Here is a 48135-nt window from a genome sequence, read left to right as displayed (position 1 = left end):
GTATTATTTTTCATTCTGTTTTCTATACAGATATATCGACCTTTAAAAAGTCTTTTAAAAGATTAGTTTTAAAAAAGTGCTGAGAATTCCTTCCCAACACTTTTTTTCTTTATTTTGTAATTAATGTTTCTAGACTTGCTAATGCTTGTGCCATTTGCGCAATTTTGCGTAATTGTGCCAAACGATTTTGACGAACGGCTTCATCATCAACCATAACCATTGTTTGATCAAAATAATTTTCAATCAATGGACGTAACGCAACTAAAGATTGATAATTTTCTTCTACTGATTGTTCAGCAAATTCTTTCTCTAACGCAACTGTTGCTTCATACAATGCTTTTTCTGCTTCATTTTCAAATAATTCAGGATTAATATCCCATTTGTTTTCAACTTTTTTCGCTAAGTTAATCACTCGTGTCAATGCTTCCATTGATTCTTTAAAATCGGCGTCGTCTAAATGATTTTTCAAGATTTCAGCTGTTTCAAATAAACGATGAATATCTGTTTGTTCTGCATGAATGACAGCATCAATCACATCATGACGAATATCTTTTCCTAAGAAGAACTGACGAAGACGTGCACGTAAGAAATCCAATACTTCTGCCTCTTCATCTTGGAAAGTAATTCCATAACGTTCATGATCAAGATTAATTTTTTCTTCAATCAGACGTTGCAAGCCAACAAATGGGAAACGCCATTTTTTAGCGGCTAAGATACGAACAATTCCATACATTTGCCGGCGTAATGCGTAAGGGTCATTTGAACCGCTTGGACGCATGCCTGCTGCGAAGAATGATAAAATACTATCTAGTTTATCGGCAATTGCCAAAACAGCACCGACAGCAGAAGTTGGTAGTTCACCCTCACTAGATGTTGGTAAATAATGTTCACGGATTGCTTGTGCGACAGCTGGTTTTTCACCTTGTAACAAGGCATATTTTTCACCCATAATTCCTTGTAATTCTGGGAATTCACCAACCATGTTTGTCACCAAATCAAATTTGTAAATTTCAGAAGCTCGTTGTAAATCAGCCAATTCTTCAGTGGTTAAACCTACATTTTCACCAATAATTCGTGCTTCTAAACCAACACGTTGCATTTTTTCATACATTGATCCGATTTTTTCATGGAATGTCACATGTTTTAATTTATCCACACATTGGTCAATCGTTAATTTTTGGTCTTCACTGTAGAAAAATTCCGCATCTTCTAAACGGGCGATTAATACTTTTTCATTTCCTTTGATGACATTTTCAATTTTGACATCATTTCCGTTACGGACAGAGATGAAATGTGCTTGCAACTCACCGGCTTCATTACGAACATCAAAATAACGTTGGTGTTCTTTCATAGAAGTAACTAAAACTTCTTCTGGAACGGCTAAATATTTTTCATCAAAATTTCCAACAAATGCGGTTGGATACTCAACTAAATTATTAACTTCTTCCAATAAATCGGCATCTAAATCAATCGTCCATTGGTTGTCTGCTGCAATTTTATTAATTTGAGTAACAATTAATTGTTCTCTTTCGGCTGAATCAGCCAACACAAATTCAGCTTTTAATTTTTCAAGATATTCATCGGCATGATCAAAGGTTACTTCTTTTCCTAAGAAACGATGACCACGAGAGCGACGTCCTGTTTGCACATCTAAGATTTTAAACGGCACGACTTCATCATCTAATAATGCTACTACCCAATGAATTGGACGAATATATTCAAAATCGTATTTATTCCAGTGCATGGTTACTGGGAAAGTTAAGCTAGTAATCACGTCTTTTAAGCCAGTTAAGACTTCTAAGGCTGGTTTGCCTGCTGTAAATTTAGTGACATACACATATTCGACACCTTTCAATTCTTTGAAAGTAATATCATCGGTTGTTAAACCTTGGCCACGAACAAAACCTTGGGCTGCTTTTGACCAATTGCCTTCTGCGTCCAAAGCAATCTTCTTCGCAGGGCCTTTGACTTCTTCTTCTTGGTCGGCTTGTTTTTCTGAAAGATTTACCACATGAATCGCTAAACGACGTGGTGTTGAATAAGCATGGATATCATCAAAAGTTAAGCGATTGTCTGTTAGAAATTTTTCAGTTTTTGTTTTTAATTGATTCATGCTTGGTACGACTACATGTGCAGGCATTTCTTCTAAACCAATTTCAAATAATAAATTTTTTGACATGTTATTTATCCTCCTGCAATAGTTTTTCTGCTGTTTCTCGATCTAATAATGGATAACCTAATTTTTTACGTTCATCGACAAATAATTTTGCTACTTCTCTTGCCATGTTACGAATACGAGCCAAGTAACCTGCGCGTTCGGTTACTGACACCGCCCCACGAGCATCTAATAAGTTAAACGTATGGCTACATTTTAAAATGTAGTCGTAAGCTGGATGAACTAAATTCGCTTCAATACAGCGTTTTGCTTCTGTTTCAAATTTAGAAAAGTTTTCTAGCAACATTTCTTGGTTACTGATTTCAAATGAGTATTTTGAATGCTCATATTCGGGTTGTTTGAAAATCTCCCCATATTTTACGCCAGGCGCCCATTCTAAGTCATAGACACTTTCTACTTCTTGAATGTATGATGCTAGACGTTCTAACCCATAAGTAATTTCAGAAGTAACAGGTGAACAAGCTAAACCACCTACTTGTTGGAAATAGGTGAATTGTGTAATCTCCATTCCGTTCAACCAAACTTCCCAACCTAAACCAGCACATCCCATAGAAGGATTTTCCCAGTTGTCTTCAACAAAACGAATGTCATGTTCCAATGGATTAATGCCTAATTTTTCTAAACTTTCCAAGTATAATTCTTGAATGTTTTCTGGTGATGGTTTCATCACTACTTGAAATTGATGGTGTTGATACAGACGGTTTGGATTTTGTCCATAACGACCATCTGCTGGACGACGAGAAGGTTCCACATAAGCTGCGTTCCAAGGCTCTGGTCCAATGGCACGTAATAACGTGTAAGGACTCATCGTACCTGCTCCTTTTTCAGTGTCATACGATTGCATCAACATGCATCCATTGTCTGACCAAAATTTCTGTAATGTTAAAATCATTTCTTGTACCGATAATTTTTTACTCATGATTTTGCTCCTTCTCTTTTATATTCATTTGACGATGGCAAACAAAAAGTCCCTATATCTATACAAAAAGTATAGATATAGGGACGAAATAATTCGCGGTTCCACCCTACTTCCGAAAAATCGGCAGCTTCGTTTGACGTGCGCTCCCATCGCCTACGGTAAAAAGTTTCTTGCTTGGCTCTCACTCTCCCAAGTTCGCTAAAAAGAATTGGCTTTTTCCTTAAAATGTTCCTTGCGCTATTTGAATACATCTATCATAATTCGCAGCCTAGGGTTTTGTCAAATAAAAATTGTAGGATTCCCCAAATTATTTCATCGTTTCTTGTTTGACTTTATAATCAACAATATGGCGTTTTGCCAATTCTTCTGCGACTTCTTTAACTGAAATATCCATTTCACTCATTAACACAAGTAAATGATAGGCTAAATCAGATACTTCAAAAATCGTTTCTTCACGATCGTCCTTCATCGCACCAATCACCACTTCAGTTGCTTCTTCGCCAACTTTTTTAAGAATTTTTTCTTTGCCTTTTTCAAACAAGTAGCTTGTATAACTGCCTTCTTTTGGTGTATCTTTGCGTTCTTGTACTAGTTTTGCAAGTTGTTCGAGAGAGAATTTCTCAGGAATACTTTCTGTATACAAGACCTCATTAAAACAGCTTTCTGCTCCTGTGTGACAAGCAGGCCCATCTTTTTTGACTAATGCAACGAGAGCATCTTGATCACAGTCAGCCGTTAAAGAGACTAAATGTTGGTAATTACCGCTCGTCTCGCCTTTCAACCATAATTCTTGGCGACTTCTGGAATAATACGTCATTCGTTTATTTTTTAAGGTCAAATCTAAGCTTTCTTGGTTCATATATGCAACGGTTAAGACTTCTTTTGTTTCCACATCTTGTACCACCACTGGAATTAAGCCATTTTCGTCAAAAGTTAATTTCATTTTGTTGCCTCCTATAATCGTACTGGAATTTGTTCTTTTGCTAATTGGGCTTTCAAGTCGGGAATTTTCACTTCACCATAGTGAAAAATAGAAGCCGCCAATCCCGCTTCAATTTTTGGCAATTGGAATAATTCGATAAAATCTTCTGCTTTACCTGCGCCACCGGATGCAACAATTGGTAGACTTGAAATATCTGAAATAGCACGTAGTAATTCTAGGTCAAACCCTTTTTTTACACCATCGGTATCCATACTGTTAATCACTAATTCCCCTGCGCCCAAGGCTTCTCCTTGACGAATCCATTCCAATGCATCAAGACCAGTATCTTCCCGACCGCCTTTAGCAAAGACATGCCACGCATTGCCAACTCGGCGAATATCAACAGATAATACAACACATTGACTACCATAGCGTTTGGCTCCCGCTTCAATCAATTTAGGCTGACGAATTGCACCAGAATTGACGCTCACTTTATCTGCGCCACAATTCAATACTCGCTCAAAATCCTGTACTTCATTAATACCACCGCCAACAGTCAATGGAATAAAGACTTCCGATGCGACTGCCTGTAAAATATCCGTGAACAAACCACGACCTTCTGAAGAAGCTGTAATATCATAGAAGACCAGTTCATCTGCTCCTTGCTCATTGTAGAATTTCGCTAAGGTAACCGGATCATTGACGTCTTTTAAGCCCGCAAAATTAACTCCTTTGACCACACGACCATCGCGAACATCCAAACAAGGAATAATTCGTTTCGAAATCATCGTGATTCCTCCGCTTCTTTTAAAACTTCTTCTAACGTCAAGGTACCTTTATACAACGCTTTACCAACAATCGCACTGGGAATCCCAATTTGTTTGAGTGCGGTAATATCCGCTAAAGTTGCTACCCCGCCTGATGCAACAAATTCAACACCTTGGATTTGTAATAATTGTTGATACAAGGGGATATTAATTCCTTGCCCTGTACCATCGCGTGAAATTTCAGTAAAGATAATCGTTTTCGTGCCCCAAGCAGCCAATTCTTTACAAAAATCAAAGGCATCTGTTTCCGTCGTTTCTAACCAACCTTCAACAGCCACTTTGCCATCACGTGCATCGACACCGACAGCAATTTTATCGCCATATTTTTCAATCAGTTGTTTGGCTAAAGTGGGATTTTTTTGTGGCAACGTACCGATAATCACTCGATGAACACCAGCTGCCAAGCAACGTTCAATCGTTGCTTCATCACGGATTCCTCCACCGACTTCTACAAATAAATTCGTATTGGCGACAATTTTTTCAGCTGTACTAAAATAGCGTAGTTCGCCATCTTTAGCACCATCCAAGTCCACTAAATGCAAATACTTTGCACCTTTTTCTTCAAATGATTGTGCAAAAGCAACCGGATCTTCACCAAATACTTCTTGCTGTTCATAATCCCCTTGATACAAGCGAACGACTTTTTCATTTAATAAATCAATTGCTGGAAAAATTTTCATTCTTTCACCTCCGAAAATGCTTTTAATATTTGCAAACCGACTGTACCACTTTTTTCTGGATGAAATTGTGCACCAAATACATTCTGTTTTTGAACCAATCCAGGAATGTCGACACCGTACTCACTCGTTGCGATTAAACTATCTTCACAATTCGTTGCATAGAAACTGTGTACATAATAGACTTGACCACCCTTTTCAAAGCCTTTTAGCAATGGAGAATCCTGCTGTGGTTCCAATGCATTCCAACCAATATGTGGCACTTTTAAAGTAGAGGGAAGAGCCTCTTTCAGAGAAACAATTTCGCCTTTTAGTAAGCCTAAACCTTGATGTTCTCCAAACTCACTGCTTTTTTCAAACAGTAATTGCATACCTAGACAGATACCTAACAATGGCTTGCCTGCTTGCGCTAACTGTTTGATTGGTTCTTCCAATTGCTCGTCACGTAACTTCTGAATCGCATCACCAAAAGCACCCACACCAGGCAAAATAATTTGATCGGCTGCTTGTAATTCGGAAAGATTATTCGTCACGATGTTGTCGATTTCTAAAAATTCTAGTGAACGGGATAAACTAAATAAATTCCCGACACCATAATCAATAATTGCAATCATGTTTTTCCCCCTAAATAATAGTTCCTTTTGTTGACGGAATTTCATTTGGTGCCACTTCGTCAATACTTGTGGCTTGTCCTAATGCGCGACCAAACCCTTTAAAGCAAGCTTCTACAATATGATGACTGTTTTTTCCAGCAACTTGATGTAAATGAATCGCCGCACCTAATTCACGAGCAAATGCGACAAAAAATTCTTCGACTAATTCCGTATCGAATTGTGCACCAATTTTTTGGCTTGGAATAGCTAAATCTAAAACAGCAATGCCACGACCACTAATATCGATAGCAGCCATGACTAAACTTTCATCCATTGGTAGCAGGAAACTACCATAACGTTTAATGCCACGCCGTTCACCTAAAGCTTCAGAAAAAGCACGCCCCAAAGCAATGGCAACATCTTCAACCGTATGATGCGCATCCACATGGACATCCCCATCACAAACTAATTCAATATCAAAACGTCCATGACGACAAAAGAGTTCCAGCATATGATCCAGGAAACCAACTCCTGTATCGAATTTTTGCTGACCTGTACCATCAATCGCTAAGGTTAGGTTGATTTTTGTTTCTGTCGTATTTCTAGTTACTGTGGCTGTTCTCATGGTTGCACCTCTTCTTTCAATACTTGTATTAGCTGTTCCATCTCACTTTGTGTACCAATTGAAATTCGTAAATAATTTGCAATTCGTGGCTGATTAAACCATCGCACAAGAATATGCTTTTCTTTCAAAGCTAAAAATAATTTTTCACCGGCTATTGTCGCATGTTGTGCAAATACAAAGTTGCCTTGACTATCTGTCACGTCAAAGGCTAACTCACGCAATGCCTGAATCGTCCATGTCCGCGTATCAATAATCTTCTGTGTACTTTCATCGACATAGTCCTGAGAAGCTAATGAGGCCGCCCCACAAGCTAACGTCATCGCATTGACACTATACGGATTATGGCTAAATTTAAGTGTATTTAAATCATTGATTATCTCCGATGCACCAACGGCATAACCTAAGCGCCCACCTGCTAAATGACGCGACTTGGAAAAAGTCCCCACTACTAACACATTTGGATGCTTGGATAAATAAGGCACCATCGATACATCACTAAAATCACTATACGCTTCGTCCACAATAATTAATCGTTCGGGATGCTGACTGGCAAATGCGCCGATCACTTCTGGATGTAAGGCAATCCCTGTTGGTGCATTGGGATTGGCGATGACCACAGTTTCTGTTCCTTGATAATCGGCTAGTTCGATAGACAAATCATCACGTAAAGGAATTTCTGTTGCTGTTAAATGGAATAAATCACTATAAACTCGATAGAAGCCATAAGTGATGTCAGGAAATTGCACACCTTTTTCCATAAAACCTTGAAATAAAAAGGAGAGTATCTCATCGCTCCCATTGCCTAAGAAAATATTTTCTGGCGCCACCTTTAAATGTTTGGCTAAAGGCACAATGACTTCTTTACAAGTTGGATCAGAATAACGACTCAGTGTCTGCGCTGCGTCTTTCGCTGCTTCAATCACTGCTTGTGGTGGATCATAGGGATTTTCATTCGTATTTAACTTAATAATCTTTTCAGTAGCATTCTGTTCTCCAGGAACGTACGGCACAAGATGTTTAAATTGTTGATCTAAAAACCGCATCACAATTCCTCCTTTCGAACACGCATGGAACGCGCATGCCCAGATAATCCTTCCATCTCAGCAAAATCAATAACTTGGTTTGCTACTGTGTGTAATGCTTCTTTTGAGTAATACAAATAACTGCTTTTTTTGATGAAATCATCCACTGAAAGCGGTGAAGAAAAACGAGCGGTTCCTTCTGTTGGCAAAGTGTGATTCGGACCTGCAAAATAATCCCCCAACACTTCTGGTGTGTAGTGTCCTAAAAAGACACTACCTGCATGCTTGACTTTCCCTAATAAAGAAAATGGTTCTGCCACACACAGTTCTAAATGCTCTGGTGCAACTTGATTGGCAATCGCTAATGCCTCTTCGATGTCCTTAGCGACAATTAACTTGCCATTATTGTCGATTGAGTGCTGCGCTATCTCTTTTCTAGGTAATGCATCCAATTGTGCTTGCAGTTCTACTTGTACGGCTTGCGCTAGTTCTTCGTTCGTTGTGACTAAAATAGCTTGTGCCAAGGCGTCGTGTTCAGCTTGAGCAAGTAAATCAGCTGCTAACCAGCGAGGATTAGCGGATTCATCTGCAACAATTAAGACATCACTTGGACCCGCAATCATGTCAATATCTACTAATCCATAGACCATTCGTTTAGCAGTCGCGACAAAAATATTTCCTGGACCCACAATTTTATCTACTTTTGGCAAACTTTCTGTGCCATAAGCTAAAGCAGCAACCCCTTGCGCGCCCCCTACCTTATAAATTTCATCCACACCAGCTATTTTGGCTGCTGCTAAAATAGCTGTGGGAATCTTTCCTTCTGCATTCGGCGGTGTAATCATGACAATTTTCGAGACGCCTGCTATTTTAGCAGGCAAAACATCCATCAATACGGTACTTGGATAAGCTGCCGTTCCACCAGGGACATAAACGCCCACTTTCTCTAACGGAATGACACGTTGCCCCATGACCGTCCCTTGTTCATCAGTCGTGATAAACCCACGTTGAACTTGTTTTTCATGAAACTGTTGAATATTTTGTTTAGCTTGTTCTAATACAGCTAAAAATTCTGGTGTTGTTTCTTGTATGGCTGAGGAAATTTCCGCTTCGCTCACATGTAATTCAGCTAGTTTTGCTCCATCAAATTTTTTTGTATATGCGCGAATAGCTTCATCTCCATTTTGTTTCACATCTGCTAAAATTTCAGCCACCACTTCTGTCACATCTTGACTTTCTACTTCACGTGACGTTAATGCTGTAATGCTTTCTTCTGAAGTTTTCCGTATCGTTATCATAATTGTTCTTTCACCTTCTCTAACAAAGTTTGAATCAAGGATTCTTTAAAACGCCATGTTGAGTGATTGACGACTAAACGTGCAGAAGAATCGGCAATATCTTGGATAACCGTCAAGTCGTTTTCACGTAACGTCGTTCCTGTTTCGACGATATCGACAATAACATCTGATAAATGCAATAATGGGGCAAGTTCAATTGATCCATGCAATTGAATCAATTCGACCGACTGACCAAGACGACCAAAATATTTGCGTGTGGTGTTGGTGTATTTGGTCGCTACTTTCAACGTTCGGGTCGTATCTTGAACAAAATCTTTGTGTGCCGCCACGGCCATCTTACATTTTCCCATCTTCAAATCAAGTAATTCTAAGACGTTGGGTTCGGTCTCATCTAAAACATCTTTACCAATTACACCCACATCTGCCACACCATGTTCCACATAAATCGCTACATCACTTGGTTTCACAAGAAAGAATTTTAATTTCTTTTCTTCATCCACAAAAATTAATTTACGATTATCTTCAAAAATATCGTCACTAGCTAAGCCTGCATTCACTAACAAACGATAGACATTCTCTGCCATCCGTCCTTTTGGTAATGCAAAACATAAATAATCATTGACAATTGTTTCTTCATCAGCGGTGCGTCCTAAATTATTGAGGTACATCCCAAAGCCAATTCCACCTTGCGTCTTATCTTGTTTGCGCAATAACCGATCATAACGACCACCGAACAATACTGCTTGTTTCTCATTTTGCACGAATCCTTGGAACAATAGCCCACTATAGTAATCTGCATCATTTACAATAGAGAAATCAATCCGGACTTTCACATTATTAGGAAGCTTGTTTTCTGTTTGCAAGGCATCATAAAGTTGCTTTAACTTCTTCAATGCTTGGACAGCTGTTGGATTTTGCAACAAGGTGACCATTTTTTCATACGCTTGGTTAAAGTCACCAGATAAAGTAATCAATTCTTCTAACACGCGAATTTTTTCTTCGGAGACATCTGCCAATTCTGCTAATTCACGAATCACGTGATGACTTTTCTGTTGTAAAGCCTTCATAACTTGAGAATGTTGCTCAATCGGAAATAACTGGCAAATTGCATGTAAGACGCCCATATGAGACAGATCCAACACGCCACCTCCAGCAAGTGACAAACTCTCTAATGCTAGATGAAGGACTTCTAGTTCTTCGGCTTGTTGAATATCTCCAATGTATTCCAATCCCGTCTGATGAATGCGCAAGTATTCTCCATTTTGGCGATCATGACGATATACATCTTCATAATAATAGACTTTTCTGGTTTCATTTGATGGGGTATTTTTTACAATGGATAGGGTAATATCTGGCTTTAACGCCATAATTCGTCCATCACCACCAGTAAAAGTAATGACTTCGGCTTCATTTAAAAAACTTTTATTTTGGCTGTATAATTCGTATTCTTCAAAGCTACTGAGATGGTATAAATGGAAACCATGCCTCTGATAAAGCCCTCTAAGATGTAATGCAATTTGTTCCTCAGGTCGTAGTACTGAAAACAGATTTTCCAAAATCCCACTCCTAACTATTAGAAAATAATAAAAATATATTAAGAACATCATAAAATTATTTTCATTAAAGGTCAATGATTAGCTGCTAAATTTTTCAATTTTCTGTAAATTGTGTGTTGTGTTCCTTTGAATTCCTACTTTTTTTCTGAAAATAGCCAAATAAAAAATCAGAACCTAGATACTTACGTTTCCGGTTCTGATTTTTGAGGTTGCAACATATTTTCCCACGTGCCCATTTGGTCAATAAATTTTTTGCTCTTTAAATGCACACCAACATACTCTTCATATAAGGCATCAATTGTTTGGCGAATTGCTTTTTTTGTTTCTGCTTTTAATTCAATCGTTTGGATTTTATCGTAGGTAATCTGAGAAAACAATCGAATAAAATGAATAGCGATTGGTTCTGCGTGATAACGTCGAGGATCCATATCCCAATGATGTTCACAAAGAACCCCGTTGTAAGCAGAGGAGTAATCAAACTTCCCTTGCGTTTGCCCACAAACTGCGCATTTTTGCCAATTAATCGTAATACCAAATCGTTGCAATATCTGAATTTCAAAAATATTTGTTAATACTTCGCCATCATTGCCTTGATCCATCATCACTAATGCTTGGCGTAAAAAACTGTATAAATTAGGATCATAGACACGGTCTTCTATCGCGGCATCAGCCAGATTTAATAAATAAGTTGCATAACCTGCTAAAAAGATATCTGCTTGTATATTTCGATAGCTATGCACATCTTTGGCACTATTTAAAAAAGACAGTCCTTCACTGTTGAATTTACCAATATAAACCGCCTCAGTATAAGGAAGCAATGCTGGAGCGAGGGGATTATTTTTACGATGTGCACCACGAACATAAAACATCTGTTTTCCTGCAGATTCGGTAAATATTTTGACTAATTTATCTTTTTCTTTATGATTTTTACTAAATAAAATAATCCCTTTTGATTCTGCAATACTCACGATACTCGTCTCCTTTTAAAAGAAAAGCCAGATAAATCCAACAGACTTATCCGGACTTTGCTTAATAATTGTCTTCGCGATAACCAAAATCTTTCAAATAGGTTTGTTTGTCTCGCCAATCTTTTTGTACTTTGACCCATAATTCCAAGTAGACTTTGTCACCTAATAAACGCTCAATATCTTGTCGTGCTTTCATGCCGATAACTTTAAGCATTTTTCCACCTTTACCGATAATGATACCTTTTTGGCTATCACGTTCTACGATAATTGTTGCTTGCACATGAACTTTATCATTTTCATTGCGTTTCATTGAGTCAACAACGACTGCAACTGAGTGAGGCACTTCATCGCGTGTTAACATAAGAACTTTTTCGCGTACTAATTCAGAAACAATAAAATATTCGGGATGGTCTGTAATTTGATCGTCTGGGAAATATTGTGGTCCTTCCGGCATTTTTTCCGCTAAAATATTCATCAACGTTTCAAAATTATTGCCTTCTGTTGCTGAAATTGGCACAACTTCTTCGAATTCCATTTGACTAGAGTAATCTTGAATCGTTTCTAGTAATTGATCCGGATGAACCTTATCAATTTTGTTAACAATTAGGAAGACTGGTACTTGACTATTTTTCAAGCGTTCAATAATCAAATCGTCGCCTTTCCCACGTTTTTGGTCTGCACTAATCATGAATAAAGTGACATCCACTTCACGCAAGGTACTGTAGGCTGTTTCTACCATAAAGTCTCCTAGACGGTGTTTTGGTTTATGAATCCCAGGTGTATCAATGAATACAATTTGGGTTTCTGGCGTTGTATAGACACCTTGTATTTTATTTCGAGTCGTTTGGGCTTTGTCACTCATAATGGCAATTTTTTGACCAACAATGCGGTTTAGCAATGTCGATTTTCCAACATTCGGGCGCCCGATGATGGCAACAAATCCTGATGTATGTTCTGTCATGTGTTATTGTCCTCTTTTCTTAGTGGAAGATTAGCTGAATGATTTTAGGGAGAAAGATTATTGCGCCTATCAACATTGCAAAAAGCGACGTAATCAATACTGCACCTGCAGCCATATCTTTTATTTTTTTTCCTAAAGGGTGAAAATGTTTATTGGTCACCATATCGACCACATTTTCAAATGCCGTATTAATGATTTCCATGATGATGACTAAAAAAACACTTAATAATATCCAAAGCCATTCAAAGCGATTCAAGCGGAAAATAAAACCAGCTATCACAACTAGAATACCAACAATGGTATGACTTCGCATATTACGTTCATCTCGATAAACGGTTCTGATACCGGTTAGCGCAAACTCAACCGAATTGACGAACCGTTTATTCTTCTCAATGTTCTTCTTATCTTTCAAGTCCATAGGCATCCAAAATTTCCTTTTGTAATCCAAACATTTCCTTCTCATCTTCAGGTGTCATATGGTCATAACCATTAATATGCAAAAAGCCATGTAATGCCAAAAAGCCAAGTTCACGGTCATAACTATGTCCGTATTCTTTTGCTTGTTCAGCCGCACGCTCAACCGAAATCATAATGTCTCCTAGTGTACGAGGCATCTCAAATTCATCATCTTCATCGAAGATAATATCCATTTCGTCTTCGCCTTCTTCTTCCGCAGCAAAACTAATGACATCCGTTGGTGTATCTTTGTCACGATACTCGCGATTAATTTCTTGAATTGCTGCATTATCCATGAAAGTGACGGACATTTCAGTATCAGCAGGTAATTGTAAATAACCTGCTGCAAATTGTAACAAAGAATCAATATCAGCTACTTTTTCTTGTGACACAGTTTTTGTTTCATCAATAAAGGTAATCTCCATCAGTCTTCTCTTCTTTCTTGTTCTTCTTTCATTTTCTCGGCTTCAGACTTCATTTTTGGATATTTAATACGTGAATGGAAGGTACTGCATAAGCCATTAATTAATGATTTTTCAATAATTCGAATTTCTTTTAACGTTAAGCCAGAATCATCTAATTGTCCATCTAAAATGCGACCAGTAATCAAATTAGAAACAAATTCTTTGATTTTTTCATTTGTAGGACTATCCATCGCGCGCACCGCTGCTTCACAACTATCGGCAATACTAACGACAGCCGCTTCTTTGCTTTGAGGGATAGGCCCAGGATATCGAAACTCCTCTTCCGTTACTTCTGAATTACGCTCTTTGGCTTTGACATAGAAAAACTTCATCAAAGTTGTTCCGTGATGTTGACGACAAATATCAATAACCATTTGTGGCATATGCTTTTCTTCTAATAGCTGTGCGCCATCAATAACATGTCCAAAAATAATTTGTTTGCTATCTTCTGGTAATAAGAAATTATGTGGATTTTCTGCTCCTGCAGGCAAATTTTCAACAAAGAAATTGGCGTGCTTTAATTTCCCAATATCATGATAATAACAAGCAACACGCGTCAATAACGAGTAGCCACCAATTTCGGCCACCGCATTCGCACTCAAATTCGCCACCATCATACTATGATGATAAGTCCCTGGTGCTTCTTCTAATAATTGTTTTAATAAAGGATGGTTGGGATTACTTAATTCATTTAAAATAATCACACTATCATCAGTAATCAGTAATTCAATATATTGATGTAAACCAATTGTCAATAATAACGACAAAATACTTCCTGCTAAACTACAAGCAAGCGTCACCCAAGTTTGACCATTTGAAAAGTTCATCCCTTGGAAAATGACCAAAATCAGATTCATTAGAAATGGGAAGATAACCACCCATACGACTGATTTAACACCTTGATCAACGATACGTTTGTGCAACATAATCGTACCCATCAAACTAGAAAACAAATACGACACCAGAATAACTGTCAGTACGTTCGTTCCAATGGAATGATAAAAAATAAAAATAGTCGCTACCACTTGGAAAAGTGCAGCTAAAATTCCTAAACGTCTCGTTAAGAATAGACTTAACACGAGTGGAACAAACGCTGCTGGATAAAATAAAGGGACATATGGCATTAATTCTGTTTGGAAAATTTGGAAAAACTTCATGACCAAGACACTTAAAATCATCGAAATTGCGTAAAAGGTCAAATAATTTTGACGTTGTGTTTGGTCTTCAAAAGTTTTCACAAAATAAAGTAAGACGAGTATCTGCAAAATAATCGAAAAAATCATTGCAAATAACGGAAACAATGATGTGTTTTGACTCGTCATTCCTAGAAGATTCAACTTTTCAATAGCATTAGCATCAATTTGTGAACCTTCACGGACAATAACTTCCCCTTGATAAATCATAACCGGTTGCACAGCATCTCTCGCTGCTTGTTGCAATTCTTCTGTTCGACGCTCATTCAAATAAGTATTTACAACAATCCCTTGATTAACCATCGTCCGAACAGCTTGCGCTTGTGCATCAGATAAACCTCTAAACTGAATTTTATCTTCAGCTGCTTTGCGAATCTCTGCTAAATTTGACTGCCGAATTTGGTTCGCCATCTGCTCGTCAATCAAAGATAAACTTTCATCTTTCACTTGCGTAAGTTGTTCTTGACTTAATGCAAAGGCTGTTTCAAAAAATGTATTGTTAATTCGTTGATAAAAACTCAAGTCATCTGAATCGATGTTTTCAAATTCCTTTTTCAACATCGCTATCTGCTCATCTAAAGAAACATTGGCTACTTCTTCATTGTCTTTTTTATTCGCTTGGCGTTTTTGATTTTCGGCGTCACTTTCTTGTTTTACCTTATCAATCAAACGAAACAAATGCTCAACTAAATTATGTTGTTTTTGTGCAGCATCTTCCTGATAGGTGTATTCTGGCACTACCGCTTCTGCCGCTAACTTCCGTTTCTGCTCAGTCGCTGAAGTATTTTCAATCGTTTTATTGGCACGTATACTCTCTTCTGCGACTTGCCCTTCTTTATAATCAACCGTTCGTTGTTGAACACTCGATATCAATAGTCCGGTCATTAAAAGAAAGAAGACTAAGAGAACCAGTGGAACAAAAAATTTTCCTAGTTTTTCTTGAAGCTTTCTTAAAGGTTGAATAATCACTAACTTTCCCTCCTAACACAGCAAAATTCTTACACATCTCGCAATTCTGCTTTATCATATGCTTGAATAATTTCTGCTACAACAGGATGGCGGACAACATCACCTGCTTCAAATGTGGCAAAAGCAATTTTACTGATTTTACCTAATGTTCTTTCGGCATGGACCAAACCACTTGTCACACCTCGTGGTAAGTCGATTTGGCTAGTATCACCATTGACAATCATCTTAGAATTATAACCCAAACGTGTCAAAAACATCTTCATTTGGGCAATCGTTGTATTTTGAGCTTCATCTAAAATGACAAAAGCATCTTCTAGTGTCCGACCACGCATATAAGCTAAAGGTGCGATTTCAATGACACCGCGCTCCATTAAGCGATTTGTATGTTCCATCCCAAAAATTTGATACAACGCATCATAGACTGGTCGTAGGTATGGGTCTACTTTTTCTTTCAAATCGCCTGGTAAAAATCCCAAACTTTCACCCGCTTCTACTGCTGGACGTGTTAAAATAATCTTTTGAACTTGTCCTTTCTTCAAAGCAGCAATTGCCAACACAACTGCCAGAAATGTTTTCCCGGTTCCTGCTGGTCCAATTCCAAAGGTCACATCGTGTGTACGAACAGCATCGATGTATCTTTTTTGTCCTACATTTTTTACACGTATAGGCTTTCCATTGCGATCTTTTAGAATTTCCTCTTCGTACATATCAATGAATGCCCCTAAATTATTTGTCACAGACATTTTTAAAGCTGTAACCACATCTGGCGTATGCACTTGAATCCCACGTCGAATTAATTCTTGTAGAGATTTAATCACAGCAGCTGCTTGCTCAATCTTTTCTTGTGTTCCTTTAATTTGAATCATTTCACCACGCGTACGAATAATCGTCTGCGTCGTATCTTCAATCACTTTAATATGTTTATCATGCGTACCAAGCAGCATACTTACATCATCTGCTTCGGTTAATTTAATTTCTAACGATGCTTGCTCTTCTGTCAAAAACTTCCGCTCCTTTTTTGTCTGCATTCATATTAATAATACCACACTCTCCACAAAAGAAAAATCGCTTCTGCTTATCTAATGAGAGTCTTTTAACAAAAAGAATCTCTCTTTAAACGACAAAAAAAGCCGCAGACAATAAACATTGCCTGCGACGGTTCATTACGCTTGATTCAATAATTCTTTAACGATTGCATTGACTTGGTTACCATCGGCCTTACCTTTTACAGCAGGCATGACTGCACCCATAACTTTACCAAATTCCTTTGGTGAAGTTGCGCCAGTTTTTTCAATCGCTCCTCTAACAATCTGACGAATTTCTTCTTCAGTTAATTGAGCAGGAAGGTATTGTTCAACGATTGTAATTTCACCTTTAACTTTTTCAGCTAAGTCATCACGACCCGCTTTTTCAAATTCGGTCAAAGAATCACGTCGTTGTTTCATCTCGCGAGATAAAACTGTTAACTCTTCATCATCTGTCAAGTCACGACTGACCTTGATTTGTTCATTTTGTAACGATGCTTTGAGCATGCGAATGACTTGCAAGGTCTCTTTCTCCTTTGCCTTCATCGCCGTCTTCATATCATCGTTCAGTTTACTAAGTAGTGACACACTACCAGCTCCACTTCTCACAACTGAAAACTTAAAAAATTAGAATTTCTTGCGTTTTCGAGCTGCTTCAGATTTTTTCTTACGTTTCACGCTTGGTTTTTCATAAAACTCACGTTTACGTGATTCTTGCAACGTACCTGCTTTTGAAACGGAACGTTTGAAGCGACGAAGAGCATCATCAAGAGATTCGTTTTTGCGAACGACTGTTTTTGACATGTAAATTCCCTCCCTCCGAGCCTAAAAAGTAACCGTTTTTGTCATTGAAATAAAAATTTCATAACAATACTGTCCTTTAAAAATTATAGCTAAGTGTCAAAGGAGTGTCAAGTCGTTATCAGAAAAAGTTCTGACAAAAATCTCTTTTTCAGTTCTTTTTTCTGAATCAATTGAAAAAGTTTGAAAAAAATGTTTCAATCCATTAATTTTGACATTCCTCACAGCGACCTAAAATTTCAAATCGATGTCCTTCAATTTGACATCCGGGTAATTGGTCTTGAAAAAAATCCATTGGGCAAAGAGATAATTCTTTGGTTTTCCCACAAATAGTACAGATAAAATGATGGTGATGGTGTTCTGGATCATGTAAACAACAGTGAAAACGGAATTTCATTTCACCATTTAGCTCAGTTTCTTCTAAAATACCAATTTCAGAAAAGTCATGTAAGTTACGATAAATAGTATCATAACTTAAACCAGGATACTCTTCTGACATAAACTCATGCAATTCTTTTGCCGGAACGTACCGATTGCATTTGGCTAAATACGTAATCATTGCTTCACGTTTTTTGGTATACTTCAGCCCATTATCCTTTAACGTTTGTAAGGCTTGCTCAATTGAGGTTTGATTTTTCATTTTGCATCCCTCCAAATCAAAATCATTCCGATTCTTTTTACTGAGTGTATGGTATAATAAGATGAACTAAATTGCAAGCGAGGGATTTTTTTATGACAGAAGAAAAAAAAGAACCAGTATTAACCTTTTTTGTTATCTCGGATTCTGCCGGAGAAACAGCATCGAAATTAGCACAGGCTACGATGGCTCAGTATCCATCTGTAGAATTTGAGTTATTTCGTCGCACCTTTATTACAACAAAAAGTGCCTTATTAAAAACACTAGCTGATGCAAAAAAACATAATGCCATTATTTTGCATACTTTGATTGAACCTGAACTCGTTGCCTTAGCACATGAATTTTGTGAAGAAAGCGGCTTATATCATTTCGATGTGCTTACACCACCAGTAACAGAAGTTGCTCGTCGCACAGGTATTGAACCGACACGCGAACCAGGTGCTCTTCACCATCTTAACAAAAATTATTTCAAACGAATTAAAGCGATGGAATTTGCTGTTAAGTACGATGACGGGAAAGACCCACGAGGCTTTTTAGAAGCGGATGTTGTGCTATTAGGGGTTTCACGTACATCTAAAACACCTCTTAGCTTATTTTTAGCCAATAAAAATTTAAAAGTGGCGAATTTGCCTTTAGTACCACAAGCTCATATTCCTAAGCAACTATGGGAAATTGATCCTAAAAAGATTGTTGGACTAACCAATGATCCGAATGTCTTAAATGGTATTCGTAAAGAACGGATGATTGCTTATGGCTTGAATCCTGATACAGCATATTCCGATATTGAAAAAATCAAAGAAGAACTGGAATTTGCCAATGATTTGTATCAGAAATTAGGATGTACAATTATTAATGTTGCGACCTTGTCTATTGAAGAAACAGCCTCCATTATTTTAAATGAATTAGAGCTAGATGATCATAGCTATTATGTCACCGATGCAGACGAAGAATAACCAAAGAGATTCTCGCAGTTCTTAATCGAACGACGAGAATCTCTTTATTTTTTTTGTTTACTTGCCATTCATCTTAGGAATATCTTCTAAATGATAAGGTGTCACTTGATAGACATCATTCAACCAGTTGTGATATAGCAAATGTGCATTTCCACGCCAACAATTGGTTACCTTCTCCATTGACGAATCTTCAAAATAGTTCACAGGTAACTTCGTCGCAAGACCTGCTGATTGATCACGTAAAAATTCTCTTTTCAACGAATCTGTATCATATTCAAAATGTCCCAATAAAAAAATATTATGGTCATCTGTTGAGATTAGAATTGTTGCGCCAATTTCTTCATTGGATGCGACAATCTGCAAAACGTCTTCTCGAATTTGATGTTCATTAATCCCTGTATATCGCGATTGCGGCCCCATAAACACATCATCAAAACCACGAAACAAGCGATGATTAATTCTTAATCGTTGTGGATAGACACCAAATAACTTTTCATCATATTGGATTTTTTCAATGCCATAATGGTAGTATAATCCGGCTTGTGCACCCCAACAAATATGAATGACTGAGGTCGTATGTAGTTGACTCCACGCCATCACTTGAAGTAGTTCTTCCCAATAATCGACTTCTTCAAAAGGTAATTTCTCAATTGGGGCTCCGGTAATAATCAAACCATCATAATTTTCATTTTGAATGTCTGCAAAAGACAAATAAAATTTAGCTAAATGACTTTGACTCACATTCTTATGGTTATGAGAAACTAACTTCAAAAAATCCACATCAATTTGTAAGGGACTTTGGCTAATCAAGCGTAACAATTGGATTTCAGTATCAATTTTATTAGGCATTAAATTTAAAATTAATAAACGCAATGGACGAATATCTTGCTGCTTGGCTCGTTTTTCTTCGATAGCAAAAATGTCTTCTGTTTCAAGTACTGATTTTGCAGGAAAATCAGTCGGTAGTTTAATTGGCATCACTTTTCCCCTCTTTCATCACTTTTAATAAGTTGAACTCCTTTTTCTAATCAGTCATTCGTCGAAAATTTATCTCCTCCATAAAAAAAAAACGCACCCTTTCCATTACAGAAAGGACGCGCTTTGTTTTGCGTGTTACCACCTTTTTTCGTTGTTTCTTCACAAAAACAACCTCTACCAGTACAATCATACTGAGAAGCTATAACGGGCTCACCCGATAACTGTTATTCGCAGTTATTTGCTCAAAGACCATCTTCCACATTGATTCCTTGCTTCTTCCCACCTAACGAAGCTCTCTTTAAATTCCTCAATCTGTACTCTTCTTTTTCAACGCATGTTCTTTATTTATTACATTAAGTATAGCGAGTTTCACCGGTTTGTCAACATTCTTAAAAGACTTGGATGCCTTCACGATCAATAGATAATTGTTCAATTTGGGCACGTGAATCTAACGCATGTAACAATTTCATTGTTTTTTCCGTCTTATCTTCTGGCGTTAGGATAAGAATAGTTGGGCCTGCGCCACTTAAATAGCAACCATATGCCCCTTCTTCTCTGCAGATTTGGCGAATATCTGCCAAATGAGGCACGAGTTTACCACGATAACGCTCATGCCAGCGGTCTTCTTGCATCATTTGCCCAGCTAATGGTAAATTGCTGTTTAAAACGGCGGCAATCATCACATTTGCGATTGCACTAGCTTCTACCGCTTCTTTATAAGAAAAAGAGTCTGGCAACACACTACGGCTTTCGCTAGTTAATAATTCGGTATTTGGAATAAATGCAATAATGTCACATTCTGGAAAATAATGTTTGACATATGGTACGCTATCTTCTTTTCGTTCATTAAAATGACAAGCTACCACAAAATCACCAGTAATTGCCGGAGCCACATTATCTGGATGTCCTTCAATTTGAGTTGCGATTTCAACTTTACGCTTTTCTGATAAATTCAGATTACCTAAACGATTGGCTAATTCAATTCCGGCAACAATAACAGAAGAACTACTCCCCAACCCACGAGCTAATGGAATATCCGAGGTCATTTTTAATTTTTTCGGTGTTAGTGTAGGCGCTAATTTCAATGCAATTTGGAGTAATAAGTTAGTCTCATCCGTAGGAATTTCTGCCCCCAATGTATGTTGGATTTCCCAAGAGTCACTATCTTCCAAGACTTCAACACATAGATACATTGATAACGCAATACCACATGAATCAAAGCCTGGACCTAAGTTCGCACTTGTAGCTGGAACACGAATTTTCATTTTTTAAGCCTCCATTACACGCATTCTTCTTTCTAGTGTACCTTTATTAGCAACTGCTTCTTCCACTGCTGCTAGTTGCAAACGATTGATTGGTGCAGTTAAGACAACAATGCGACCATTGGTATCCACTACTTCTTTCGCTGTTACTGTTTCATTTTGTAAAATAGTTTGTAGGTCTTCTTGTCCAATACCTGTCACAGCCAAATAGTAGCTTGCAATCACTTGCTCATCTGGTGTTAGAGCTTGTGGACGACGGTATTCATTAAATTGAGGTGCTGAAATACCCAAACGTTCATTTTTCGCAATCGCAACCAAATCAGAAATAACACTAGTTGCAGTTGGTAATGAACCTGCTCCTGGTCCATAAAACATCGATTGACCAATACCTGTGCTGTTGATAAATACCCCATTGTATTCATTTTTTATAGAGGCTAGTGCATGAGTCTGTGGTACTAAAACCGGACCTACTGAAACGTTGACCGTACCTGCTGTTTTTACCGACTCACCAATCAATTTAATTTCATAACCAAACGCTTGCGCTTGCGCTACGTCTTGATCAGACAACCCACGAATTCCTTGGATCTCTAAATCAATCAACGCCACATCCATACCATAAGCAAACTGTGTTAAAATAACCATTTTATACGCAGCATCAATCCCATCTACATCATTAGTTGGATCAGATTCTGCGAAGCCTAATTCTTGTGCTTGTGCAAGTGCTTCTTCATAAGATGTACCATCTTCTAACATTTTAGTTAGCATATAATTGGTTGTTCCATTGACAATCCCACGAATATTCGTGATTTCATCCGCTAAATAATTAGCAGTTAATGTTCGCAAAATCGGAATGCCTCCAGCAACACTTGCTTCGTAGAATAAAGATACGTTGTTTGCTTTGGCAATTTCAACTAATTCGACGCCATGCTGTGCCATTAAATCTTTGTTTGCTGTTACAACATGTTTGCCGTTTTCTAAAGCAGCTGTAATGAATTCTTTGGCAGGATGAATTTTCCCAATTAATTCAATCACTGCATCTAATGATGGATCTTCGACAATTTCACTTAATTCAGTGGTTAATGTCAATTGAAATTCTTTTGCAAAAGCTTCTTTGTCTTCGCCTGGTCGAATCAAAGCTTTGACAATTGAAACTTCGACTCCTGTTTGTTCTTTAATTTTAGCTTGTTGTTCAGCTAATACTTTTACCGAACCACTTCCGACCACGCCTAATCCTAAAATGCCTACACGTAATTGTTCCTTCATAAAAACTCCTAACTGAAAGTGCGATTAAAACACGTTCATTTTTTTCTCATAATTTCTTTTAGCATACCAAAATTTCACTCAAAACAAAAGGACTTTCCATTGCTGAAAGTCCTTTTGTTTCACAAATGATGAATGTGCTTGAATGTTTGTTCTAAAATATCAAGAACATGGTGATCATCTAGACTATAATAAATCGTTTTTCCTTCACGTCTAGACTTAACAATACTATTTTCTCTCAATAATTTTAATTGATGCGAAACAGCAGATTGTTCCATAAGAACTGCTTGAGCAATCGACGTAACATTTTTTTCGCCATTTTTAAGGGTCAGCACAATTTTTAAACGCGTCATATCACTTAGCATTTTAAAAATACGACTGACACTTTCAACTTCTTGAATCGTTGGATTTTCCATGTTTTCCTCCTCTTTCAAAAACGCTAGGACGACTATCTTCACGATAATTGTCCTAGCGTTTTGTAATAGAATGACGCAACAACTCGGAAGATTCCTGTAGTTAGTATACTACTATGCGCCTGTAATTTCATTGATTGCTGCTTCTAAGTCAGCAATTTTTTGAGTAGCGCTGGCAGCATCTTCTGCTTTTACGCCAATATAGAATTTAATTTTTGGTTCAGTTCCTGAAGGTCGGACAGCAATCCAGCTTTCATCTTCTAACACATATTTCAGTACATCAGATGGTGGTGTCGTCATCTCTTCTGAAGAACCATCTGCTTTTTGACGTGTTAATAATTTGAAGTCCTCCGTTTGAGTGACTTTCATTCCAGCAAACTCTGTTGGTGCCTTTTCACGGAATGTTTTCATCAAAGCTTTGATTTTAGCGGCACCTTCTTGTCCACTCATTGTAACAGAAATGGTTTTCTCAGCAAAATAACCATATTCTTCAAAAATCTCTTGCAATGCGTCATAAACAGTTTTACCTGCTTTTTTGTAGTACGCAGCAACTTCTGCAAATAATACTAACGCTTGAATCGCATCTTTATCACGTACAAATGGTTTTACTAAATAGCCATAGCTTTCTTCAAACCCAAACATAAAGGTATGCGAATGATCTTCTTCAAATTGTTGGATTTTTTCTGCAATAAATTTGAAGCCAGTCAAGACATTAAACATGGTTGTACCATAACTTTTAGCAATCGCTGTTGGCAATTCACTTGAAACAATTGATTTCAATACAGCTGCATTTTCTGGTAGTGTTCCTGCTTGTTTATGTGCTTCTAAAATGTAGCGAATTAAAATCGCGCCAATTTGGTTACCACTTAAAACTTGATACTCGCCATTTGGTAAGCGGACAGCTGCACCTAAACGGTCTGCATCAGGGTCAGTTGCAATTAATAAGTCTGCGCCTTCTTTTTCACCTAAACGAATCGCATACTCAAAAGCAGAATGCTCTTCAGGATTTGGTGATTTCACAGTGCTAAAGTTTGGATCAGCAACCGATTGTTCTGGTTCTAAAATAAATTGTTTGAAACCAGCTTGTTTAAGTGCTTTTTCCCCAAGCATTTTACCTGTTCCGTGTAATGGCGTATAAACTAATTTTAGGCTATCTCCCATTTCGTCAATCAATTCTTGGTTAATTGTGACAGCTTTGATTTCTTTTAAATACGCATGGTCTACTTCTTCACCGATAATGTTAATCAGTCCACTGTGTTTAGCTTCTTCTTCAGTTAAAACCGGAACCTCTAATGGGTTATCGATTTCACGTACAAAACGAGTTAATGCATCTGCATCTGCAGGTGGCATTTGTCCCCCGTCTTCGCCATATACTTTGTATCCATTATAATTTGATGGGTTATGAGAGGCAGTAATCATAATTCCTGTAAATGTTTTTAAGTAACGTACAGCAAACGACAATTCAGGAGTTGGTCGTAAGCTTTCAAATACATAAGATGGAATATCGTGTTTCGCTAATGTTTTTGCAGCCTCCATTGCAAATTCAGGAGAAAAATGTCTTGAATCATAAGCAATTGCTACGCCTCGGCGACGAGTATCTGGATCTTGAGTATTCATGAAACGTGCCAGACCTTCTGTAGCTTGACGAATGGTATAAACGTTCATTCGATTAATACCTGGGCCAAGAACACCACGCATTCCCGCTGTTCCAAATTCTAAAGGTGCGTAAAACGCATCTTCCAATTCAGTTGTTTGTCCGTCTAATTCTGCCAATTGTTTCTTTAAATTGTCTTCAAGGTTTTGATGATTTTTCCATTGAGCGTAAGTTTCTTCCCAAGACATACAAAACACCTCTTTCAAATTAATTTTTCATTATTAGTATATCATTATTGATTAAGGACTGAAAGCCTTGTCGGAGTAATTCATTAAAAAAATAGAATGTTATCTAAATGACAATTTTTCATTGTTTTTTCAGATAACATTCTGCATTTTTTCTTATTTATTTTGCATCTTTTTGTGCTTCAATGTAGTTAAAAACTTCTTGCCCTGCAATACTACCATCACCGACAGCAGTGGTAATTTGACGTAGATTTTTTTCACGAACATCCCCAACCGCATACACACCAGGAATCGATGTACGCATGTTATCATCTGTTAAAATCCAACCTTCTTCATTGGTAATACCTGCTGATTGGAAACCTTCAGTCAATGGGTCTAAACCAACATAGATAAAGATACCGTTCGCTGTTTCTTCATGAACTTCACCCGTTTTGACATTTTTGACTTTCGCGCCAGTTACAACCATTTCATTCCCAACAATTTCTTCCACGACAGAATCCCATAAGAAAGAAATTTTTTCATTCGCAAATGCTCGGTCTTGGATAATTTTTTGGGCACGTAATTCGTCACGTCGGTGAACAATCACCACTTCAGAAGCAAATTGAGTTAAATAAATCGCTTCTTCTACTGCTGAGTCTCCGCCGCCAACGACTAATAATTTACGGTTTCGGAAAAACGCCCCATCACAAACTGCGCAATAAGAAACACCACGTCCTGCAAATTCATCTTCACCAGGAACTTCTAGTTTGCGATGCTCACAACCGGTTGCTAGAATAATCGTTTTTGTTTGATAGACATTGTCTCCAGCAACGACTTCTTTATAGTCTCCGCAGTCTCTAATTTCATCAACAATGCCATATATATTTTCTGCTCCAAATTTAATAGAGCCTTCGTACATTTTTTCTGCTAACTCTGGACCCAAAATCATCTCAAAGCCAGGATAGTTTTCCACTTCGGCGGTATTATTCATTTGTCCACCCGGTGCTCCACGCTCAATCATTGCGACTGATAAATTTGAGCGAGATGCGTATAGCGCAGCTGTCATTCCAGCAGGACCTGCACCGATTACAATTACATCATACATTTTTTTCCCTCCGATTGTTCAAGTACTTCATACTTTACTGCCTTCTGTTTTTTCTGTCTAACGTTATGCTTGAAAATATGATTGACTTTTCTTTCTTATACTGTACAATTTTTAAGACATTACAAATACTTACTATAAGAGAGGCACACGCTTTTGACAAGAAAAAGATTTTTTAACGCATCAGATAGTGAACTTTTCTTTCTCAGTTGGCCTATTTTCATTGAACTATTTTTACGAGTGGTTATTGGAAATATCAACGTCTGGATGATTTCTCACTATTCTGAACCTGCTGTTGCGGCTGTAGGAGCATCCAACCAACTATTGAATTTATCTGTTTTTATTTATGGATTTATTACTGTCGGAACACAAATTATTATCGCTCAGTTACTCGGTGCAGAAAAGCATAAGGAGATTAAAGGTGTCATCCAGACAGCGCTATTTGGTTCTTTCGCTATCGGTTTACTCATCAGCTTTGTTTTTCTATTCTTTTCAACCCCTTTATTGCATTTTATGAATTTAGATGCTGAATTAATCGCCATTGGAAAAAGCTATTTACAAATCTATGGCGGGAGTTTATTTCTTTCAGCAATTACAGCGGTAGTGATTGCTGTCTTACGTACACATAGCTTCACAAGACCTGCTTTGCTTGTTCCAATGGCTGCTAGTATTTTAGCTGTTATCGGGAATTATTTTGCCTTATACAGTCCCTTCGGTTTGCCAAATTTCGGTGTGACTGGTTTGGCTTTTGCCAGTGTTTTCGGAAATACAATTGGTTTAATTATTGCTTTGTTTCTATTAAATAGGCATATTGGTTTTTCGATTTTTTCTATTCGATTAAAAAAAGTTTCGCTGCCTGTCCTAAAATCAATTTTAACTTACGGGCTACCTTCTTCTGGCGAATCCCTATCTTATCAAGGCGCACAGGTCGTCGTGACAATGATTGTTGCTTCCTTAGGTTCTAGCGTATTAATTGCCAAATCTTATATCACGGCTATTTCACAATTTGTTTATTTAGTAGCTGCAGCAATGAGCCAAGGCAATCAAATTATGATTGGGCGAAATGTCGGCGCAGGTCAATTTGATCGTGCCTCAAAACGTGGCATGCGGACAGTCATCATTGGGGTTGGTGTCACCTTATTTATTTGTGTGATTACCTATTTATTCATTGAACCAATCATGGGCATTTTTACTACGAATCAAGAAGTTATTGCAATTTCCAAAAATGTTTTCCTTGTAGAAATCGTGCTTGAATCTGTTCGAGCAATCAATATGATATTAGTTGGTGCCTTAAATGCGAGTGGAGACGTTAAATTCCCGCTTATTTGTAGCTTGTTGGTCTTATGGGCGATTAGTCTACCTTTTTCTTATACCTTAGCTATTGTAGCTAAAATGGGCTTATTAGGAGTTTGGGTCGCTTATGCTATTGATGAAGCATTGCGAAGTATTCTCATGATTCGACGATGGCGTTCAGGCATCTGGCAAACAAAATCCGTCATTCAAACGGATAATCAAGCAGAAACTGTACAAATTTAAAATCTATTAGCAAACGAAAACACGAGGCAACCCTCGTGTTTTTATTTTGCTAAGTTCTCTCCATTGGAGGCAATGACTTGTTTGTACCAGTCAAATGATTTTTTCTTCATCCGTTTCAATGAGCCATGACCATTATCATCCATATCCACGTAGATAAAACCGTAGCGCTTTTTCATTTCACCTGTTCCAGAAGACACAACATCAATACAACCCCAAGGCGTGTAACCTATTAAATCAACACCATCTAATTCGACTGCGTCTTTCATCGCTGCAATATGTCGTGCAAAGTAATCGATGCGATAATCATCAATGATTTGTCCATCAATAGTCAGTTCATCAACAGCGCCAAACCCATTTTCAACGATAAACAAAGGTACATTATAGCGATCATATAAACGAGCTAATGAAATGCGTAGCCCTAATGGATCAACTGCCCATCCCCACTCGGATTCTTCTAAATAAGGATTTTTTACAGCTGGCATCTGATTACCACCTACATATTTCACATTTTCAGGATTAGCGGTTGATGCAGTCGACATATAATAGCTAAATCCAATGTAGTCCACTGTTCCAGCAGCGATGATGGCATCGTCTTCAGGTTCTTTGACAATGGTAATCCCTTCGCGTTCAAATTGTTTTATTTTATGAGCGGGATAATATCCTTTTACTTGTACATCAATATAAAATTCTTGTTCACGATTAAATTGCAGGGCTTCCAAAACATCTTCCGGGCGACTCGTCATTGGATAACTTGGAATATAAGCCACCATCATCCCAATTTGGAAATCAGGATTAATTTGATGCCCCAATTGAACTGCTTTTGCACTAGCGACAAAGAGATGATGAACTGCTTGATACTTACTTTGTGCTTCGCTACTATGAATGCCGATTTGCGTCCAACTTCTTAAAAAATTAATTTCATTGAACGTCATCCAGTATTTCACTTTCTCTTTATAACGTGTAAAAATCGTTTCACAGAAAAATAAGAAGTAATCAATTACTTTGCGATTTGACCAACCGTCATAATGATCAGCCAAATACATCGGAATATCAAAATGATTAATTGTCACAACCGGTTCAATGCCGTATTTCAAACATTCATCAAAAACCGCCTCGTAAAATTTTAACCCTTCTTCATTTATTTCATCTGTTCCTTTCGGGCAGATTCGTGCCCAAGAAATGGATAATCGGAAACATTTGAAGCCCATTTCTGCAAACAGTGCGATATCTTCTTTATAGTGATGATAAAAATCTGTTGCAACGTGACTTGGATAATATTTTTCTGGATCAACATACCCAACCGCACCTTCGGGTAAACTTTCAGAACGTGTCACTTCTTTAATCTCGCCTTCTTTGGTTTTAAACGTAATCATCCGCGGTTGATCTTTATTCCCGCCAGTAATGGCATCTAAGGTGCTTAAACCTTTGCCCCCTGATAAATAGCCACCTTCATATTGATTGGCAGCAGTGGCACCGCCCCATAAAAAGTCTTTTGGAAAACCCATAATTGTTCATCCTTTCAAAGAAAAGCCATGCAACAGGGCTTGTCACATGGCTTTTCTACATTATTAATTATTTGATAAATCTTCTCCGTTTGAAGCAATCACTTGTTTGTACCAGTCAAATGATTTTTTCTTCGTACGTTTTAACGTACCGTTACCTTCGTTGTCTAAATCAACGTAGATAAAGCCATAACGTTTTTTCATTTCACCTGTTCCGGCAGAAACAAGGTCAATACAGCCCCAAGTAGTGTAACCTAGTAAGTCAACACCATCTAATTCAACGGCATCTTTCATCGCTTGAATGTGTTGTGCAAGATAATCAATGCGATAATCATCTTCTACATAACCATTTTCATCTGGAGTATCCACAGCACCTAAGCCATTTTCAACAATAAATAATGGTTTTTGATAACGATCATAAATATCATTCATTGTAATGCGTAGTCCTAGTGGATCAATTTGCCAACCCCATTCACTTGCTTCCAAGTATGGGTTTTTAACAGAAGCAAAAATATTACCTGCTGTTTTTTCATTTAATGCTGGATCAGTTGTTGCTACGCGTGATGAGTAGTAAGAGAATGAAATAAAGTCCACAGTGTGTGCTTTAAGAATTTCCTCATCGCCTTCTTCCATGGCAATTTCAATCCCTTTGCGTTCTAAATCTTTTAAGAAGTACGCTGGGTATTCACCACGTGATTGGACATCGATAAAGAAGTAGCTTTCACGATCTTTTTTACGAGATTCAAAGACATCTTCAGGTCGACAGCTGTATGGATAATAACCACCTGCTGCTAACATACAACCTACTTGGTTTTCTGGATCTACTTCATGGGCAATACGTGTTGCAATAGCACTTGAAACTAACTCATGATGCGCTGCTTGGAATTTCACTTGCTCTTCGTTTTCGCCCTCTTCAAAGTAAAGTCCTGCGCCCATAAATGGTGCATGTAAAATCATATTGATTTCATTAAATGTCAACCAGTATTTTACTAAACCTTTATAGCGATTAAAGATGACTGTACATAATCTTTCGTAGAATTCCACCATTTTACGATTGCGCCAGCCACCGTATTCTTTAATTAAATGCATTGGGCAATCAAAGTGAGTGATTGTTACTAACGGTTCGATACCATATTTATGACATTCTTTGAATAAATCTTCATAGAATTTTAGACCTTCTTCGTTCGGCTCTGTTTCATCACCATTTGGGAAGATTCTTGTCCATGCAATTGATAAACGATAAGTTTTGAAGCCCATTTCACCAAATAAAGCAATATCTTCTTTGTAACGATGATACATATCAATCCCAACTTTTGCTGGATAATGATATCCTTCTTCAAAATCAAACATTTTTGTTTTTCCAGAAATAACGCCTAAGCGTTTTTCTCCAATTGGTACAACGTCGACGTTTGCTAAGCCACGTCCGCCTTCATTATATCCACCTTCACATTGATTGGCTGCCGTTGCGCCACCCCATAAAAAGTCTTTACGAAATCCCATTATTCTCTGCCTCTTTCTTTATTAAACTAATTCTTTTGCAATCTCATCTTTTACTTCAACGCCTTCATTTTCTAGACGCTCAATTGTTTCTTTAAATTGTGGTAAATGTGCTTTATGCGCAATAAACAATTCATTCATGACACGACGAGCTGTTTCACCAGAAGGTACTAATGGATTGATTGTAAATGCTTGTAATGCTGTACCATAATCACCTGTTACAGCAGCTTCAATAGTTAGTAATTCCATAGCTTTCATCACTTGCAACCAACCTTTTTCAGCTGTTGGTAATTCGCCAAAGGCAACAGTACGAGCACCGTCTGCGCCCACATAAGCCATCACTTCTACTACACAATCTGCTGGAAGATCTGGAACTGTCCCATTGTTTTTTGTTGAAACAACAATTTGTGTATTTTTATTGGCATAAATCGAAGCAATCGTTTCGCAAGCAGCATCTGAATAATGTGCACCACCACGTTTTTCTAATTGTTCTGGTTTATGATCTAAGTTTGGATCTTTGTATAATTCAAATAATTCTGCTTCCGTTTCTTTTACTTGTTGCGCACGAGTACCAATTGTCTTGTACTCTTCTAGTGCATGTTCCAACATTTCTTCTTGGCGATAGTAGTAGCGGTGGTAACCACAAGGAATCATCTTCATTTGATGTAATTGTTCTTTGTAGAATGGTACATCAAAGATATTTTTAGGTAAGCCATTGTCTTCTTCATACAAGCGATCAATGATATCTAATGTGACGTCATTTCCTTCTAAGTCAGCGACTTTGTGCCAGTGGAAATGATTGACACCTGCAAATTTGTAAATTAATTCATCTTCTTTTTTACCAATCAAGCCAGGTTCAACCATGATGGCACCAACTGGTACATTACATAAACCAATGACACGGTCCCATTTACCATAACGAACGATTGCTTCTGTTACCATACCTGCTGGGTTGGTGAAGTTGATTAACCATGCATTTGGACATAAGCGTTTCATATCTTCGACAATTCCTAAAATAATTGGAATTGTACGGAATGCTTTAAACATACCACCGGCACCGTTTGTTTCTTGACCTAACATGCCATAGTATGCAGGGATACGCTCATCTTTCACACGAGCATTCAATAAACCAACACGGAATTGTGTCGTCACAAAATCAGCATCTTTCAATGCTTCTTCACGATCTAACGTTAAATGAACTTTTACATCGTAAGGAGAAGCATCCCACATACGTTGCGCCATTTCACCAACAATTTCTAATTTTTCTTTTCCTGCTTCAATATCTACTAACCAAATTTCACGAATTGGTAAATCATCATAACGTTTGATAAAACCTTCCATTAACTCCGGAGTGTAACTACTTCCTCCACCAATTGTTACAATCTTTACGCCTTTTGTCATTTATCAATCGCTCCTTCGAATTTATTTACAACATGATTATCTATCATGTAAATACAATAAGCAAGATAGCGAAGCTTTTTTCCAACAAAATTTACAATTCTTTCTAAATAAAAGTGACCTTTTTGTAAATAGCGTTTACATTTTTGCTTTTTATTCTATTTACCGTTACAATTCATTTACAAACTTTAATAAAATTTCGTAAACAAAGAGGTGCTTCTATGCTACTTGTTGAAAAAATGCAGGAAACAAATTTTTCACCTGCCGAACAAAACTTGGTTGATTATATTCTTCAACAAAGTACGGCAATTGACGAACAAACAATCAAAGAAATCGCAACAGCTACGTTCGTCCATCCTTCCACTCTGATTCGCTTAGCAAAAAAATTAGGCTATCAAGGGTGGTCAGATTTAAAAACAGCATTCATTGAAGAACAACGTTACTTAAATAGCCATTTTGAAGCTATTGATCCCAACTTACCATTTAAGCAAACAGATGGTCTTTTGACAATTGCCCAAAAAATTGCTGCACTTGAACAAACAACTATTGAAGATACACTTTCGCTGTTACATTATGATCAGTTAAAAAAAGCAACCGAGCTTCTCGATTGCGCAAAGGAAATTAAAATCTTTACTTCAAACGCAAATATTTTAATCTCACAAGATTTCGCCCTTAAAATGCGACGATTAAAAAAACGAACAGCAGTTGCTGAAATTATTGGCGAACATGTATATGAGGCGCATAGTTGCGAAGAAACAACGTGTGCTATTTTAATTTCTTATACAGGTGAAAATCATATGCTTAAACAAATTTTGCCCGTATTAAAACAGCAAGGAGCCAGTGTAATTAGTTTGACAAGTATTGGCGAAAGTACAATTAGTCAAGCATCTGATTGCAATTTATCCATGACTACCCGAGAAAGACTTTACTCCAAAATAGGCAATTTTACGACATCGACGTCAATTTGTTATCTTCTGGATGTATTGTACGCTGCGGTCTTTTCAAAAAATTATCATCAGAACCTTACGCATTTAATCAATTTAGGTGAAGCCTTTGACAAACGAACCAGCACCTCACCTGTCATGGAAGAACCTCCGATGGCTTTACTTCAATTTACCGACTCCTTTTTACCTAACTAAAATTTAATTAGAGCTAAAAAACGCGCCATCGAATACATAATCGATAGCGCGTTTTTTTACGATTGCATTGATTGCAATTGGTACATGTCTGCATACAATCCTTGTTGAGCGATTAAACTTTCATGATTTCCACGTTCCACTATTTTTCCTTTATCTAATACTAAAATCAAATCAGCATCACGAATGGTCGATAGACGATGAGCGATGGCAATAGTTGTACGACCTTGACGCATGTTGGCAAGCCCTTCTTGGATATACCCTTCAGTCTCTGTATCGATATTTGCTGTCGCTTCATCCAACACTAAAATTTTCGGATTGGTGACCATCGTTCGAGCAAAAGAGATCAGTTGACGCTGACCACTTGAATAACTCGCTCCTCGTTCAATCACTTTGGCATGATAGCCGTCAGGTAATTGCGTAATAAATTTATCCGCTTGGACAAATCTCGCCGCTTCAACGACTTCTTCATCGGTAATGTCTTTGTTAAGTAACCGAATATTATCAGAAATATCTCCGTAAAACATAAAGGCATCTTGCAAAACAAGTCCCATTTTTTGGCGCAATTCTTCTAAAGAAAAATCACGAATATCTTTATCATCAATCAAAATTTGACCTTCGCCAAATTCATAAAAACGCATTAGGACATTGATAATCGAACTTTTCCCACTACCTGTATGTCCAACTAAAGCGACGGTCTCTCCTGGATTGGCAATAAAGGAAATATTTTGCAAAACATTGTGTTGCCCATCATAAGAGAAACTAACGTTGCGAAATTCAATTTTTCCAGCTAAAATCGTTTCATTTGCTCCGATATTTTGTTGTGGTGTGTATTCTTCATCATCCATAATCTTCAAGATACGACTTCCTGCAACAATCCCATCTGTGAAAACACTTAATGAATCCATCATTCGCGTCATCGGATTAAAAAATCCTTGGACGTAGGTAGTAAACGCATAAATCATCCCTGCTTCAACTAAAGTCGTCAACGCATCGAAACCAAAAACTGTTAATGACAAAGCAACTGCTAATGCATAAAGCAAATTGATAATCGGTGCCAATAAAAGTGAATTCATGCGAATCATCGCATACCGTGTTTCTAAATACTCATCATTAGTTGTCTCGAATTCTTGCTTCAAGCGTTTTTCTTGTCGGAATTGTTGAATAATGCGCATCCCGGAAATCGATTCATTCAGTTTGGTATTCAACTGACTTAAGCGTTCACGCATTTGACGATAAACCCGCGAGCTATATTTCTGGTAATACCAAATAACAAAAAGCAAAATAGGTAAAAAAATTAGATTCAGCAAAGAAACTTTTACACTAATTTGAAACATTGCCACAAATGACGTAACTACCGCAAAAATTCCGGTTAAAACAGATAAAAAGACATACCAAAATTCAAAAAGCGTTTCCGTATCATTGGTTACCCGCGAAACAATTGATCCAGCAGGTGTTTGGTCAAAGTAACGCATGCCCAAGGTGTGTAATTTTTCAAATAACTTCACCCGAATATACTGATATGTTTTCAGTGAACCCATTGAATATAGGAACCATTGAAAAAACCAAACCGTGGCTTTTAGTAATGTTCCTAGAAGATACAATCCTGCGAAAAATAAAATAATTTGCGTAGTGGCTGTTTTTCCTTTTAAATAATTATCAATCAAGGTCTGCAAAATTCTTGGTAAGAAGATATTGATGACCGAAAGAATGAAAGAGAAAAAGATAGCAACAGCAAACGTGCTCCTAAAAGGTTTCGCAAACGCTAAGAGACGTTTAATAATCGTTAGTTGTTCTTTCATAGGAATTGATTTTGTCCATTCCGATTGTCGTTGCATTATCCCTCACTCCCTTCAATTTTTGCTTCTAATTGTTGTTTCTCCCACATGCGTTTATACCAGCCATTTTGTGCAAGTAATTGTTCGTGGGTGCCACGTTCTGTAATACGACCTTCATCTACAACTAAAATTTCTTTGGCATGCATCACACTACTTAAACGATGTGCGGCGATAATAGTTGATTTATTATGACGTATCTCCTTTAGATTATGCAAAATCGCTTCTTCAGTTTTGGCATCAACAGCCGACAAGGCATCATCTAAAATGAGCAGTTCAGGTTCTACTAGCAACGCTCGTGCAATCGAAATCCGTTGTTTCTGACCACCGGATAAGGAAACACCACGTTCACCAACCATTGTGTCATAACTTTCCGGAAATTCTTTAATATCTTCATCAATTTGTGCCAAACGAGCTGCTTTCTCGACTTTTCCTTGACTAGCATGTGGCTCTGCAAATCGAATATTATCTCGAATAGTCATTGAGAATAGGAAATGATCTTGCGGTACATAACCAATCGATTGTAACAATGCATCTAACGAATACTCTTTCAACGAATGATTTCCAAATGAAATATTTCCTGTAAAAGAATCATATTCTCGCATAATTAATTTCAGAAGCGTTGTTTTGCCAGCCCCTGTTTTCCCAACAATCCCAATAACTTCTCCTTCGTCTAAAGAAAACTGAATATCTTCTAATACAGTCTCTTCCTTGGGATAACTAAAGCGTTCAATATTCACTTGTAATTGCCCTTGAGCTGGTGTTGTTACCGCATCATCTGCTTCAATAATATGCGTCTGCTCACGCAAAAGTTCTGCTACACGATCGTAACTCGCATTGCCGCGCTCCAACACATTAAACAAACGTCCCATAGCAAACATCGGCCAAACAAGCATCCCAATATAACTGACAAATGAAACCAATTGCCCAATACTAATAACATCTTTCATAATAAAATTACCACCGACAATAATCGTTAAGACGTACGACAAACCAATCACTATTGTAATAAAAGGATCAAACAAGGCATCCAAAAAACTCACCCGGCGATTTTTAACAATCGCATGGTCAATTTTCTCTGAAAAATCAGCAATATCTTCTTTTTCTTGTCCGAACGTTTTAATTACTTTCATACCAGTGACACTTTCTTGCGTCTTATCATTAATGCTGGAAAAAGCTGCTTGCGAATCACGAAAGGCATCATGAAGTTTTGATCCTAACACCCGTGACGTAAGCGCTAGTAACGGTAACGGAATTAAAGCAATTAGCGTCAAACGCCAATCGATAAATAAAATCATAGCTGCAATCGTCATACTACCAGTAATAAATGAATCGACGAACGTCAGCATACCTGCACCTGCCACATTTTGAATCGCATTCAAGTCATTGGTTGCATGTGCCATTAAATCACCCGTACGATATTTTTGATAAAAAACCGCATCCATTTTAGTGAAATGAGCGAATAGCTGTCTACGTAAACTCTTCTCTAACCGAGCAGCACTCCCCCAAATATGTGTCCGCCAAATATAGCGAAAAATATACTGTCCCAATGCAGCAGCAAATAAAATAAAAACCCAGAATAACACCGTATTGAATCGAATGTTTTCAGCTGCAATCTCATCAATAATAATACCAATCACCTTTGGAGGTACTAACTGCATCACAGAAACGACAATTAATGCTGTGACACCAATCAAATAACTTTTACGTTCTTGTCTAAAGAACCAACCCAACTTTTTAAAAATCGACATTTCTTTCCTCCTTTATTTTTATAAGACAACAAAAAAACGGACTGAAAATCAGCCCGCTTAAATCAAAATTATTTTTGATTTTTCATTTGTTGCATCATTTGACGAATTTTTTTCTCAGACGGTTTTTGTCCCATATTCATCATCATCATACGCAACATATCCTCATTAACGGGAGGATTTTTCTTCAAGTAATCTTGCATGTATTTACGTGCCAAAAAGAAGCCGCCGATTGCACCGACAACTAAAGCGATAACTGCAATTAAAATAACGATTCCTGTACTCATTTTAATTATCTCCTTTCCCTGTATACTCTCAGTGATATATTTTACTAGAAAAACAAACAAAAGAAAAGGAAGTTTTACGAAATCACGTAAAATTTCCTTTTCAATAGGCAAATGCTTTCAATACTTGAGCTTTCGCGCTCTAATTAGTAAACGCTTATCGAGGAAATAATAATGATCGTTGTATCAATTTCCTTAATCATTTGCGCCCATACTTGCCGTTCTGGTTGCTTTCTTAACTCCTTGATTAACTGTTTCATCTCTACCATTTCCACCTTAGAAAAATACTGTTTCAATTGCTTACTTGCTTCAAGCAAACTTAATAGAACCATGGTTTCATTTGATATATCTTGCGAATCAATCTCTTGTCGAATCATTTGAATCACTTGTTTTCTTTGGACGGAATTGACAGAATAGCGGTCTTTTGTATCTTGTTCGATCAGTCTTTTCTCTACTAACGACTTACCAATGGCAGACTCCAACACATGCAAACGCTTATTACTTAAGGTACTTGCATAATACTCCGTTAATTTTTTAACACTTGCTTTCTTTAAATTTTTGATTGCCGTGTACAGCGGATTCAAAGCTTGGAGTTCTTCTGGTAAGTCCTGCATAATTACTAACTTCTTGTTTTCAAGTGTAATGACTTCATGAAAACACAAATCCGAAAGTCCTGCCGCTACCAAGCCCATCGCTAGGCGATAATTGCCCATAGAATATTGTCCCTTTTTTGGCAAAGTTAGTAAAAAATATTCTTCTGCTAGCATCTGTTCGCCTCCTAACTTAGTGCAACATCACGTTTATTAAACAACCAATTTGTTACGATATAAATCACGAGACTATAGATCAACAAGCTAAATGCCATCTGTCCATAACTTAAGTATAAATCCAACGCACCGCTACCTTCAACCGAAACTGACATCCCCGCTGTCCCTAGTGATTCACCCATTGCTTCAGGAAGTAAATTCTTAATATTTAACATATTAAACATATTCCACTTCAACCAAGGATATTTCTGCATCGCTAAGGTTAATAAACCATTAATCATACTGCTACCAAACAAAACACCAATCCCTAAACCAACTGCCAAACTTTGTGAGCGAATCACGGCTGAAATAAAAATAGTTAGCGAAAGGTAAAGTAAAATTAATAATAAATTAGTACCTGCATAACTCAATGCAACTATTAATGCAGATGCCCCATTAAATCCTTCCACTACATTCATTGGTGATTCTGCTGTTAATAACAAATTACTAGCAATGAAACTACTAACAAACAAAATAACTGTTCCGACAACCGCATATAGGAAAGCAGTAATAAATTTTGCCGCTAAAATTTGTGTTCGTGAGTAGGGACGAATGAGTAAAAATTTAATCGTACCACGACTAAATTCTTCTGCCAACATTGATGCAGCAACAATCACCACAAACAAGTTTAAGAATGACGTCATATCTGTTAATCTTGAAAAATTATCATTGGCGAGCATCTCACCGCTACTAGCAATTCGCATCACCCATGTCAAACCAAAAACCATCATGACTAACATTACCAACATAATCCATGTTGATTTTTTCTTACTTAATTTTATCCATTCATTTGTAATTAAGACACCCATTTTAAAGTCCTCCTTCTTCGGTCCAAGCCAAGAAAGTATCTTCTAACGTACTTTGCTTCACTTTCATTTCTCTCAAACCAATACTTGCTTCAACGATTTGCTTCGCTAATTCTATTCGAATGTCTTCATCTAAAGGTATCAATAGATAATTTTTTTCTTGTTGAATATTTGTGATGCCTTGTGTTTCAAGAATTTTCATCACCGTTAAATTATCTGTTGTATCAAGTAATAATGCTCTACCAGACCCATGAATTTCGGCCATCGTTACTTGATGGGTAATCTTGCCTTTTTGTAAAATGACTAACCGATCAGCTAATTGTTCAATATCACTTAATTGGTGACTTGAAACTAAGACACTCACGCCATTCGCCTTCAACAGTAAAATCATCTCGCGGAATTCACGCATACCTTTTGGATCCAAGCCATTCATTGGTTCATCTAAAACTAACAGATGCGGTTGATGGACTAAGGCTTGGGCAACACCTAAGCGTTGACGCATTCCTAACGAGTAGGTCTTCACTTTTTGATTAATATTATTTTCTAAATGGACTTGTGCGATAATTCGTTCAATCTCTACTTTATTGACTTCTTTTTTTGACATACGCGCATATTGCATTAAGTTTTCGTAACCTGTCATATAATTATAAAACTCAGGATTTTCGATAATAGCGCCTACTTCGGTCATTGCTTCTTTAAAATTAGTATCTAACGAATAATCTAAAATATTGATTTGCCCACCATTGTGTTTCATCAAGCCAACAATCATTCGAATCAGCGTCGTCTTACCTGCACCATTTGGGCCTAATAAACCAACGATTTCACCTTTTTCAACATGGAATGTCGCACCATGGATAATTTGTTTATTGCCGATTTTTTTCGATACATTTTGAATACTTAAGACATTACTCATGAATTCCCCTTCTTTCTTCTACCACATTTTTTAACAAATAATACAAGATGCCTAAACAAATAGTTAAGGTAATAACATCACGAACGACTGTGCCAAACAATGTATTAGCAATCGTTACACTGATAACTCCATTCTGAATATGTGCAGATAGGTCGATTGTTTCACTATTTGATCCACCAGAAACTACACCTAAAAGTAAAACAACTAGAATGAACGTACTAAATTTTTGTGCAACTGGTATAAAGCGTTTTACTACTAAATCCGCTAACATCCCAAGAGCTTGCGTAACACCTAGGAAAGTAATCACTACTTCTAAATAGAAGGCACTAACAATAGCTGCTGTCTGAATAGTTGGCAAATAGACTTGTTGTGAAAAAATTTGCCCAAAAATACTACATCCTAGATATGATAAAATAGCTGATACAACTAAAAAGATGATGCTATAGCCAAAATTCGCCATCATTAATCTCTCTGTTTTGACCGGTAATAAACAAAAGCGTTGGTCACGCCAAAAGCGAGCAAGTCGGATTGTCTCTATGATAATCCCTGCTATCATTATGATAGTCATCGGAATGAGATAAATTCCTTCTAAATAACCAAAGCTCTGGCTATTGGTATATTCTGACATTTGATAAATTAAAAAACCTTCTAGCGCAAAAGCTATAACGAAAAAAATTAATCCTTTTTGTCTATTTTCCCTCGCGATTTGTTTCGTTATTTCCCACATCATACTCACCCCTTCGTCACTATTTCCCGATAAATACCTTCTAGCCCTAGCTGTTGGCTTTCTCGTAGTTCTTCTATTCCGCTATGAATAGCGATTTTATGATCAGCAATGATTATCACTTCATCTACAATGTTTTCAATTTCATTCATTTGGTGAGTGGTCATCAATAAAATTGCTTCTTCATTAAACCAACGTAACAATGATTGAATGATTTTTTCACGAGACAATAAATCAATGCCACTTAACGGTTCGTCGAGTAAAAAAACTTTCGCATTTCTTGCTAAAGTCATTGCCAAGGCTGCTTTTTCCATTTGACCTCGAGAAAGAGTTTTTAATTTACTCGTTGAATCTAATTCCATAAATGCCATTAGCTCTTGAACTTTCTTACTATCAAAATCGGCGTAGAATCGTTGATAAAATGTCATTACTTGGCGAATCGTCATCTCTCTCGGGAAATCTTGTAAAGAAATTAATAACGCCACGTTTTCTTTCGTTTTTGCACCAATTGCTTGGTCATCAATGGTAATATGACCTTTCCAACCGCGAGCAAGTCCAGCTAAAATACGTAAAATACTCGTCTTACCCGCACCATTCTCTCCTAAAAGTGCCACGATTTTCCCACCTGTTAATTGAAAACTAATATTATCTAAAATCGTTTTTCCTCTTTTTTTATAAGAAACATCTTTTACATCAATCATTGTCATTGTGCTTCACCTCGATAAATCGTTGAATTTCTCGAATCGCTTCATCTGTAGACAAACCAATATTTGCCATTTTTTGCAAATAATCCTTCACGACTTCATTTTTCTTTTCTTCTTTCAGAGCGGTTAAAATTTGTTGATTATCTGTAACAAAACGCCCTCTTCCACGAATAGAATATAATATTTCCAAACGTTCTAATTCCTGTAACGCACGTTGAACCGTATTTGGATTCGTCGATAATTCCATTGCTAACTCTCTAACTGCCATGACTTTTTCCCCCGGTTTTATTTTTTCTAACAAAATTTCTTGAATGATAAATTCCATAATTTGACTATAAATTGGCCGCCCATCCGAGAAAATCATCTAAGACACCTCCACGTATTAGTGTACTAACAAAATAGTACACTAATACAAAAAAGCTGTCAACAATAAAAAAACAGCTAGAGAATTCTCTAACTGTTCCATCTTATGATTGAAATCAGCAAAAAATATGAAAATCTTCCTCTTTGCTAACCCTATTGTCAATTTTTTACAAAGGTCATTATTTTGTCCACCGTAACCGATACTTTTCTTTCGCATCCTTTTATAAAAAGACTGTAGACTTCAGCCATTTTTGACTTCGTCCACAGTCTTACCTAAACAATTAAAAACTTCTAAATACCTGTTGCTTCATTGATTTTATTAATAGTTATGCTTCTTACCGTCCATTTTCTATATAGAGTCAATGAACGTGTGAATTCTAAAGATGACTCTTAGCTACTTCATTCGTTTGTACAAATATGCTTTGTATTATCAAGTTTATTTAATGATATATCCCAGCCATTCTCTAAACTCACATGCCAAATGATATTGATGCTTATTTAACATAAATTTAGGTACCATACTAGGAAATTCCACCAGTGCTTTAAACCTTATGCCATTTTCTTCTCTTTTTATTTGATGACGTACCCCTCCAATGACTGTTCCGTCTTCTAGTTTTGCACATCCTGCTAGTTGTACAAGATAGCCCTCACTTCGACTAGATGTCAAACCACTTTCATCTCCATAATGCGCAAAAAATCTTGTTGGTAAAGGTGACCCACCAGTCATTTCCACAACTTCTTGAATATTATCACCGATACCTAACAATACAAAATGATCCGGATTAGTTGCTAAGTTCATGAAAAGGTGTTCCTGCGTATTTTCAAGCATTATTTTTTTTATATCATCCATCACTCTTTCTGGACTCAGGGTTGTTGGAATAAAAAATTCAGTCATGCTATATCTTCTTTTTCCTCTAGAGAGCAAAGCAGTCATCTTTGAAATAAGATTACCAATTTTGTACCTATTTTTGAGAATTCTCCTTAGTTGTTCAGGCTTTATCGATGCTTTAAACCGCCCCATGTCTTTTCGGGCTGATTTAATATTTGGTGCTTCCGATGGATTAGTTAGGTCATATCCTCTCTTCATAAAAAACTGATATTGATATTTCAATCTTTTAAATTCCCAAGCATCAATTTCCTCATTCGAAACTCTTTTGTTATTGATAAAAATATCCATAATCTATCATTCCTCATTCCCCTTAGTTAATTTCTTTTGATATTCTTCTATACTAAATGAAATTTTATTTAATATTTCCAATAGAACGAGCTGTTGTTCTGGAGTAAAATGCGATAATTGCTGTTTTATTGTTGAATAAAGCCCATCATGGAGTGTCGCATGTGATTCATTTACACTTTCACCTTTTTTTGTAAGAACAAGCTGTTTATTTTTTTTATTTTCTTCCACTTGATAAATTCGAACCAATCCTAATTGGATTAATTTAGGTATTTGTTGAGAAATACTTCCTTTCGTCACACCTAATTTCGCTGCAATTTCAGTAATTGTCGATCGTGGGTAAGTGCCGATAGCATCTATTAAGTGTAAAAGACTTGTACTTATTTGTAAATCAGGTGTAATGAGTACCGGCTTCTTTTGAATTTGAGTTAATTTATTATTGATTTTCAAAAATTCTTCAACAAATTGTTTAAATAATTCATTTGTTTCCATTGTTGTCACCTCTCAACAAAATAGTATAGCACTATACTATTTTCGTCAAGTCATTAACAAAAAGTAGAGACTTCAGTCGCGAAGAACTCTACTTTTAAAATTATTCCATACGAATCGTCTATCCATACTTTCTAATTCTTACTATTTTTTTCTAAACTAATTAGGACTTATTAAACGAAAGACTCATCCAGAACTAATAATTAATATTGATTAAATAGGATAGGCCAATTAATACTTACAAAAGCCTTATACTCCAAAAAATAAACGAAGAGCGAACTCTTCGTTTATTTTTATTGATTCATAATTTTCTCTAACAATTCAGGGTCAAATACACCTGATTTTAACATCGCAATTTCAAAGCCATAAGGTGCTTTTTTATTCTTTTTATCTGAACCAACATACGGTGTTTCCAAAATTTTTGGTAATTGCAATAGTTTTTCATGGTGCACGACTTTATGCAATGCCTCAAACCCAATTGTTCCAAAACCAATATTTGCATGGCGGTCTTTGTGTGAGCCTTGAGGATTTTTAGAATCATTGACATGAATGACTTTCAAACGATCCAAACCAATCACTTTATCAAATTCTTCTAATACGCCATCAAAGTCCTCTTTCACATTGTAACCAGCATCATTGATATGACAAGTATCTAAGGTCACTGACAACTTATCATTTAACGTGACACCATCAATAATTGCAGCTAACTCTTCAAACGTCCGGCCAATTTCTGTCCCTTTTCCGGCCATTGTTTCTAAAGCAATTTGAGGAATTTGATTCTTATCAAGGACTTCATTTAAGCCTTTAACAATTTGAGCAATCCCTTTTTCAACACCTTCTCCGACATGAGCACCTGGATGCATGGTGATTTGCGTCGCACCTAAGGCTTGGGCACGGCGAATTTCCTCACGTAAAAATTCAATAGCAAAACTAAAATTTTCTAGTTTAATCGTATTTCCTAAATTAATGATATACGGTGCATGAACGACCATATTTGATAATCGATGTTCGCTCATAAATGCCTGTCCTGCTTCAATATTCATTTCTTCTAAAGGTTTACGACGCGTATTTTGCGGCGCTCCTGTATAAATCATAAATGTGGAAGCTTGATAACTAGCCGCTTCTTCTGCAGCCCCTATTAACATTTTCTTTCCACTCATTGAAACGTGCGATCCAATCAACATAAAGTATCCTCCTACAATTTCGCTAACATTCTAAAATACTACTATACACTTGTACCTAAAATTAACACAACCAAAGTCATCAACGGCAAACTCAACAAGAAACTAATCGATGAAGCAAAACCAACTACTTCTTCTTTTACGCCCGCTAACACCGAATTAATTACTCCAAATAATGGAATTGGTGTAATAGCTAGCAAGGACAAAATAACTTTTTGCAAATGCGGGATTGGTAAAAAATAAAAAGCGACAATAATCGCAAGCCCTACGCCGTAACGAATGCTTAATAGCTTCACAACATCACGCACAGCACTCTTCGGTAAGCGTAGTTCTAAATACAGACCAATCATAAACATAGATAAAAAGACATTTGCTGAAGCGACTGGTTGTAGCATTGTCAAGAAGCTATCTGGTAATGTAATATTTACGATACGAAGACATAACATCACTAAATAACAAGTAAATGGAATGGAACGAACCAATCTTAATGCGATTTGTTTTGGATGAAAACTAGTGTTGTTTCCCACAAGTCGATCTACAACAATATTGGTTCCTCCACACAACATAATACTATTTCCCATATCAAACATTGAGATGAACGGGACGCCCATCGGTAAAAAACCTTGGACAAATGGTAACGTAAAATTACCAATATTAAAGCCTGATGCACAATACATATATAATTGCTGTAGTTTGGCTGAATCTTTACGCGAAGCGAACCAGGCAATTGCTATTTGCACAAGTGACCAGACAAATCCTATAATAATAAATAATACTAAATCAGCTTGCATCGACAATTTCGCCAAATTGACAATAACTACTGCGGGTAACGTGACATTAACAATCACAACTGACAAGGTTGTTCCATCAGCTTTTGAAAGTAATCCAACTCGTTTTAAGAAAAATCCCAAAAGAATAATCAAAAATAATCCGACTGCTTGAATCAATATTGCTTCCACTTTTTGTTGCTCCTTTACAAAAAAAGAGACTGTTAAATAACAATCTCTTCGGTTTGATTAAAATTGTAACAAGAAATACTTTTTCTTGCCGCGACGGATAACTGTTGCTTCTCCGATTTTATCTGCATCGCTCAATTCATAGGTTGTTTCTTGGACACGCTCTCCATTAATGTAAATCGCACCATTTTGGACATCTTCACGTGCTTGACGTTTCGAAGGTTCAATTCCTGCTGTAATCAATAATTCGATTAAGTTTAAATTGTCTTCTGCTTGCACGTTATATGTTGGTACACCTTTGAAACCTTGTTTGATTTCTTCGCTAGATAAACTCTTAATCTCGCCACTGAATAACGCTTGAGAAATGCGTACCGCTTGTTCGTAAGCTTCTTTTCCATGAACAAGTGTCGTCACTTCTTGTGCCAAAGCTTTTTGAGCAACACGTTTTTCAGGTGCTTGATTGAAGGCTTCTTCAATGTCAGCAATTTCATCTAAAGATAAGAACGTGAAATATTTTAAGAACTTAATGACATCACGGTCATCTGTATTAATCCAAAATTGGTAAAACTCATATGGTGTTGTTTTTTCTGGATCCAACCAAACGGCATTACCTTCAGTTTTTCCAAATTTTGTACCGTCTGCTTTTGTAATCAAAGGCATCGTTAAACCAAAACCTTGGACTTCTTTTTCACGACGTAATAACTCAATTCCTGAGGTAATATTTCCCCATTGGTCACTTCCACCTAGTTGTAATAAGCAACCATGTGTTTCATATAATTTTAGAAAATCATACGCTTGTAACAATTGGTAAGCAAATTCTGTATACGAAATCCCCGATTCAATTCGACGTTTCACACTTTCTTTACTCATCATGTAATTAATTGTAAAGTTTTTACCCACATCACGTAAAAAATCAATCAGTGAGATAGAACCTAACCAATCATAGTTATTTGCAATAATTGCTGGATTTGTGTCGTCGTCAAAATTAATAAAACGAGACAATTGATTTTTAATGCTTTGTGACCAGTTTTGAACGGTATCCAATGTATTTAATTGACGCTCTTGGTCTTTAAATGATGGATCCCCAATCATTCCAGTTCCCCCACCGACTAACGCAATCGGCACATGGCCATTTTGTTGGAAACGACGAAGCATCAAGACTGGCAATAAATGACCAATATGCAAGCTATCTGCAGTTGGGTCGAAGCCGACATACAATTTGACAGACTCTTCATTTAATTGTTTTTCTAATGCTGATTCGTCTGTTGTTTGATGAACTAAGCCACGTGCTTTTAGTTCTTGAAAAAAGTCTGAACTCATGTAATTTTCCTCCTCAATAAATACTCATTTTTCATATTAACTGAAAATCCAGTGAAAGAAAAGAGAAACTATCAAAAAAACCTTGATTCTACCCTAAGAATCTTTAAAAAGACTAAAATATTCTACTCATTCGAATAAAACACTTCAAAAATTTTTGGAATCAACCGATTTTTTTGTTATAATCAAACGGAATCAAAAGAAAATTGAGGTGACTAATTTGTCCCAAAAAGGAAAAAAAATAACACCAAAGAAAGAAGGCTCTACTGGCTGGTTTTATTTTAATGTCGTAATCCGAGTGATGCAGTCTTTGATTTTAGTCGGTATTTCTTTAATGTTAATGCTTGGTGCATTGGGTGCTGGTATTGGTTTGGGATATTTTGCCTACTTAGTAAAAGATACTGATCCTCCGACCAAACAAGAATTGCAACAAGATTTAGGTAATATTACCGAAACATCTAAGTTAGCCTATGCAGATAATTCATCGATTGCCACCATTCGTTCTGATTTATTCCGAACAAGCATCCCTTCTGATCAGATTTCTGACTGGTTGAAAAAAGCAGTGGTTGCCACCGAAGATGAATATTTTTACGAGCATAAAGGCGTTGTGCCAAAAGCTGTTTTACGTGCCTTAATCTCAGAAGTAACTGGGATTGGTAGTAGCGGTGGTTCTACTTTAACGCAACAATTAGTGAAGCAGCAAATTTTAAGCGATGAAACAACTTTTAAACGTAAAGCCAATGAAATCTTACTGGCAATGGAAGTGGAAAAGAATTTTTCTAAAGATGAAATCATCGCAATGTATCTCAATATTTCACCTTTTGGTCGAAATAATTTAGGTCAAAATATTGCTGGTGTTCAGGAAGCGGCGCAAGGGATATTTGGTATCAATGCAAGCGATGTTAATTTACCACAAGCCGCATTTATTGCTGGTTTGCCACAAAGTCCTATTTCTTATAGCCCCTATACAAACAGTGGCGATTTTCAAGATAATTTAGAATACGGCTTAAACCGAAAAGATTTTGTGCTCTTCAGTATGTATCGAAATCATGATATTTCGAAAAAGGAATACGAAGAAGCCCTTGCTTATGATTTAACAGCTGATTTTAAACCAAAAGGAACGCCTGACAATGACGAACAAGGCTTCTTATACAACACTGTCATGGGTGAAGCATTAAAAATCGTCGCAAAACAATTAGCAGATGAAGCGAAAGTTAGCGCTGAAGATTTTGCAACAGATGAAGTGTATCAAGATTATCTTCAAAAAGCAGAATTCAAATTAGCCAATGGTGGGTATACGGTTCAATCAACAATTGATAAGGATCTTTATCAATCGATGCAAGAAGCTGTTCAAAATTATGGTTACATGTTAGATAATGGCTCAAGTATTGAAGTCGGCAACGTGCTAATGGAAAATAATACTGGGAAAATTTTAGGTTTTATCGGCGGACGTGATTATGCAAGCAATCCATATAATCATGCGTTTAGTTCAAAACGTCAAGCAGGTTCTGCAATCAAACCCGTATCAGTTTACGCACCAGCATTAGATCAAGGTTTAGTTGGTAGTGAATCTCGTGTTTCTGATTACCCAACGAATTGGGAATTTGGTGAAGATGCCGGCTCTCCGATTATGAATGCAACTAATGCTGGTTCAAAAACATTCCAAACCGTTCGCGAAACGATTGTTCATTCAAATAATATCCCTGCTAGACATTTATATCAAGAAGTGTTAAATGAAATGGGGTCTCCAACCTTTGTTTATGATAATTATTTAAAAGAAATGAATTATCCCGATACCCCTGTCTGGCAATATGAATCTGCGCCGATGGGTGTAATGGAACTCACTACGTTAGCTCAAACAAATGGATTCCAAACCCTTGCTAATAAGGGG

At 37.0% G+C, this 48135-nt stretch carries 46 protein-coding genes and 1 other annotated feature (1 of these 47 cut by a window edge); of the genes, 4 read left to right on the top strand and 42 right to left on the bottom strand.

All coding sequences use genetic code 11. The features are described from left to right. Positions 1-109 precede the first annotated feature (109 nt). The 19 genes from glyS to BAU17_RS02365 form a co-directional block, all read right to left on the bottom strand. Positions 110-2179 (bottom strand): glycine--tRNA ligase subunit beta, encoded by a 2070-nt coding sequence (gene glyS / locus BAU17_RS02455; protein WP_161901232.1) that lies wholly within the window; start codon positions 2177-2179, stop codon positions 110-112. Position 2180: 1 nt separating this feature from the next. Then, complete coding sequence (glyQ, locus tag BAU17_RS02450) at positions 2181-3095, bottom strand: glycine--tRNA ligase subunit alpha (protein WP_161901231.1); 915 nt, start codon at positions 3093-3095, stop codon at positions 2181-2183. 307 nt (positions 3096-3402) lie between these two features. Further along, positions 3403-4038 carry a bifunctional phosphoribosyl-AMP cyclohydrolase/phosphoribosyl-ATP diphosphatase HisIE gene (gene hisIE / locus BAU17_RS02445; protein ID WP_161901230.1) on the bottom strand — a complete coding sequence of 212 codons (636 nt, stop codon included), beginning with the start codon at positions 4036-4038 and terminating at the stop codon, positions 3403-3405. Between the two features lie 11 nt (positions 4039-4049). After that, entirely contained in the window at positions 4050-4805 is a 756-nt protein-coding gene (hisF, locus tag BAU17_RS02440; protein ID WP_161901229.1) for an imidazole glycerol phosphate synthase subunit HisF, read from the bottom strand. Continuing rightward, on the bottom strand, positions 4802-5524 hold the full coding sequence (hisA, locus tag BAU17_RS02435) for a 1-(5-phosphoribosyl)-5-[(5-phosphoribosylamino)methylideneamino]imidazole-4-carboxamide isomerase (RefSeq protein ID WP_161901228.1): 723 nt from the start codon (positions 5522-5524) through the stop codon (positions 4802-4804). The genes hisF and hisA overlap by 4 nt, the downstream gene beginning before the upstream one ends. Continuing rightward, positions 5521-6135: an imidazole glycerol phosphate synthase subunit HisH gene (gene hisH / locus BAU17_RS02430; RefSeq protein WP_161901227.1), complete on the bottom strand. Its 615-nt coding sequence runs from the start codon at positions 6133-6135 to the stop codon at positions 5521-5523. Before hisH ends, hisA begins: the two co-directional genes overlap by 4 nt. A 10-nt stretch (positions 6136-6145) precedes the next feature. Continuing rightward, positions 6146-6739: an imidazoleglycerol-phosphate dehydratase HisB gene (gene hisB / locus BAU17_RS02425; RefSeq protein ID WP_161901226.1), complete on the bottom strand. Its 594-nt coding sequence runs from the start codon at positions 6737-6739 to the stop codon at positions 6146-6148. Next, positions 6736-7782, bottom strand: a complete 1047-nt coding sequence (gene hisC, locus BAU17_RS02420) for a histidinol-phosphate transaminase (protein ID WP_161901225.1) — start codon at positions 7780-7782, stop codon at positions 6736-6738. The genes hisB and hisC overlap by 4 nt, the downstream gene beginning before the upstream one ends. Continuing rightward, positions 7782-9056: a histidinol dehydrogenase gene (gene hisD, locus BAU17_RS02415; protein ID WP_202622264.1), complete on the bottom strand. Its 1275-nt coding sequence runs from the start codon at positions 9054-9056 to the stop codon at positions 7782-7784. Before hisD ends, hisC begins: the two co-directional genes overlap by 1 nt. Beyond that, positions 9056-10615, bottom strand: coding sequence for an ATP phosphoribosyltransferase (gene hisG / locus BAU17_RS02410; protein ID WP_161901223.1), 1560 nt, complete (start codon positions 10613-10615; stop codon positions 9056-9058). Before hisG ends, hisD begins: the two co-directional genes overlap by 1 nt. A 182-nt stretch (positions 10616-10797) precedes the next feature. Further along, complete coding sequence (gene recO, locus BAU17_RS02405; protein ID WP_418904811.1) at positions 10798-11586, bottom strand: DNA repair protein RecO; 789 nt, start codon at positions 11584-11586, stop codon at positions 10798-10800. Between the two features lie 58 nt (positions 11587-11644). After that, positions 11645-12544: a GTPase Era gene (gene era / locus BAU17_RS02400; protein WP_161901221.1), complete on the bottom strand. Its 900-nt coding sequence runs from the start codon at positions 12542-12544 to the stop codon at positions 11645-11647. Between the two features lie 19 nt (positions 12545-12563). Further along, the gene (locus tag BAU17_RS02395; protein WP_161901220.1) at positions 12564-12968 is read right to left on the bottom strand and encodes a diacylglycerol kinase family protein; all 405 of its coding nucleotides are present in this window, start codon (positions 12966-12968) and stop codon (positions 12564-12566) included. Next, entirely contained in the window at positions 12946-13425 is a 480-nt protein-coding gene (gene ybeY, locus BAU17_RS02390; RefSeq protein ID WP_161901219.1) for an rRNA maturation RNase YbeY, read from the bottom strand. The genes BAU17_RS02395 and ybeY overlap by 23 nt, the downstream gene beginning before the upstream one ends. Continuing rightward, a complete protein-coding gene (locus tag BAU17_RS02385) occupies positions 13425-15626 on the bottom strand; it encodes an HD family phosphohydrolase (protein ID WP_161901218.1) in 2202 nt (733 codons plus the stop codon). Before BAU17_RS02385 ends, ybeY begins: the two co-directional genes overlap by 1 nt. Before the next feature lie 29 nt (positions 15627-15655). Further along, on the bottom strand, positions 15656-16627 hold the full coding sequence (locus tag BAU17_RS02380) for a PhoH family protein (RefSeq protein WP_161901217.1): 972 nt from the start codon (positions 16625-16627) through the stop codon (positions 15656-15658). A gap of 162 nt (positions 16628-16789) precedes the next feature. Then, on the bottom strand, positions 16790-17239 hold the full coding sequence (locus tag BAU17_RS02375; protein ID WP_161901216.1) for a GatB/YqeY domain-containing protein: 450 nt from the start codon (positions 17237-17239) through the stop codon (positions 16790-16792). Positions 17240-17278: 39 nt separating this feature from the next. Continuing rightward, complete coding sequence (rpsU, locus tag BAU17_RS02370) at positions 17279-17455, bottom strand: 30S ribosomal protein S21 (protein ID WP_002356740.1); 177 nt, start codon at positions 17453-17455, stop codon at positions 17279-17281. A 202-nt stretch (positions 17456-17657) separates the two neighbouring features. Further along, positions 17658-18092: a Fur family transcriptional regulator gene (locus BAU17_RS02365; protein ID WP_161901215.1), complete on the bottom strand. Its 435-nt coding sequence runs from the start codon at positions 18090-18092 to the stop codon at positions 17658-17660. Positions 18093-18184: 92 nt separating this feature from the next. Here BAU17_RS02365 and BAU17_RS02360 point away from each other — a divergent pair, with 92 nt between their 5' ends. After that, positions 18185-19042: a pyruvate, water dikinase regulatory protein gene (locus tag BAU17_RS02360; RefSeq protein ID WP_161901214.1), complete on the top strand. Its 858-nt coding sequence runs from the start codon at positions 18185-18187 to the stop codon at positions 19040-19042. A 57-nt stretch (positions 19043-19099) separates the two neighbouring features. Here the strand turns inward: BAU17_RS02360 and BAU17_RS02355 are convergent, their stop codons facing one another. From BAU17_RS02355 to trxB, 6 genes are all read right to left on the bottom strand, one after another. Then, on the bottom strand, positions 19100-20020 hold the full coding sequence (locus tag BAU17_RS02355; protein ID WP_161901213.1) for a homoserine O-succinyltransferase: 921 nt from the start codon (positions 20018-20020) through the stop codon (positions 19100-19102). Between the two features lie 109 nt (positions 20021-20129). After that, positions 20130-20360, bottom strand: a binding site (T-box leader). Positions 20361-20409: 49 nt separating this feature from the next. After that, complete coding sequence (gene thrB / locus BAU17_RS02350; RefSeq protein ID WP_161901212.1) at positions 20410-21285, bottom strand: homoserine kinase; 876 nt, start codon at positions 21283-21285, stop codon at positions 20410-20412. Positions 21286-21288: 3 nt separating this feature from the next. Beyond that, a complete protein-coding gene (locus tag BAU17_RS02345) occupies positions 21289-22545 on the bottom strand; it encodes a homoserine dehydrogenase (RefSeq protein WP_161901211.1) in 1257 nt (418 codons plus the stop codon). A gap of 119 nt (positions 22546-22664) precedes the next feature. Beyond that, positions 22665-22958 (bottom strand): ArsR/SmtB family transcription factor, encoded by a 294-nt coding sequence (locus tag BAU17_RS02340; protein ID WP_161901210.1) that lies wholly within the window; start codon positions 22956-22958, stop codon positions 22665-22667. 111 nt (positions 22959-23069) lie between these two features. Next, the gene (locus BAU17_RS02335) at positions 23070-24797 is read right to left on the bottom strand and encodes a phospho-sugar mutase (protein WP_161901209.1); all 1728 of its coding nucleotides are present in this window, start codon (positions 24795-24797) and stop codon (positions 23070-23072) included. A gap of 157 nt (positions 24798-24954) precedes the next feature. After that, positions 24955-25878, bottom strand: coding sequence for a thioredoxin-disulfide reductase (gene trxB, locus BAU17_RS02330; RefSeq protein ID WP_161901208.1), 924 nt, complete (start codon positions 25876-25878; stop codon positions 24955-24957). A gap of 153 nt (positions 25879-26031) precedes the next feature. Here trxB and BAU17_RS02325 point away from each other — a divergent pair, with 153 nt between their 5' ends. Continuing rightward, positions 26032-27411, top strand: a complete 1380-nt coding sequence (locus BAU17_RS02325) for an MATE family efflux transporter (protein ID WP_161901207.1) — start codon at positions 26032-26034, stop codon at positions 27409-27411. A 41-nt stretch (positions 27412-27452) separates the two neighbouring features. Here the strand turns inward: BAU17_RS02325 and BAU17_RS02320 are convergent, their stop codons facing one another. The 3 genes from BAU17_RS02320 to BAU17_RS02310 form a co-directional block, all read right to left on the bottom strand. After that, positions 27453-28916 (bottom strand): family 1 glycosylhydrolase, encoded by a 1464-nt coding sequence (locus BAU17_RS02320; protein ID WP_161901206.1) that lies wholly within the window; start codon positions 28914-28916, stop codon positions 27453-27455. Positions 28917-28979: 63 nt separating this feature from the next. After that, positions 28980-30413, bottom strand: coding sequence for a 6-phospho-beta-glucosidase (locus tag BAU17_RS02315; protein ID WP_161901205.1), 1434 nt, complete (start codon positions 30411-30413; stop codon positions 28980-28982). Positions 30414-30434: 21 nt separating this feature from the next. Beyond that, the gene (locus BAU17_RS02310; protein ID WP_161901204.1) at positions 30435-31811 is read right to left on the bottom strand and encodes a 6-phospho-beta-glucosidase; all 1377 of its coding nucleotides are present in this window, start codon (positions 31809-31811) and stop codon (positions 30435-30437) included. 218 nt (positions 31812-32029) lie between these two features. On the opposite strand from BAU17_RS02310, the gene BAU17_RS02305 reads away from it, so the two are divergent. Then, on the top strand, positions 32030-32947 hold the full coding sequence (locus tag BAU17_RS02305) for a MurR/RpiR family transcriptional regulator (protein WP_161901203.1): 918 nt from the start codon (positions 32030-32032) through the stop codon (positions 32945-32947). Between the two features lie 56 nt (positions 32948-33003). Here the strand turns inward: BAU17_RS02305 and BAU17_RS02300 are convergent, their stop codons facing one another. The 14 genes from BAU17_RS02300 to tyrS form a co-directional block, all read right to left on the bottom strand. Further along, positions 33004-34782 carry an ABC transporter ATP-binding protein gene (locus tag BAU17_RS02300; protein ID WP_161901202.1) on the bottom strand — a complete coding sequence of 593 codons (1779 nt, stop codon included), beginning with the start codon at positions 34780-34782 and terminating at the stop codon, positions 33004-33006. Continuing rightward, the gene (locus BAU17_RS02295) at positions 34782-36530 is read right to left on the bottom strand and encodes an ABC transporter ATP-binding protein (RefSeq protein ID WP_161901201.1); all 1749 of its coding nucleotides are present in this window, start codon (positions 36528-36530) and stop codon (positions 34782-34784) included. Before BAU17_RS02295 ends, BAU17_RS02300 begins: the two co-directional genes overlap by 1 nt. Positions 36531-36598: 68 nt before the next feature. Continuing rightward, on the bottom strand, positions 36599-36814 hold the full coding sequence (locus BAU17_RS02290) for a YneF family protein (RefSeq protein ID WP_161901200.1): 216 nt from the start codon (positions 36812-36814) through the stop codon (positions 36599-36601). Positions 36815-36957: 143 nt separating this feature from the next. Beyond that, positions 36958-37578, bottom strand: a complete 621-nt coding sequence (locus tag BAU17_RS02285; protein ID WP_161901199.1) for a GOLPH3/VPS74 family protein — start codon at positions 37576-37578, stop codon at positions 36958-36960. An 11-nt stretch (positions 37579-37589) separates the two neighbouring features. Continuing rightward, the gene (locus BAU17_RS02280) at positions 37590-38426 is read right to left on the bottom strand and encodes an ABC transporter permease (RefSeq protein WP_161901198.1); all 837 of its coding nucleotides are present in this window, start codon (positions 38424-38426) and stop codon (positions 37590-37592) included. A gap of 1 nt (position 38427) precedes the next feature. Beyond that, the gene (locus tag BAU17_RS02275) at positions 38428-39336 is read right to left on the bottom strand and encodes an ABC transporter ATP-binding protein (RefSeq protein WP_161901197.1); all 909 of its coding nucleotides are present in this window, start codon (positions 39334-39336) and stop codon (positions 38428-38430) included. Next, positions 39329-40066: a hypothetical protein gene (locus BAU17_RS02270; RefSeq protein ID WP_161901196.1), complete on the bottom strand. Its 738-nt coding sequence runs from the start codon at positions 40064-40066 to the stop codon at positions 39329-39331. The genes BAU17_RS02275 and BAU17_RS02270 overlap by 8 nt, the downstream gene beginning before the upstream one ends. Before the next feature lie 2 nt (positions 40067-40068). Next, positions 40069-40767, bottom strand: a complete 699-nt coding sequence (locus BAU17_RS02265) for an ATP-binding cassette domain-containing protein (RefSeq protein ID WP_161901195.1) — start codon at positions 40765-40767, stop codon at positions 40069-40071. Continuing rightward, on the bottom strand, positions 40754-41128 hold the full coding sequence (locus BAU17_RS02260; protein ID WP_161901194.1) for a GntR family transcriptional regulator: 375 nt from the start codon (positions 41126-41128) through the stop codon (positions 40754-40756). The genes BAU17_RS02265 and BAU17_RS02260 overlap by 14 nt, the downstream gene beginning before the upstream one ends. 435 nt (positions 41129-41563) lie before the next feature. Continuing rightward, entirely contained in the window at positions 41564-42304 is a 741-nt protein-coding gene (locus BAU17_RS02255) for a hypothetical protein (protein WP_161901193.1), read from the bottom strand. Positions 42305-42310: 6 nt separating this feature from the next. Then, positions 42311-42793: a MarR family winged helix-turn-helix transcriptional regulator gene (locus BAU17_RS02250; protein ID WP_161901192.1), complete on the bottom strand. Its 483-nt coding sequence runs from the start codon at positions 42791-42793 to the stop codon at positions 42311-42313. A gap of 290 nt (positions 42794-43083) precedes the next feature. Continuing rightward, the gene (locus BAU17_RS02245) at positions 43084-43974 is read right to left on the bottom strand and encodes a deoxyribonuclease IV (RefSeq protein ID WP_161901191.1); all 891 of its coding nucleotides are present in this window, start codon (positions 43972-43974) and stop codon (positions 43084-43086) included. Between the two features lie 41 nt (positions 43975-44015). Then, positions 44016-44930 carry an AEC family transporter gene (locus BAU17_RS02240; protein ID WP_161901190.1) on the bottom strand — a complete coding sequence of 305 codons (915 nt, stop codon included), beginning with the start codon at positions 44928-44930 and terminating at the stop codon, positions 44016-44018. 57 nt (positions 44931-44987) lie between these two features. Continuing rightward, a complete protein-coding gene (gene tyrS / locus BAU17_RS02235) occupies positions 44988-46247 on the bottom strand; it encodes a tyrosine--tRNA ligase (protein ID WP_161901189.1) in 1260 nt (419 codons plus the stop codon). A 217-nt stretch (positions 46248-46464) separates the two neighbouring features. Between tyrS and BAU17_RS02230 the strand changes: the two genes are divergently transcribed. Continuing rightward, positions 46465-48135, top strand: partial view of a transglycosylase domain-containing protein gene (locus tag BAU17_RS02230; RefSeq protein ID WP_231474802.1) — the 5' portion only. 702 nt of this gene lie beyond the right edge of the window; 1671 of the gene's 2373 nt are visible here — the first part of the coding sequence; its start codon is at positions 46465-46467; its stop codon lies off the right edge, out of view.

The organism is Candidatus Enterococcus willemsii (assembly GCF_009933335.1).
GTDB classification, from domain to species: Bacteria; Bacillota; Bacilli; order Lactobacillales; family Enterococcaceae; genus Enterococcus_F; species Enterococcus_F willemsii.
This window is presented reverse-complemented; position numbering and strand designations above follow the sequence as displayed.

Bases quoted from the DNA above. Each gene is read 5' to 3' on its own strand.
- glyQ (WP_161901231.1), bottom strand. From the start codon at position 3,095: ATGAGTAAAAAATTATCGGTACAAGAAATGATTTTAACATTACAGAAA.
- BAU17_RS02360 (WP_161901214.1), top strand. From the start codon at position 18,185: ATGACAGAAGAAAAAAAAGAACCAGTATTAACCTTTTTTGTTATCTCG.
- BAU17_RS02315 (WP_161901205.1), bottom strand. From the start codon at position 30,413: ATGGGATTTCGTAAAGACTTTTTATGGGGTGGCGCAACGGCAGCCAAT.
- BAU17_RS02285 (WP_161901199.1), bottom strand. From the start codon at position 37,578: ATGCTAGCAGAAGAATATTTTTTACTAACTTTGCCAAAAAAGGGACAA.
- BAU17_RS02310 (WP_161901204.1), bottom strand. From the start codon at position 31,811: ATGACAAAAGGCGTAAAGATTGTAACAATTGGTGGAGGAAGTAGTTAC.
- hisC (WP_161901225.1), bottom strand. From the start codon at position 7,782: ATGCGGTTTTTAGATCAACAATTTAAACATCTTGTGCCGTACGTTCCT.
- era (WP_161901221.1), bottom strand. From the start codon at position 12,544: ATGACAGAACATACATCAGGATTTGTTGCCATCATCGGGCGCCCGAAT.
- BAU17_RS02270 (WP_161901196.1), bottom strand. From the start codon at position 40,066: ATGATGTGGGAAATAACGAAACAAATCGCGAGGGAAAATAGACAAAAA.
- BAU17_RS02335 (WP_161901209.1), bottom strand. From the start codon at position 24,797: ATGTCTTGGGAAGAAACTTACGCTCAATGGAAAAATCATCAAAACCTT.
- hisIE (WP_161901230.1), bottom strand. From the start codon at position 4,038: ATGAAATTAACTTTTGACGAAAATGGCTTAATTCCAGTGGTGGTACAA.
- tyrS (WP_161901189.1), bottom strand. From the start codon at position 46,247: ATGAGTTCAGACTTTTTTCAAGAACTAAAAGCACGTGGCTTAGTTCAT.
- BAU17_RS02275 (WP_161901197.1), bottom strand. From the start codon at position 39,336: ATGAGTAATGTCTTAAGTATTCAAAATGTATCGAAAAAAATCGGCAAT.
- ybeY (WP_161901219.1), bottom strand. From the start codon at position 13,425: ATGGAGATTACCTTTATTGATGAAACAAAAACTGTGTCACAAGAAAAA.
- hisF (WP_161901229.1), bottom strand. From the start codon at position 4,805: ATGATTTCGAAACGAATTATTCCTTGTTTGGATGTTCGCGATGGTCGT.
- BAU17_RS02395 (WP_161901220.1), bottom strand. From the start codon at position 12,968: ATGCCTATGGACTTGAAAGATAAGAAGAACATTGAGAAGAATAAACGG.
- BAU17_RS02280 (WP_161901198.1), bottom strand. From the start codon at position 38,426: ATGGGTGTCTTAATTACAAATGAATGGATAAAATTAAGTAAGAAAAAA.
- BAU17_RS02305 (WP_161901203.1), top strand. From the start codon at position 32,030: ATGCTACTTGTTGAAAAAATGCAGGAAACAAATTTTTCACCTGCCGAA.
- BAU17_RS02260 (WP_161901194.1), bottom strand. From the start codon at position 41,128: ATGATTTTCTCGGATGGGCGGCCAATTTATAGTCAAATTATGGAATTT.
- BAU17_RS02250 (WP_161901192.1), bottom strand. From the start codon at position 42,793: ATGGAAACAAATGAATTATTTAAACAATTTGTTGAAGAATTTTTGAAA.
- BAU17_RS02355 (WP_161901213.1), bottom strand. From the start codon at position 20,020: ATGCCAATTAAACTACCGACTGATTTTCCTGCAAAATCAGTACTTGAA.
- BAU17_RS02300 (WP_161901202.1), bottom strand. From the start codon at position 34,782: ATGCAACGACAATCGGAATGGACAAAATCAATTCCTATGAAAGAACAA.
- hisB (WP_161901226.1), bottom strand. From the start codon at position 6,739: ATGAGAACAGCCACAGTAACTAGAAATACGACAGAAACAAAAATCAAC.
- rpsU (WP_002356740.1), bottom strand. From the start codon at position 17,455: ATGTCAAAAACAGTCGTTCGCAAAAACGAATCTCTTGATGATGCTCTT.
- BAU17_RS02265 (WP_161901195.1), bottom strand. From the start codon at position 40,767: ATGACAATGATTGATGTAAAAGATGTTTCTTATAAAAAAAGAGGAAAA.
- glyS (WP_161901232.1), bottom strand. From the start codon at position 2,179: ATGTCAAAAAATTTATTATTTGAAATTGGTTTAGAAGAAATGCCTGCA.
- hisH (WP_161901227.1), bottom strand. From the start codon at position 6,135: ATGATTGCAATTATTGATTATGGTGTCGGGAATTTATTTAGTTTATCC.
- BAU17_RS02290 (WP_161901200.1), bottom strand. From the start codon at position 36,814: ATGAGTACAGGAATCGTTATTTTAATTGCAGTTATCGCTTTAGTTGTC.
- BAU17_RS02365 (WP_161901215.1), bottom strand. From the start codon at position 18,092: ATGAAAAATCAAACCTCAATTGAGCAAGCCTTACAAACGTTAAAGGAT.
- BAU17_RS02245 (WP_161901191.1), bottom strand. From the start codon at position 43,974: ATGTTGATTGGATCGCACGTTTCAATGAGTGGAAAGAAAATGTTAATA.
- hisA (WP_161901228.1), bottom strand. From the start codon at position 5,524: ATGAAAATTTTTCCAGCAATTGATTTATTAAATGAAAAAGTCGTTCGC.
- BAU17_RS02255 (WP_161901193.1), bottom strand. From the start codon at position 42,304: ATGGATATTTTTATCAATAACAAAAGAGTTTCGAATGAGGAAATTGAT.
- BAU17_RS02295 (WP_161901201.1), bottom strand. From the start codon at position 36,530: ATGTCGATTTTTAAAAAGTTGGGTTGGTTCTTTAGACAAGAACGTAAA.
- BAU17_RS02345 (WP_161901211.1), bottom strand. From the start codon at position 22,545: ATGAAGGAACAATTACGTGTAGGCATTTTAGGATTAGGCGTGGTCGGA.
- BAU17_RS02320 (WP_161901206.1), bottom strand. From the start codon at position 28,916: ATGGGTTTTCCAAAAGACTTTTTATGGGGCGGTGCCACTGCTGCCAAT.
- BAU17_RS02340 (WP_161901210.1), bottom strand. From the start codon at position 22,958: ATGGAAAATCCAACGATTCAAGAAGTTGAAAGTGTCAGTCGTATTTTT.
- thrB (WP_161901212.1), bottom strand. From the start codon at position 21,285: ATGAAAATTCGTGTTCCAGCTACAAGTGCGAACTTAGGTCCAGGCTTT.
- trxB (WP_161901208.1), bottom strand. From the start codon at position 25,878: ATGTATGATGTAATTGTAATCGGTGCAGGTCCTGCTGGAATGACAGCT.